General features: G+C 53.5%; 54 protein-coding genes, 2 tRNA genes, 1 other RNA gene, 1 pseudogene and 1 other annotated feature. Of the genes and pseudogenes, 30 read left to right on the plus strand and 28 right to left on the minus strand.

Annotation, left to right across the window (positions count from 1 at the left end; translation table 11 throughout):
• Nucleotides 1-24: 24 nt before the first annotated feature.
• The 5 genes from AFL22_RS17625 to AFL22_RS17110 all read right to left on the minus strand — a co-directional run bounded on the left by AFL22_RS17625 (nucleotide 25) and on the right by AFL22_RS17110 (nucleotide 1,906).
• A non-coding RNA gene (locus AFL22_RS17625) (RtT sRNA) lies at nucleotides 25-152 on the minus strand.
• A gap of 41 nt (nucleotides 153-193) precedes the next feature.
• Nucleotides 194-278: transfer RNA gene (locus AFL22_RS17095), tRNA-Tyr, on the minus strand.
• A 38-nt stretch (nucleotides 279-316) separates the two neighbouring features.
• Nucleotides 317-401, minus strand: a tRNA-Tyr gene (locus AFL22_RS17100).
• A gap of 144 nt (nucleotides 402-545) precedes the next feature.
• On the minus strand, nucleotides 546-1,394 hold the full coding sequence (gene purU, locus AFL22_RS17105; protein WP_003852258.1) for a formyltetrahydrofolate deformylase: 849 nt from the start codon (nucleotides 1,392-1,394) through the stop codon (nucleotides 546-548).
• Between the two features lie 56 nt (nucleotides 1,395-1,450).
• A complete protein-coding gene (locus tag AFL22_RS17110; RefSeq protein ID WP_029519106.1) occupies nucleotides 1,451-1,906 on the minus strand; it encodes a YchJ family protein in 456 nt (151 codons plus the stop codon).
• A 96-nt stretch (nucleotides 1,907-2,002) separates the two neighbouring features.
• Here AFL22_RS17110 and rssA point away from each other — a divergent pair, with 96 nt between their 5' ends.
• The 5 genes from rssA to AFL22_RS17135 all read left to right on the plus strand — a co-directional run bounded on the left by rssA (nucleotide 2,003) and on the right by AFL22_RS17135 (nucleotide 7,511).
• On the plus strand, nucleotides 2,003-2,908 hold the full coding sequence (rssA, locus tag AFL22_RS17115; RefSeq protein ID WP_010244341.1) for a patatin-like phospholipase RssA: 906 nt from the start codon (nucleotides 2,003-2,005) through the stop codon (nucleotides 2,906-2,908).
• A 99-nt stretch (nucleotides 2,909-3,007) separates the two neighbouring features.
• Nucleotides 3,008-4,024 (plus strand): two-component system response regulator RssB, encoded by a 1,017-nt coding sequence (rssB, locus tag AFL22_RS17120; RefSeq protein ID WP_010244345.1) that lies wholly within the window; start codon nucleotides 3,008-3,010, stop codon nucleotides 4,022-4,024.
• Between the two features lie 193 nt (nucleotides 4,025-4,217).
• A complete protein-coding gene (galU, locus tag AFL22_RS17125) occupies nucleotides 4,218-5,126 on the plus strand; it encodes a UTP--glucose-1-phosphate uridylyltransferase GalU (protein WP_008925296.1) in 909 nt (302 codons plus the stop codon).
• A 22-nt stretch (nucleotides 5,127-5,148) separates the two neighbouring features.
• Complete coding sequence (locus tag AFL22_RS17130; RefSeq protein ID WP_031593141.1) at nucleotides 5,149-6,489, plus strand: UDP-glucose/GDP-mannose dehydrogenase family protein; 1,341 nt, start codon at nucleotides 5,149-5,151, stop codon at nucleotides 6,487-6,489.
• A 14-nt stretch (nucleotides 6,490-6,503) separates the two neighbouring features.
• The gene (locus AFL22_RS17135) at nucleotides 6,504-7,511 is read left to right on the plus strand and encodes an NAD-dependent epimerase (RefSeq protein ID WP_022625568.1); all 1,008 of its coding nucleotides are present in this window, start codon (nucleotides 6,504-6,506) and stop codon (nucleotides 7,509-7,511) included.
• Between the two features lie 86 nt (nucleotides 7,512-7,597).
• Here the strand turns inward: AFL22_RS17135 and hns are convergent, their stop codons facing one another.
• Complete coding sequence (hns, locus tag AFL22_RS17140; RefSeq protein ID WP_010244359.1) at nucleotides 7,598-8,005, minus strand: histone-like nucleoid-structuring protein H-NS; 408 nt, start codon at nucleotides 8,003-8,005, stop codon at nucleotides 7,598-7,600.
• 409 nt (nucleotides 8,006-8,414) lie between these two features.
• Between hns and tdk the strand changes: the two genes are divergently transcribed.
• Nucleotides 8,415-9,035, plus strand: a complete 621-nt coding sequence (gene tdk / locus AFL22_RS17145; RefSeq protein ID WP_010244362.1) for a thymidine kinase — start codon at nucleotides 8,415-8,417, stop codon at nucleotides 9,033-9,035.
• A 68-nt stretch (nucleotides 9,036-9,103) separates the two neighbouring features.
• On the opposite strand, the gene adhE is transcribed toward tdk, so the two are convergent.
• Entirely contained in the window at nucleotides 9,104-11,791 is a 2,688-nt protein-coding gene (gene adhE, locus AFL22_RS17150; RefSeq protein WP_010670264.1) for a bifunctional acetaldehyde-CoA/alcohol dehydrogenase, read from the minus strand.
• 460 nt (nucleotides 11,792-12,251) lie between these two features.
• On the opposite strand from adhE, the gene AFL22_RS17155 reads away from it, so the two are divergent.
• From AFL22_RS17155 to oppF, 7 genes are all read left to right on the plus strand, one after another.
• Nucleotides 12,252-12,899, plus strand: coding sequence for a YchE family NAAT transporter (locus tag AFL22_RS17155; protein WP_010244367.1), 648 nt, complete (start codon nucleotides 12,252-12,254; stop codon nucleotides 12,897-12,899).
• Nucleotides 12,900-13,481: 582 nt separating this feature from the next.
• Nucleotides 13,482-15,107, plus strand: a complete 1,626-nt coding sequence (locus tag AFL22_RS17160) for an ABC transporter substrate-binding protein (protein WP_052271828.1) — start codon at nucleotides 13,482-13,484, stop codon at nucleotides 15,105-15,107.
• A 156-nt stretch (nucleotides 15,108-15,263) separates the two neighbouring features.
• Nucleotides 15,264-16,904, plus strand: coding sequence for an oligopeptide ABC transporter substrate-binding protein OppA (gene oppA / locus AFL22_RS17165; protein ID WP_010244375.1), 1,641 nt, complete (start codon nucleotides 15,264-15,266; stop codon nucleotides 16,902-16,904).
• A 92-nt stretch (nucleotides 16,905-16,996) separates the two neighbouring features.
• Nucleotides 16,997-17,917, plus strand: coding sequence for an oligopeptide ABC transporter permease OppB (gene oppB, locus AFL22_RS17170; RefSeq protein ID WP_010244379.1), 921 nt, complete (start codon nucleotides 16,997-16,999; stop codon nucleotides 17,915-17,917).
• Nucleotides 17,918-17,931: 14 nt separating this feature from the next.
• Nucleotides 17,932-18,840, plus strand: a complete 909-nt coding sequence (oppC, locus tag AFL22_RS17175; RefSeq protein WP_010244382.1) for an oligopeptide ABC transporter permease OppC — start codon at nucleotides 17,932-17,934, stop codon at nucleotides 18,838-18,840.
• An 11-nt stretch (nucleotides 18,841-18,851) separates the two neighbouring features.
• On the plus strand, nucleotides 18,852-19,865 hold the full coding sequence (locus AFL22_RS17180; RefSeq protein WP_010244386.1) for an ABC transporter ATP-binding protein: 1,014 nt from the start codon (nucleotides 18,852-18,854) through the stop codon (nucleotides 19,863-19,865).
• A complete protein-coding gene (oppF, locus tag AFL22_RS17185; RefSeq protein ID WP_010244389.1) occupies nucleotides 19,862-20,863 on the plus strand; it encodes a murein tripeptide/oligopeptide ABC transporter ATP binding protein OppF in 1,002 nt (333 codons plus the stop codon). The genes AFL22_RS17180 and oppF overlap by 4 nt, the downstream gene beginning before the upstream one ends.
• A 48-nt stretch (nucleotides 20,864-20,911) precedes the next feature.
• On the opposite strand, the gene AFL22_RS17190 is transcribed toward oppF, so the two are convergent.
• On the minus strand, nucleotides 20,912-21,235 hold the full coding sequence (locus tag AFL22_RS17190; RefSeq protein WP_003853921.1) for an HI1450 family dsDNA-mimic protein: 324 nt from the start codon (nucleotides 21,233-21,235) through the stop codon (nucleotides 20,912-20,914).
• A 45-nt stretch (nucleotides 21,236-21,280) separates the two neighbouring features.
• A complete protein-coding gene (gene cls, locus AFL22_RS17195) occupies nucleotides 21,281-22,741 on the minus strand; it encodes a cardiolipin synthase (protein WP_010244396.1) in 1,461 nt (486 codons plus the stop codon).
• A 170-nt stretch (nucleotides 22,742-22,911) separates the two neighbouring features.
• Here cls and AFL22_RS24080 point away from each other — a divergent pair, with 170 nt between their 5' ends.
• The gene (locus tag AFL22_RS24080) at nucleotides 22,912-23,085 is read left to right on the plus strand and encodes a YciY family protein (protein WP_003853917.1); all 174 of its coding nucleotides are present in this window, start codon (nucleotides 22,912-22,914) and stop codon (nucleotides 23,083-23,085) included.
• A gap of 54 nt (nucleotides 23,086-23,139) precedes the next feature.
• On the opposite strand, the gene AFL22_RS24085 is transcribed toward AFL22_RS24080, so the two are convergent.
• Nucleotides 23,140-23,367, minus strand: a complete 228-nt coding sequence (locus AFL22_RS24085) for a hypothetical protein (protein WP_228312651.1) — start codon at nucleotides 23,365-23,367, stop codon at nucleotides 23,140-23,142.
• Between the two features lie 448 nt (nucleotides 23,368-23,815).
• On the opposite strand from AFL22_RS24085, the gene ycgZ reads away from it, so the two are divergent.
• Nucleotides 23,816-24,058, plus strand: coding sequence for a regulatory protein YcgZ (gene ycgZ / locus AFL22_RS17205; protein ID WP_010670261.1), 243 nt, complete (start codon nucleotides 23,816-23,818; stop codon nucleotides 24,056-24,058).
• Nucleotides 24,059-24,282: 224 nt separating this feature from the next.
• Here the strand turns inward: ycgZ and AFL22_RS17210 are convergent, their stop codons facing one another.
• A complete protein-coding gene (locus AFL22_RS17210) occupies nucleotides 24,283-24,468 on the minus strand; it encodes a hypothetical protein (protein WP_010670260.1) in 186 nt (61 codons plus the stop codon).
• Between the two features lie 77 nt (nucleotides 24,469-24,545).
• On the minus strand, nucleotides 24,546-24,842 hold the full coding sequence (locus tag AFL22_RS17215) for a YciI family protein (RefSeq protein WP_010244407.1): 297 nt from the start codon (nucleotides 24,840-24,842) through the stop codon (nucleotides 24,546-24,548).
• A 197-nt stretch (nucleotides 24,843-25,039) separates the two neighbouring features.
• Here AFL22_RS17215 and tonB point away from each other — a divergent pair, with 197 nt between their 5' ends.
• Nucleotides 25,040-25,795, plus strand: a complete 756-nt coding sequence (gene tonB / locus AFL22_RS17220; protein WP_029519101.1) for a TonB system transport protein TonB — start codon at nucleotides 25,040-25,042, stop codon at nucleotides 25,793-25,795.
• 36 nt (nucleotides 25,796-25,831) lie between these two features.
• Here the strand turns inward: tonB and yciA are convergent, their stop codons facing one another.
• Genes yciA through AFL22_RS17240 form a run of 4 tightly spaced genes read right to left on the minus strand, consistent with a single transcriptional unit; the run spans nucleotide 25,832 to nucleotide 28,082 of the window.
• Nucleotides 25,832-26,254 (minus strand): acyl-CoA thioester hydrolase YciA, encoded by a 423-nt coding sequence (yciA, locus tag AFL22_RS17225; RefSeq protein ID WP_010244413.1) that lies wholly within the window; start codon nucleotides 26,252-26,254, stop codon nucleotides 25,832-25,834.
• A 58-nt stretch (nucleotides 26,255-26,312) separates the two neighbouring features.
• Nucleotides 26,313-26,852 carry a septation protein A gene (locus AFL22_RS17230; protein WP_010244416.1) on the minus strand — a complete coding sequence of 180 codons (540 nt, stop codon included), beginning with the start codon at nucleotides 26,850-26,852 and terminating at the stop codon, nucleotides 26,313-26,315.
• 51 nt (nucleotides 26,853-26,903) lie between these two features.
• A complete protein-coding gene (locus AFL22_RS17235) occupies nucleotides 26,904-27,638 on the minus strand; it encodes a YciC family protein (RefSeq protein WP_010244420.1) in 735 nt (244 codons plus the stop codon).
• 27 nt (nucleotides 27,639-27,665) lie between these two features.
• Nucleotides 27,666-28,082, minus strand: a complete 417-nt coding sequence (locus AFL22_RS17240; RefSeq protein ID WP_010670256.1) for a YkgJ family cysteine cluster protein — start codon at nucleotides 28,080-28,082, stop codon at nucleotides 27,666-27,668.
• A 213-nt stretch (nucleotides 28,083-28,295) separates the two neighbouring features.
• Here AFL22_RS17240 and ompW point away from each other — a divergent pair, with 213 nt between their 5' ends.
• Entirely contained in the window at nucleotides 28,296-28,967 is a 672-nt protein-coding gene (ompW, locus tag AFL22_RS17245; protein WP_108912490.1) for an outer membrane protein OmpW, read from the plus strand.
• A 57-nt stretch (nucleotides 28,968-29,024) separates the two neighbouring features.
• Here the strand turns inward: ompW and AFL22_RS17250 are convergent, their stop codons facing one another.
• From AFL22_RS17250 to AFL22_RS17280, 6 genes and pseudogenes are all read right to left on the minus strand, one after another.
• Nucleotides 29,025-29,339 carry a BON domain-containing protein gene (locus AFL22_RS17250; RefSeq protein WP_010244430.1) on the minus strand — a complete coding sequence of 105 codons (315 nt, stop codon included), beginning with the start codon at nucleotides 29,337-29,339 and terminating at the stop codon, nucleotides 29,025-29,027.
• 149 nt (nucleotides 29,340-29,488) lie between these two features.
• Nucleotides 29,489-30,292: a tryptophan synthase subunit alpha gene (gene trpA / locus AFL22_RS17255; protein WP_052271807.1), complete on the minus strand. Its 804-nt coding sequence runs from the start codon at nucleotides 30,290-30,292 to the stop codon at nucleotides 29,489-29,491.
• Nucleotides 30,292-31,482, minus strand: a complete 1,191-nt coding sequence (gene trpB, locus AFL22_RS17260; RefSeq protein ID WP_010244436.1) for a tryptophan synthase subunit beta — start codon at nucleotides 31,480-31,482, stop codon at nucleotides 30,292-30,294. The genes trpA and trpB overlap by 1 nt, the downstream gene beginning before the upstream one ends.
• Before the next feature lie 46 nt (nucleotides 31,483-31,528).
• Nucleotides 31,529-32,890, minus strand: coding sequence for a bifunctional indole-3-glycerol-phosphate synthase TrpC/phosphoribosylanthranilate isomerase TrpF (gene trpCF / locus AFL22_RS17265; protein WP_010244438.1), 1,362 nt, complete (start codon nucleotides 32,888-32,890; stop codon nucleotides 31,529-31,531).
• Nucleotides 32,891-32,892: 2 nt separating this feature from the next.
• Nucleotides 32,893-34,487: pseudogene (gene trpD / locus AFL22_RS24540) on the minus strand (bifunctional anthranilate synthase glutamate amidotransferase component TrpG/anthranilate phosphoribosyltransferase TrpD).
• Nucleotides 34,487-36,052 (minus strand): anthranilate synthase component 1, encoded by a 1,566-nt coding sequence (locus tag AFL22_RS17280; RefSeq protein ID WP_010670253.1) that lies wholly within the window; start codon nucleotides 36,050-36,052, stop codon nucleotides 34,487-34,489. Before AFL22_RS17280 ends, trpD begins: the two are co-directional and overlap by 1 nt.
• A 23-nt stretch (nucleotides 36,053-36,075) precedes the next feature.
• Nucleotides 36,076-36,177 (minus strand) — a sequence feature (Trp leader region).
• 120 nt (nucleotides 36,178-36,297) lie between these two features.
• Between AFL22_RS17280 and AFL22_RS17285 the strand changes: the two genes are divergently transcribed.
• On the plus strand, nucleotides 36,298-37,215 hold the full coding sequence (locus AFL22_RS17285) for a PHP domain-containing protein (protein ID WP_197276788.1): 918 nt from the start codon (nucleotides 36,298-36,300) through the stop codon (nucleotides 37,213-37,215).
• Between the two features lie 12 nt (nucleotides 37,216-37,227).
• Nucleotides 37,228-37,848, plus strand: a complete 621-nt coding sequence (locus AFL22_RS17290; protein WP_003853883.1) for an L-threonylcarbamoyladenylate synthase — start codon at nucleotides 37,228-37,230, stop codon at nucleotides 37,846-37,848.
• A 10-nt stretch (nucleotides 37,849-37,858) separates the two neighbouring features.
• Here the strand turns inward: AFL22_RS17290 and AFL22_RS17295 are convergent, their stop codons facing one another.
• Nucleotides 37,859-38,506, minus strand: a complete 648-nt coding sequence (locus AFL22_RS17295) for a hypothetical protein (protein WP_010244455.1) — start codon at nucleotides 38,504-38,506, stop codon at nucleotides 37,859-37,861.
• A gap of 779 nt (nucleotides 38,507-39,285) precedes the next feature.
• Here AFL22_RS17295 and rluB point away from each other — a divergent pair.
• Entirely contained in the window at nucleotides 39,286-40,176 is an 891-nt protein-coding gene (gene rluB, locus AFL22_RS17300; protein WP_010670251.1) for a 23S rRNA pseudouridine(2605) synthase RluB, read from the plus strand.
• A gap of 54 nt (nucleotides 40,177-40,230) precedes the next feature.
• On the opposite strand, the gene cobO is transcribed toward rluB, so the two are convergent.
• Complete coding sequence (gene cobO, locus AFL22_RS17305) at nucleotides 40,231-40,821, minus strand: cob(I)yrinic acid a,c-diamide adenosyltransferase (RefSeq protein ID WP_010670250.1); 591 nt, start codon at nucleotides 40,819-40,821, stop codon at nucleotides 40,231-40,233.
• On the minus strand, nucleotides 40,821-41,582 hold the full coding sequence (locus AFL22_RS17310; RefSeq protein WP_010670249.1) for a YciK family oxidoreductase: 762 nt from the start codon (nucleotides 41,580-41,582) through the stop codon (nucleotides 40,821-40,823). Before AFL22_RS17310 ends, cobO begins: the two co-directional genes overlap by 1 nt.
• Nucleotides 41,583-41,755: 173 nt before the next feature.
• Between AFL22_RS17310 and sohB the strand changes: the two genes are divergently transcribed.
• Entirely contained in the window at nucleotides 41,756-42,802 is a 1,047-nt protein-coding gene (gene sohB / locus AFL22_RS17315) for a protease SohB (protein ID WP_010244469.1), read from the plus strand.
• 31 nt (nucleotides 42,803-42,833) lie between these two features.
• On the opposite strand, the gene AFL22_RS17320 is transcribed toward sohB, so the two are convergent.
• A complete protein-coding gene (locus AFL22_RS17320; protein ID WP_033757844.1) occupies nucleotides 42,834-43,082 on the minus strand; it encodes a YciN family protein in 249 nt (82 codons plus the stop codon).
• 371 nt (nucleotides 43,083-43,453) lie between these two features.
• On the opposite strand from AFL22_RS17320, the gene topA reads away from it, so the two are divergent.
• From topA to acnA, 4 genes are all read left to right on the plus strand, one after another.
• Nucleotides 43,454-46,078: a type I DNA topoisomerase gene (gene topA / locus AFL22_RS17325; protein WP_010244475.1), complete on the plus strand. Its 2,625-nt coding sequence runs from the start codon at nucleotides 43,454-43,456 to the stop codon at nucleotides 46,076-46,078.
• A 184-nt stretch (nucleotides 46,079-46,262) separates the two neighbouring features.
• A complete protein-coding gene (gene cysB, locus AFL22_RS17330) occupies nucleotides 46,263-47,237 on the plus strand; it encodes an HTH-type transcriptional regulator CysB (protein WP_003853865.1) in 975 nt (324 codons plus the stop codon).
• A 496-nt stretch (nucleotides 47,238-47,733) separates the two neighbouring features.
• A complete protein-coding gene (locus tag AFL22_RS23540; protein ID WP_071778593.1) occupies nucleotides 47,734-47,892 on the plus strand; it encodes a YmiA family putative membrane protein in 159 nt (52 codons plus the stop codon).
• Between the two features lie 601 nt (nucleotides 47,893-48,493).
• On the plus strand, nucleotides 48,494-51,175 hold the full coding sequence (gene acnA, locus AFL22_RS17335) for an aconitate hydratase AcnA (protein ID WP_010670248.1): 2,682 nt from the start codon (nucleotides 48,494-48,496) through the stop codon (nucleotides 51,173-51,175).
• 343 nt (nucleotides 51,176-51,518) lie between these two features.
• On the opposite strand, the gene ribA is transcribed toward acnA, so the two are convergent.
• Nucleotides 51,519-52,112: a GTP cyclohydrolase II gene (gene ribA, locus AFL22_RS17340; protein ID WP_010244482.1), complete on the minus strand. Its 594-nt coding sequence runs from the start codon at nucleotides 52,110-52,112 to the stop codon at nucleotides 51,519-51,521.
• Between the two features lie 227 nt (nucleotides 52,113-52,339).
• Between ribA and pgpB the strand changes: the two genes are divergently transcribed.
• The 5 genes from pgpB to yciH all read left to right on the plus strand — a co-directional run bounded on the left by pgpB (nucleotide 52,340) and on the right by yciH (nucleotide 55,958).
• Nucleotides 52,340-53,098, plus strand: coding sequence for a phosphatidylglycerophosphatase B (gene pgpB / locus AFL22_RS17345; protein WP_010244484.1), 759 nt, complete (start codon nucleotides 52,340-52,342; stop codon nucleotides 53,096-53,098).
• 134 nt (nucleotides 53,099-53,232) lie between these two features.
• Entirely contained in the window at nucleotides 53,233-53,541 is a 309-nt protein-coding gene (locus tag AFL22_RS17350; protein ID WP_010244487.1) for a LapA family protein, read from the plus strand.
• A gap of 6 nt (nucleotides 53,542-53,547) precedes the next feature.
• Nucleotides 53,548-54,717 (plus strand): lipopolysaccharide assembly protein LapB, encoded by a 1,170-nt coding sequence (gene lapB / locus AFL22_RS17355; RefSeq protein ID WP_010244490.1) that lies wholly within the window; start codon nucleotides 53,548-53,550, stop codon nucleotides 54,715-54,717.
• A gap of 198 nt (nucleotides 54,718-54,915) precedes the next feature.
• Entirely contained in the window at nucleotides 54,916-55,635 is a 720-nt protein-coding gene (gene pyrF / locus AFL22_RS17360) for an orotidine-5'-phosphate decarboxylase (protein WP_179257157.1), read from the plus strand.
• The gene (gene yciH, locus AFL22_RS17365; RefSeq protein ID WP_010244495.1) at nucleotides 55,635-55,958 is read left to right on the plus strand and encodes a stress response translation initiation inhibitor YciH; all 324 of its coding nucleotides are present in this window, start codon (nucleotides 55,635-55,637) and stop codon (nucleotides 55,956-55,958) included. Before pyrF ends, yciH begins: the two co-directional genes overlap by 1 nt.
• 77 nt (nucleotides 55,959-56,035) lie before the next feature.
• Here yciH and osmB read toward each other — a convergent pair whose 3' ends face one another.
• Nucleotides 56,036-56,251: an osmotically-inducible lipoprotein OsmB gene (gene osmB, locus AFL22_RS17370; RefSeq protein ID WP_003853848.1), complete on the minus strand. Its 216-nt coding sequence runs from the start codon at nucleotides 56,249-56,251 to the stop codon at nucleotides 56,036-56,038.
• Nucleotides 56,252-56,575 lie beyond the last annotated feature (324 nt).

The following is a 56,575-nucleotide window of genomic DNA, read 5'->3' on the forward strand; positions in this document are numbered from 1 at the left end:
GGGGATGGTGTGCAACATACGAGATGGTGGTGGGAGAAGGATTATTCGGCGCGTTGCGCCTCACCCTGCGGGCCGCGCTGAAGCGCGTTGTCTCGCGATGCTCGACCCGAACCTTAATCGAAGGTTCTCATCCCTCTCCCCGCAGAACAGGAAGCTTAGGTATTATTTTGGGGATGGTGTGCAACATACGAGATGGTGGTGGGAGAAGGATTCGAACCTTCGAAGTCTGTGACGGCAGATTTACAGTCTGCTCCCTTTGGCCGCTCGGGAATCCCACCTGGGATAGTGATGTGGCTTAAGATGATTCAGATTCAGATGGTGGTGGGAGAAGGATTCGAACCTTCGAAGTCTGTGACGGCAGATTTACAGTCTGCTCCCTTTGGCCGCTCGGGAATCCCACCATGGCCTGAATCTTTCTCTCTTAAAGCGGGGCGCATCATACCAAATGCGATAAGGGTGTAAAGCGCCCACTGGCAAAACCGCAACTGTTTGCCCACTTTTTACGCGTAGCGCTGAATCTGCAGACAATTCAGCGCACTGGCTGATTAAAGAATAATCGTGCGGTTGCCGTAAACGAACACGCGCTGCCCCAGCACTTTATACAGTGCGTTGCTCAGGACATTCTTTTCTACGTCGCGACCGGCGCGCATCATCTCATCGGCGGTGTAGCTGTGATCAACGTTTATCACATCCTGCATGATGATTGGGCCTTCATCGAGATTGTCGTTCACATAGTGCGCGGTGGCACCGATGATCTTCACGCCACGTTCATAAGCCTGATGATAGGGACGGGCGCCGATAAAGGCGGGCAGGAAGGAGTGGTGAATATTGATAATCTGGTTCGGATAACGCTGCACAAAGGCGGGCGTCAGGACGCGCATATATTTCGCCAGCACCACGTAATCGGGCTGATAGCGGTCAATCTCTTCCACCATGCGGTTATCGTGCTCTTCCCGCGTCAGTCCCTCATGGCTCACCAGCACAAACGGAATGTCAAAACGCTCAACCAGCGAACGCAAGGTGTCGTGGTTACCCACTACCGCCGCAATTTCCATATCCAGGCCGCCAAACGCGCTCTTCATTAACAGATCGCCCAGGCAATGCGCCTCTTTAGTGACCAGAATCACCACGCGGCGACGACCGGCGCTGTGCAGTTCCCGGACTGAACCCTGGGGCAGGGCGCTGTCGAGGTCTGCGAGCAGGGTGTTGTCGTTGAAGATTCCTTCCAGTTCGGTACGCATGAAAAAACGCCCGGTGCGATGATCAACAAACTCATTGTTCTGCACGATATTAAGTTCGTGCTTGTAACAAATATTGGTGATTTTGGCGATCAGACCTTTTGCATCGGGACAAATGGTTCGTAAAACTTTTCTTTGCATGGTTTGCGCTTGCATCTCAATCAGAGTCCTGTCAAAGCATTAGGGGTAAAACCGCTGGGGTAGCCGTCAGCTTAACCACAACATTTTTTGTATTTTTTTTCACTGCCGCACGGGCAGCGATCGTTACGCCCCACGGGCGGTGCTGTACCGTCAACATAGTACCAGCGTTGATCCTCACGAAGAAAGCGTGAACATTCATGAATAGCCTGAATGTTGGTTTTCTCGCGGTATCGCGCAAAAAAGGTAACGAAAGCTTCGTTCTCATGGCTTCCATGATTACAACGGGTTACATTCAGGCTGAGCCAGTCGGTTCCTGGAAAACTTTCAGATAAAAGCCCTGACAGCGCCGGATGACGCTTCTCAGGATGCCAGGTCGCAACCAGATAGTCCGCATTATGCTGCACATAAGCGCAATAACGGGATCGCATAAGTTGTTCAGCTGTAACAGGAATCTGGTTACCCTGAAGAAAGGGCTCGCAACATACGCTATACTGCTCTCCGCTACAACATGGGCAGGTTTCTGACACATTATCTCCCGGGAATGATGGGTCGGTTTTACAAGCGCGCTATGTTAGCTGACCCCGTGTTGTGATGCTACGTATTGACGGCAGGACCAGACAGAAATGAGAAAGGTAAAAATTGGATTGGCTCTGGGTTCTGGAGCGGCCAAAGGATGGGCGCACATCGGCGTGATCAACGCGCTGGAGCGTGCAGGTATTGAGATCGACGTCGTTGCGGGCTGCTCTGTCGGGGCATTAGTCGGATCTGCCTATGTGAATAACCGTCTGCCGCTGATGGAAAAATGGGTCAGTGCATTTCGCTACTGGGATGTTATTCGCCTGATGGATGTCTCCTGGCAGCGTGGCGGACTGCTGCGCGGTGAGCGGGTCTTTAGCCATGTTCGTCAGCTGATCCCCAATGACACGATAGAGCACTGTCATAAACCCTTTGGCGTGGTGGCGACTAACCTCAGTACCGGTCGTGAACTCTGGCTGACAGAGGGCGATCTGCATCAGGCAGTACGCGCTTCATGCAGTATGCCAGGTTTATTACCGCCGGTGGGCTACAATGGGTATTGGCTGGTGGATGGTGCCGTAGTCAACCCGGTGCCGATTTCACTTACCCGTGCCCTGGGGGCAGACATTGTTATCGCCGTTGACTTGCAGCATGACGCGCATTTAATGCAGCAGGATCTCTTTTCCGTGACACCACAGAATAGCGAAGAAGAAGCCGCCGCAGCGGCATTGAGTTGGGGTGGGAAGCTGCGTCAGCGTCTGGTGAATTTCAGCCAGCGCCGTGCGTCTCAGTCACCTGGCGCGATGGAGATTATGTCCACCTCTATCCAGGTGCTGGAAAATCGCCTGAAGCGGAATCGCATGGCAGGCGATCCGCCCGATGTTTTGATTCAGCCGGTTTGTCCGCAAATTTCGACGCTGGACTTTCATCGTGCTGAGGAAGCCATTGAAGCAGGCAAGGCCGCCGTAGAGAAGAAAATGGATGAACTATTACCACTGGTCCGTGGCAGATAATCAGGTTGTTCATTCAAAGCGGTGACTTCAGCCAATTCTTAAAGGCGCAACTGCGTTTTATGAACCACTATTGAAATATCTGGTACGCAGGGGGAAAGAATGGAAAAACCACTACTCGGCAAAAAGATACTCATTGTCGAAGATGAGGCTGTTTTCCGTTCGTTGCTGGACCAATTTTTGTTATCGATGGGTGCTGTGACGTTACAAGCGGAAGATGGTCTGGAAGCAATTGCACAACTACAACAGCATACTGTCGACCTGATTATCTGCGATCTGGAAATGCCCCGCATGAGCGGCATCCAGTTCGTTGAGCACATTCGTACCCGCGGCAACATCGTGCCGATTTTAATCATCTCAGCAACCGAGAACATGTCGGATATTGCGCATGTATTGCGTCTTGGGGTGCAGGATGTGCTGCTTAAACCACTTAAAAACTTTGAGCGCTTCCGTGAAGCGGTCTATGAGTGTCTCTATCCCTCTATGTTCACTTCGAAAGTGGAAGAGGATGAACAACTGTTCCAGGACTGGGATGCGCTGGTTCGTGATCCTAAAGCGGCTGCCAAGCTGCTCAAGCAACTCCAGCCACCGGTGCAGCAGACTATTGCCAACTGCCGGGTTAACTATCGTCAGTTGACGATGGCCGAGCAGCCTGGGCTGGTGCTTGATATCGCGGCGCTCTCCGATAAAGATCTGGCGTTCTACTGTCTGGACGTGACCCGTGCCGGTGATAATGGCGTGCTGGCAGCGTTGCTGCTGCGGGCGCTGTTCAATGGCCTGCTGCAGGAGCAACTGACCGGGCAGAAACAGCGTCTGCCGGAACTTAATGGGCTGCTCAGACAGGTCAATCTGTTACTGCGCCAGGCGAACCTGAGCGGCCAGTTCCCGTTACTGGTTGGGTACTATCATCGCGGATTAAAGAACTTAATTCTGGTTTCGGCCGGATTGAACGCCACACTCCATGTTCATGCCCATCAGATTCAGCTCAGCAATGGTGTCCCCCTTGGCACTATGGGCAGCACCCATCTTAACCAGATCAGTCAGCGCGCAGAAAACTGGCAATGCCACGTCTGGGGCGCGGGCGGGCGCATTCGGCTGATGCTATCGACGGAAGAATAAGCCGTAAAAACAGAGGAATTCTGGCGCTGAGGACAGGGCCAGAGTTTAGCTTTACAGTTGGGTAATAGTCTTAATTTCGACGGTTTGGTGCCTTCCAGGATAAATCCGTTCGATACTAACTGATATACTCATTTCCGATTTTAAACCGACATATCAAGTATTAACTTGAACGGCCTATAAGAGAGGTATCTTAATGTCTGCCAATAATACCAAAGTAAAAAAAGCGGTAATCCCGGTAGCGGGTTTGGGTACGCGTATGCTCCCGGCTACCAAAGCGATTCCTAAAGAAATGTTACCGCTGGTTGATAAGCCGTTAATCCAGTATGTCGTTAACGAGTGTATCGCTGCTGGCATCAACGAAATTGTGCTGGTAACGCATTCATCAAAAAATGCCATCGAAAACCACTTTGATACCAGCTTCGAACTGGAATCAATGCTGGAAAAACGCGTTAAGCGTCAGCTGCTGGATGAAATCCAGTCAATCTGCCCGCCACACGTCACCATCATGCAGGTTCGTCAGGGCATCGCTAAAGGTCTGGGTCACGCTGTAATGTGTGCACACCCACTGATCGGTGATGAGCCGTTTGCGGTTATCCTGCCAGACGTCATCATCGACGAATATGAATCTAACCCAACCAAAGATAACCTGGCAGAGATGCTGAGCCGTTATGAAGAGTCTGGCCGCAGCCAGATCATGGTTGAGCCGGTTGCCGATGTGACTGCATACGGTGTTGTCGATTGCCAGGGCGCAGAACTGAACCCAGGCGACAGCGCACCAATGGTCGGTGTGGTTGAGAAGCCTAAAGCGTCAGAATCCCCATCAAACCTGGCCGTTGTAGGTCGTTATGTTCTCTCTTCAGAGATCTGGCCACTGCTGGCTAAAACGCCTCCAGGTGCAGGCGGCGAAGTTCAGCTGACTGACTCCATTGCAATGCTGATGGAAAAAGAGACAGTTGAAGCATATCACCTGAAAGGCGTCAGCCATGACTGTGGTAACAAACTGGGCTACATGCAGGCTTTCGTTGAGTACGGTGTTCGTCATCCGGTATTGGGCAAAGATTTTTCTGAATGGCTCGATGGCGCAGTTGGCAACAAAAAGTAATTCATAAACACAGGATAACTCGATGAAAGTCACTGTATTTGGTATCGGCTATGTCGGTCTGGTTCAGGCTGCGGTGTTAGCCGAAGTCGGACATGACGTTCTCTGCATTGATGTCGACGAAAACAAAGTCGAAAATCTGAAAAAAGGCATCATTCCTATTTTCGAACCAGGTTTAACGCCGCTGGTAATGTCCAATTACGAAGCGGGTCGTCTGAAGTTCAGCACTGATGCTGAGATGGGCGTAAACCATGGTGTTATGCAGTTTATTGCAGTTGGTACTCCACCAGATGAAGACGGCTCTGCCGATCTGAAATATGTGACCGCCGTAGCGCGCACCATTGCGCAGCATATGAACGATCACAAAGTGGTTATCGACAAATCAACCGTTCCGGTTGGCACAGCAGACAAAGTTCGTGCGGTAATGACGGAAGCGCTGAAAGCGCGTGACGCCAACATCACTTTTGATGTGGTATCTAACCCGGAATTCCTCAAAGAAGGTGCTGCAGTCAATGACTGTATGCGTCCAGAACGTATCGTTGTCGGTACTGACAACGACGACGTGGTAGAACTGTTACGCGAGCTCTATGAGCCGTTTAACCGTAACCACGATCGTATGATCATGATGGATATCCGCAGCGCAGAGCTGACCAAGTATGCAGCAAACTGCATGCTGGCCACCAAAATCAGCTTTATGAATGAGATGTCTAACCTGGCTGAACGTTTAGGCGCGGATATTGAAAAAGTACGCCAGGGCATCGGTTCCGATCCCCGCATTGGCTACCACTTTATCTATCCTGGCTGTGGTTACGGCGGCTCCTGCTTCCCGAAAGATGTGCAGGCGTTAATCCGTACCGCTGAGTCAATTGGCTATCAGCCACGTCTGTTGCAGGCCGTGGAAGATGTGAATGACAACCAGAAAAACAAGCTGCCAACCTTTATCAAACGTCATTTTGGTGACGATCTGAAAGGTAAAACGTTTGCGCTCTGGGGCCTGTCATTTAAGCCGAACACTGACGACATGCGTGAAGCCTCCAGCCGTGTGCTGATGGAAACGCTGTGGGAAGCTGGCGCATCTGTTCAGGCGTTTGACCCTGAAGCGATGGATGAAGCACAGCGTATCTACGGTCACCGCAGCGATCTTAAGCTGATGGGTACCAAAGAAGCCGCACTGCAGGGCGCTGACGGTCTGGTCATCTGTACGGAGTGGCAAAACTTCCGTGCGCCTGACTTCGACATCATCAAAAATGCACTGAAAGAAGCCGTGATTTTTGATGGTCGTAACCTGTATGATCCAGAGCGTATCAGCAAACGCGGTTTCGTTTATTATGCAATCGGCCGCGGAGCGTCTATTCAAACTGCATAATTAACGAGGGATTTATGAACTTTCTGGTCACCGGCGCCGCAGGTTTTATTGGTTTTCATGTCAGCCAGCGTCTGCTGGCCGCCGGTCACCAGGTTGTCGGTATCGACAACCTGAATGATTATTACGACGTAAATCTCAAGCATGCCCGTCTCAATTTAATTAAGGCCGATCCTGGTTTTACTTTTATTGAGATGGACCTGGCGGACCGTGACGCAATGGCGTCACTGTTCGATCAGCAAAAATTCCAGCGCGTTATCCATCTTGGCGCTCAGGCTGGTGTCCGGTATTCCATTGAAAATCCTCATGCCTACGCAGACTCCAATCTGACGGGTCACCTCAATATCCTTGAAGGTTGCCGTCATCATAAAATTGAACATCTGCTCTACGCCTCATCCAGTTCAGTCTATGGTCTGAATCGCAAGATGCCGTTCTCAACCGAAGATAGCGTTGATCATCCGGTTTCTTTATATGCAGCGACCAAAAAAGCTAACGAGCTAATGTCACACACTTACTCGCATCTCTATCAGCTGCCGACCACTGGATTGCGCTTCTTTACGGTCTATGGCCCGTGGGGCCGTCCGGATATGGCGTTATTCAAATTCACCCGTGCAATGATTGCCGGTGAGGCGATTGACGTATATAACCAGGGCCAGATGAAACGCGACTTTACCTATATTGACGATATTGCTGAAGCCATTGTTCGCCTGCAGGATGTTATTCCACAACAGGACGACAACTGGACAGTTGAAACCGGATCGCCGGCAACCAGTTCAGCGCCTTATCGTGTTTATAATATTGGAAACAGTCAGCCTGTCACGTTGATGAGCTATATCGAAGCGATTGAAAAAGCCCTGGGCATTACTGCGAAGAAAAATCTGATGCCAATGCAGCCTGGAGATGTACTGGAAACCAGTGCGGATACCGAAGCCTTGTTTAAGGCAATTGGATTCAAACCGCAGACCGGGGTGGAAGAGGGCGTTAAAAACTTTGTGGACTGGTACCGCGACTTTTACCGCGTCTGAGTATCTGATTAAAAGAAAAAAGGAAGCTCCGGCTTCCTTTTTTATTGCGCATCAGGCTGCCAGGAAGGCAGTCACCCTGCGGGTCTTTACAGTAAAAAATCGTCCAGCTTTTTACCCTGTTCTTCCAGCGCTTTTTTAATCACGGCCGGTGTGCGGCCCTGACCGGTCCAGGTTCTGGACTCGCCTTTTTCATCGGTGTAACCATATTTAGCCGGACGTACTGAGCGTTTACCTTTTGCCGCAGTCCGTGTGTCGGTCAGCGTGTTAATCAGTTCATTCGGGTCAATACCATCAGCCAGTAGCATTTCACGATACTGATTAAGTTTACGCGTGCGTTCTTCATTTTCTGCCTGAAAATGAGACTCTTCTTCGCGGCGCTCTTTTACTACTACGTCCAGCTTTTCCAGCATCTCTTCCAGTATTTCAACGGAATACTCTCTGGCCTGGGCGCGCAGCGTACGGATATTATTAAGAACTTTTAGTGCTTCGCTCATTGTCCTGGTCTCTGAATAAGGGAAAAGTTGTGTTGCCCGCTAATAGTAGTGGCGACATAAAATAACTGCAATCATAAAAATATGTATATCACTAATTACCCACGTGACTAAAAATAATTTTCACCAGAAAATTGCACAGTTGTGCAGAATAAAAATATTTTCCTTTAGTCCGATATCAAATAAATTTAATGTATTCAGGTCAGCAACAAAAATGTCATTGCTTTTGTTGCGGGTAAAATAAGCAAAACTTATCCCGTTCGGCACTGCACTTAACAGGCGCTGGAAACGGCATGCAGAGGAATAAACGGCCAGTCGTTACACTTTATTCATTCATCAACCGCAACGTATTGCCGCCGCTTTGTGGTAATATGCGCGCCATTCCATTCAGTCCTGATGAAGATACGCGCCGATGGCTCAACTCTATTTCTATTACTCTGCCATGAATGCAGGGAAATCAACCGCACTGCTACAATCCTCATATAACTATCATGAGCGCGGCATGCGTTCACTGGTTTACACCGCTGAAATCGATAATCGCTTTGGTGCCGGGCAGGTGAGTTCCCGTATCGGACTATCGTCACCGGCCTTGCTATACAACGCAGAGACATCACTCTACAGCGACATCGCTGCTGAACATGCCGTTCAGCCTGTCCATTGCGTGCTGGTTGATGAGAGTCAGTTCCTGACCCGTGAGCAGGTTAAAGCGCTGTCAGATGTCGTAGACGACCTTGATATCCCGGTGCTCTGTTATGGTCTGCGCACGGATTTTCGCGGTGAACTGTTTGTTGGCAGTCAGTATCTGCTGGCGTGGGCAGATAAGCTGGTTGAACTCAAAACTATTTGTCACTGTGGGCGCAAGGCCAGTATGGTTCTGCGACTGGATAGCGAGGGCAAACCTTTCAGTGAGGGTGAGCAGGTGGTGATTGGCGGTAACGAACGTTATATCTCAGTCTGCCGTAAGCATTATAAACAGGCGATAGAGCAGGGATCGTTGCAGGCGATCCATGGCGCTCAGACTCCGCTGAATTAACCCTATTATTCAGGCAATAAAAAACCCGCCGAAGCGGGTTTTTTTATCAGACAGTCAGAACGGCACTATCAGACTTTTTTGGCTTTCTTCTCAAGCTTAATACCTTTTACCGGCTGCTCAGCAATGGCTTCGGCTACGCTTGAGAACGGTTCGACAAATTCACGACCGTAGTAGGTATCAAGCATAATCTGTTTCAGTTCAGCAATCAGCGGATAACGTGGGTTAGCGCCGGTACACTGGTCATCAAACGCATCATCGGCCAGTTTATCGACTTTCGCCAGGAAGTCCGCTTCCTGCACACCCGCCTCACGGATAGAGGTTGGAATACCAAGTTCAGTTTTAATCTCATCAAGCCAGGCGAGCAGCTTCTCAATTTTCTGCGCGGTGCGGTCGCCTGGTGCGCTCAGACCCAGATGGTCAGCAATCTCGGCGTAGCGACGGCGCGCCTGAGGGCGATCGTACTGGCTGAAAGCGGTCTGTTTAGTCGGGTTGTCATTCGCGTTGTAGCGAATAACGTTAGAGATTAACAGGGCGTTGGCCAGGCCGTGTGGGATATGGAACTCTGAACCCAGCTTATGCGCCATTGAGTGACAAACCCCGAGGAAGGCGTTGGCAAACGCAATACCGGCGATAGTGGCGGCATTGTGTACGCGCTCACGCGCCACCGGATTTTTGGCGCCTTCGGCATAGCTGGCTGGCAGATTCTCTTTCAGCAGTTTCAGCGCCTGCAGCGCCTGTCCGTCAGAGTATTCATTCGCCAGTACTGAAACATAAGCTTCCAGCGCGTGTGTCACGGCATCCAGACCGCCGAAGGCGCAGAGTGAACGCGGCATATCCATCACCAGGTTGGCATCGACAATCGCCATATCAGGCGTCAGTGCGTAGTCAGCGAGCGGATATTTCTGACCCGTCGCATCATCGGTCACTACAGCAAACGGCGTGACTTCAGAACCGGTACCGGACGTGGTGGTGATGGCAATCATGCGCGCTTTGACACCCATTTTCGGGAACTTGTAGATACGTTTACGGATATCCATGAAACGTAACGCCAGCTCCTCGAAGTGAGTTTCCGGATGTTCGTACATCACCCACATGATTTTCGCGGCATCCATCGGTGAGCCACCGCCCAGCGCGATGATGACATCCGGTTTGAAGCTGTTCATCTGCTCAGCACCTTTACGCACGATGCTCAGCGTCGGGTCAGCTTCAACTTCGAAGAACACTTCCGTTTCAATGCCGTGTGATTTCAGCACGCGGGTAACCTGGTCGGCATAGCCGTTATTGAACAGGAAGCGGTCAGTGACGATAAAGGCACGTTTCGCGCCATCCGTTGCCACTTCTTCCAGCGCAATTGGCAGTGAACCCCGACGGAAGTAGATGGATTTAGGAAGTTTATGCCACAACATATTCTCAGCTCGCTTGGCGACAGTTTTGGTATTGATCAGATGTTTTGGACCGACGTTCTCTGAAATAGAGTTTCCGCCCCACGAACCACAACCCAGCGTCAGAGACGGCGCCAGTTTAAAGTTGTAGAGGTCGCCGATACCGCCCTGCGAGGCGGGGGTGTTGATCAGAATACGCGCGGTTTTCATTTTGTCGCCGAAGTAGTGAACGCGTTCGGTCTGGTTGTCCTGATCGGTATAGAGACAGGAGGTGTGGCCGATACCGCCCATGGCGACCAGTTTTTCTGCTTTCGCGACCGCATCCTGGAAATCTTTCGCCCGATACATCGCAAGGGTTGGTGAGAGTTTTTCATGAGCGAACGGCTCAGACTCATCCACCAGCTTCACTTCGCCAATCAGAATCTTAGTGCTCGGTGGCACGCTGATACCGGCCATCTCCGCAATTTTGAACGCTGGCTGGCCTACGATAGCCGCATTCAGGCCGCCGTTTTTCAGAATAATATTCTGCACCGCGCTCAGTTCGGCACCCTGCAGCATATAACCGCCGTGGCTGGCGAAACGTTCACGCACCGCGTCATAGACTGAATCGACCACAATCACCGATTGTTCAGAGGCGCAGATAACCCCGTTATCAAAGGTTTTCGACATCAGAATCGACGCAACCGCACGTTTCAGATCGGCGGTTTCATCAATCACGACCGGCGTATTACCCGCACCGACACCAATCGCAGGTTTACCGGAGCTGTAAGCCGCTTTCACCATGCCCGGACCGCCAGTGGCGAGAATCAGGTTGATGTCAGGGTGGTGCATCAGTTGATTGGACAGCTCAACGGAAGGTGCGTCGATCCAGCCGATAATATCTTTTGGCGCACCGGCAGCCACCGCCGCCTGCAGCACGATATCTGCCGCTCTGTTGGTCGCATCTTTGGCTCGTGGATGGGGAGAGAAGATGATGCCGTTACGGGTTTTAAGGCTGATTAATGCTTTGAAGATGGCGGTTGAAGTGGGGTTGGTCGTCGGGACGATACCGCAAATCAGGCCAATAGGTTCGGCGATGGTAATGGTGCCGAAAGTATCATCCGTGGCTAACACACCACAGGTTTTTTCATCTTTATAAGCGTTGTAGATATATTCTGAAGCAAAATGGTTTTTGATCACTTTGTCTTCGACGATGCCCATACCGGATTCGGCAACGGCCATCTTGGCAAGCGGGATTCGGGCGTCTGCGGCGGCGAGGGCGGCGGCACGGAAGATAGCGTCGACCTGTTGTTGAGAAAAGTTGGCATATTCACGCTGGGCTTTTTTTACACGTTCAACCAGTGCATTAAGTTCGGCGACATTGGTTACGGCCATGGTGTTCTCCTGAAGGAAGTTAAACTTTTTTAGTAAACAATCCTGCGCCATGAGTATAGTCACGTTGCCATAAGGCGCTGGACTGGATTAGAACGCCCGGATTTTCAACTGTTTACTGAACTAGTCTTCTGTTGCAGTCAGTGAGGTTTTCTTCGCTGACGCTAATACTTCCGTTGCGAAAAGATTACCTGGTTTGGGGTAGGGCAATTTTGATGCAGATCAATTTAACCGCAAGCTGACACCTTTCAGCTCCCCTTTGCGCCCTTTGTTTATCAAATTGGTTACCTCTTCACGTCATCAGCCTGGTAGCGGCTAAATCCAGTCACTTTTTAATCTCTGGGGTAAAGCGCTGGATGCTCCGTCATTCAACAGTATAAATAGCTGAGTCAGCATCTGGCGTCCGTGCCTGTTTTCACATACATTAGGCGCGTTTTCCCCCCCTGTAGTACGGAGTAAAGTCGTGAACCCTGCGCTGTTAGATTTATCAGGCTATATAAAATTTTTTGTCGGGCTTTTTGCGCTGGTCAATCCGGTGGGAATTATTCCGGTCTTCATCAGCATGACCCGTTATCAGGGGGTGGCTGAGCGTAACAAAACCAACCTCACTGCCAATCTGGCGGTTGCTATTATTCTCTGGACGTCACTGTTCCTTGGGGATGCGATTCTGCATGTGTTTGGCATCTCGATTGACTCCTTCCGCATCGCGGGTGGGATCCTGGTCGTCACCATTGCGATGTCGATGATCAGCGGCAAGCTGGGCGAAGATAAGCAGAATAAGCAGGAGAAGTCAGAAACGGCGATTCGTGAAAGTGTGGGGGTTGTGCCGCTGGCGTTGCCTCTGATGGCGGGGCCGGGTGCTATCAGCTCGACCATTGTCTGGAGCACCCGCTACCACAGCTGGATAAATCTGCTGGGGTTCACTCTGGCGATTGCGATCTTTGCATTCTGCTGCTGGTTACTCTTCCGGGCCGCGCCGTTAATGGTGCGTATTCTTGGCCAGACCGGTATCAACGTCATTACGCGTATTATGGGTCTGTTACTGATGGCACTGGGCATCGAATTTGTTGTCACCGGCATGAAGTCCATTTTTCCCGGCTTACTCAATTAAACGCTCACTTATTTCAGAGAGTGAAGTGAAATAATGATCCTTAATGGTGCAGGAGGGGCATTTTATGCACCATTACGATGCAATTATTCGTTGTGCTTAACAGAATCAGGCAATTATAAATTTCATTACTGCGCGCTGGCTCACAGACTTTTTTCTGCGAAATAATGTCACTATTTTCACACGATATTCTGCTCTCTATTTTCGTGTAAGCCTCACAAACTGCCAGAATAATCACGCTATCTTAAATTTCATCACGCTGAAGCCAGATTCCCCAATATAAGTGCCAAAAAAGAGGCTGTTTGTCGCTGCTTTCCGCTCCTGAGAGGGGTTTCCAGCTAAATAGTCTATTTTTCATATCGATATGATATTTTCAGGACGAAAATTAACACTTCCGCTGCCTGACTTCTCATGATAAAAGAGAATTAGTTAACATTTTAGCTATTTTGCTTTGGCGCGCCTTCGCGGCTTCTGATAATTTTTGGCCCAACGTAAAATTTTTTCTCCGAAAGCCCAAAGTGAGAACGCTTTTTGCTTAAGCCTGTCGGGATACTTAATTTAAGGTTGGCGTTTCGCATGATTGGGATGAAGAATTTGCAGCAGCAGCGGTCAAAACTCGCAGTCGTTTTGTTAATGGCATTTTCTCCGGCCTATGCCGCCACGGTGCCGCCGGGTACAACACTGGCCGCGCAGCAACAGATTGTGATCAATAACGGCAGTGAAGTCTCCTCGCTGGATCCGCATAAAACCGAAGGCGTGCCGGAATCCAATATTATTCTCAACCTGCTGGACGGCCTGGTCAATACCGATAACAGCGGGCAGGTCGTTCCTGGCGTCGCTAAAAGCTGGGAAAACCCGCAACCCACCGTCTGGATTTTTAATCTGCGGGAGGATGCGAAGTGGAGCAACGGTGAGCCGGTTACCGCCGCTGATTTCGTCTACAGCTGGCGCCGTCTGGTGGACCCGAAAACCGCGTCGCCTTACTCCAGCTATCTGCAGGCAGCCCATTTTGCCAATATTGATGCCATCGTTGCCGGTAAAGCGTCACCCGATCAGCTGGGCGTGAAGGCGCTGGATGCCCATCGGCTGCAAATTACCCTGAGTGAGCCGGTGCCTTACCTGGTGGCGATGTTAGCGCATACGGCGATGAAGCCGGTTTATGCGCCAGCCATTAAGCAGTGGGGCGAAGCCTGGACCCGCCCGGGTCACTACATCGGCAACGGCGCCTACACGCTGAGCGACTGGGTAGTGAATGAAAAAATTGTCGTGAAGCGCAATCCTCGCTACTGGGATAATGCGCACACCGTGATTGAACAGGGGACATTCCTGCCGATCGCCTCTGAAAACAGCGATATTAATCGCTACCGCAGCGGCGGCACGGATATTACCAACAGTGCGGTGCCACCAGAGATGTTTGGCAAGCTGCGCAAAGAGCTGGGCGATGAAGTGAAGGTCAGCCCGCTGCTCTGCACCTTCTACTACGAGATTAATAACAAAAAGCCGCCGTTTACCGATGCGCGGGTGCGTGCCGCGCTGAAGATGACCCTCGATCGCGAGGTCATTGCCAATAAGATCATGGCCCAGGGGCAGATTCCGGCTTACAGCCTGACGCCGCCTTTCACCGCCGGTATCAAACTCACTCCACCTGCCTGGTTCACCTGGACGCAGGCGCAGCGTAATGAAGCCGCGAAGAAGCTGCTGGCAGAGGCCGGCTTTGATGCTGCCCATCCGCTGACCTTTACGCTGCTCTACAACACTTCCGATCAGAACAAACGGCAGGCGATTGCGGCCGCGTCGATGTGGCAGAAAAACCTGGGTGCTAAGGTGACGCTGCAGAATCAGGAGTGGAAAACCATGCTGGAGACCCGTCATCAGGCGCAGTATGACGTGGTGCGCGCCACCTGGTGTGCCGACTACAACGAACCCTCAACCTTCCTGAACATGCTGATCAGCAACGCCTCGATCAACACCGCGTTTTACAGCAGCGCGACCTTTGATCGTCTGATGGCGGAGACGCTGACGGCGGGCAGCGAGGCGCAGCGCGCCAGCCTGTATCAGCAGGCTGAAACACAACTCGACAAAGACTCACCAATTGTGCCAGTTTACTACCGCGTAAGTGTGCGCCTGGTGAAGCCCTGGGTTGGCGGCTTCACGGGCAAAGACCCGCAGGACATGACAGACCTGAAGTACTATTTCATCAAAAAACACTGATCTGATCGCCTGTTCGGCGAGACAGTCGGAAAGCGCATCAGCAAACAGACCTTTTTTTGGGGTCAATCTCCCTGGTAACAGGCCAGGGAGCCCGCAGACGGGGGACGCCGGGGCAGAGCATCGCCACGGTGACGATAATAAAACTGGAGTGTAATAATGAACAACATCACGAAAAAAAGCCTGATTGCAGCGGGCGTTTTCGCCGCAGTGAGTGCGCTGGCAGGGAATGCGGCTTTCGCAGCAACAGTGCCTGCGGGCGTTGAGCTGGCCGCAAAACAGGAGCTGGTTCGCGGCAATGGCGATGAAGTGCAGTCGCTCGATCCGCACAAAATTGAAGGTGTGCCGGAAGACAACGTAGCGCGTGATCTTTACGAAGGTCTGCTGGTCAATGACAGCAACGGTAAACCGATCCCGGCCGTAGCGGAAAGCTATGAAAATAAAGATTTCAAAGTGTGGACTTTCCACTTACGTAAAAATGCCAAATGGTCCAATGGCGAGCCGGTCACCGCGCAGGACTTCGTCTACAGCTGGGAGCGTCTGGTCGATCCTAAAACCGCCTCACCGTATGCCAGCTATCCGCAGTATGGTCATATCCTGAACGTCGATGACATCATCGCCGGTAAAAAACCAGTTACCGATCTGGGCGTAAAAGCTATTGATGACCACACGCTGGAAGTCACCCTGAGCGAGCCGGTTCCCTATTTTGATAAGCTGCTGATTAACTCCGTCATGTCACCGGTTTACAAACCGGCGATTGAGAAATTTGGCGATCAGTGGACGCAGCCGCAGAACTGGGTCGGCAACGGTGCCTTTAAGCTTGAAGCGCACGTGATTAACGAACGTATCACCCTGGTGCGTAACCCGAACTACTGGGACAATGAGCATACGGTGCTGAACAAAGTCACCTTCCTGCCGATCAGTTCAGAAGTCAGTGACGTTAACCGTTACTTCTCCGAGAACGGCAGCGACATGACCTATAACAACCTGCCGATTGAGCTGTTTAAAAAGCTGCAGCGTGACAACGGTAAAGAGCTGCACGTCGATCCATATCTCTGCACCTATTACTACGAAATCAACAACCAGAAAGCGCCATTCACCGATCCGCGCGTGCGCGCTGCCCTGAAGCTGGGTCTGGATCGTGACATCATGGTGAATAAAGTGCTGGCGCAGGGCCAGAAACCTGCCTATAGCTACACGCCACCAGCGACCGACGGCATGGACATTCTGCCGCCAGACTGGTTCAAATGGTCACAGGACAAGCGTAATGCCGAGGCGAAAAAGCTGCTGGCAGAAGCGGGCTACACCGCCGACAAACCGCTGACCTTTAACCTGCTTTATAACACCTCCGATCTGCACAAGAAGCTGGCAATTGCCGCCTCGTCGATCTGGAAGAAAAATATCGGCGTGAACATCAAGCTGGAAAACCAGGAGTGGAAAACCTTCCTGGATACCCGTCATCAGGGTAACTACGATGTTTCCCGTGCGGCATGGTGTGCGGACTACAATGAACCGACTTCCTTCCTGAACACCATGCTGTCCAACAGCAGCAGTAACACCTCGCACTATAAGAGCGATGCGTTTGACAAAGTGATTCGCGACGCGATTAAGGCCCCGGATGCTAAAGCCCGTGCAGCTGACTATCAGCAGGCCGAGCAGATCATGGATAAAGACAGCACCATCGTCCCGGTTTACTACTACGTGAACACCCGTCTGGTGAAACCTTATGTCGGCGGTTATACCGGTAAAGATCCACTGGATAAAACGCTCGATAAAAACTTCTACATCATCAAACACTAATAGCATTCAGGCTATCAGCAGTGGCGGCGCGTCTGGCGCCGCCTTTTAATTTTTTTTATATGTTGTGAAGCAACAGCCTGGTAGGTACGGCAATGTTAAAATTCATCCTGCGTCGCTTGCTTGAAGCGCTCCCGACGCTGTTCGTCCTGATTACCATCTCCTTCTTTATGATGCGACTGGCACCCGGCAGCCCGTTTACTGGCGAGCGCACCCTGGCACCGGAAGTGATGGCCAACATTGAGGCGAAATATCACCTCAACGATCCTATCGGTAAGCAGTATGTCGATTACCTGGTGCAGCTGGCGCACGGCGACTTCGGCCCATCCTTTAAATACAAAGATTATTCGGTCAACTACCTGGTCGCGCATGCGTTCCCGGTCTCGGCCAAACTTGGGCTGGCCGCGTTTCTGCTGGCGGTGGTACTTGGCGTCACGGCCGGAGTTATCGCTGCGCTCAAACAGAACAGCTTGTGGGATTTTGCGGTGATGGGGGTGGCAATGACCGGCGTGGTGATACCCAGCTTCGTGGTCGCGCCGTTGCTGGTTCTGCTGTTCGCCATCACCCTGAAGTGGCTGCCGGGCGGCGGCTGGAATGGCGGGCAGTGGAACTACATGCTGCTGCCGATGGTGGCGCTGTCGCTGGCTTACATCGCCAGTATCGCGCGTATCACCCGTGGATCGATGATTGAAGTGATGCACTCCAACTTTATCCGCACCGCGCGCGCCAAAGGCTTACCGCTGCGCCGCATTGTAATGCGTCATGCGCTGAAGCCCGCGTTGCTGCCGGTGATCTCCTATATGGGACCGGCATTTGTCGGCATCATCACCGGGTCGATGGTGATTGAGTCGATCTACGGTCTGCCGGGCATCGGTCAGCTGTTTGTGAACGGCGCGCTGAACCGTGACTACTCACTGGTGATGAGCCTGACCATTCTGGTTGGTTTGCTGACCATCGTATTCAACGCGATTGTTGACGTGCTCTATGCCGTTATCGATCCCAAAATTCGTTACTGATTGCGGAGTTCGCCATGATGTTAAGTAAGAAAAACAGCGAAGCTCTTGATGCGTTCAGTGAGAAGCTGGAAGTAGAAGGGCGTAGTCTCTGGCAGGACGCGCGTCGTCGTTTTATTCATAACCGCGCTGCCTCCATCAGCCTGCTGGTGCTATTCCTGATCACCCTGTTCGTGATCTTTGCGCCGATGCTGGCGCAGTTCACCTACGACGATACTGACTGGGCCATGATGTCCTCGCCGCCCGATACCACCTCTGGTCACTGGTTCGGCACTGATTCTTCGGGTCGTGACCTGCTGGTGCGTGTGGCTATCGGTGGCCGCATCTCGCTGATGGTGGGCGTGGCTTCTGCGCTGATCGCGGTGATTGTCGGGACGCTCTATGGCTCGATTGCTGGCTATCTCGGCGGTAAAACAGACTCGGTGATGATGCGTATTCTGGAAATCCTTAACTCCTTTCCGTTTATGTTCTTCGTGATCCTGCTGGTGACCTTTTTTGGTCGCAATATCCTGCTGATTTTTGCTGCTATCGGTATGGTTTCGTGGCTCGATATGGCGCGTATTGTGCGTGGCCAGACGCTGAGCCTGAAGCGCAAAGAGTTTATCGAAGCGGCCCATGTGGGTGGGGTATCGACCTGGAAAATCGTGGTGCGCCATATCGTGCCGAACGTGCTGGGCGTGGTGGTAGTTTACGCCTCGCTGCTGGTGCCGAGCATGATCCTGTTTGAATCCTTCCTGAGCTTCCTGGGCCTGGGTACGCAGGAGCCGCTGAGCAGCTGGGGCGCACTCCTCAGCGACGGGGCAAACTCGATGGAAGTGTCGCCGTGGCTGCTGCTCTATCCGGCAGGCTTCCTGGTGGTCACGCTGTTCTGTTTCAACTTTATCGGCGATGGCCTGCGTGATGCCCTCGACCCGAAAGATCGTTAAGGAGTTTCCCGATGACTATTCATGAATTCCAGCCAGCAATGGCGGCCCGCGCGGGAAGCGAACAGCTACTTACGGTCAAAGATTTACGCGTTACCTTTGGCACGCACGATGGTGATGTTACCGCCGTTAACGACCTGAACTTCTCGCTGCGCGCCGGTGAGACGCTGGGCATTGTCGGTGAGTCCGGTTCCGGCAAATCACAAACCGCCTTTGCCCTGATGGGGCTGCTGGCGAAAAATGGCCGCATTGGCGGTTCGGCGATGTTCAATGGCAAAGAGATCCTGAATCTGCCCGAGAACAAGCTCAATAAACTGCGCGCCGAACAGATTGCGATGATTTTCCAGGACCCGATGACCTCGCTGAACCCCTATATGCGGGTGGGCGAGCAGCTGATGGAAGTGCTTAAGCTGCATAAAGGGATGAACAACGCGCAGGCGTTTGAAGAGTCGGTGAGAATGCTCGATGCGGTGAAAATGCCGGAAGCGCGCAAGCGGATGAAGATGTATCCGCATGAGTTCTCCGGCGGTATGCGTCAGCGCGTCATGATCGCCATGGCGCTGCTGTGCCGTCCCAAACTGCTGATTGCCGACGAGCCGACCACCGCGCTGGATGTTACCGTCCAGGCGCAGATTATGACGCTGCTCAACGACCTGAAGCGCGAGTTCAACACCGCCATTATCATGATCACCCACGATCTGGGTGTGGTGGCGGGGATCTGCGACAAAGTGCTGGTGATGTATGCCGGACGCACCATGGAGTATGGCCGTGCCCGCGATGTCTTTTATCAGCCGTCACATCCTTACTCGATTGGCCTGCTTAATGCGGTGCCGCGTCTGGATGCGGAAGGGGAAAGTCTGACGACGATTCCGGGTAATCCACCCAACCTGCTGCGACTGCCGCAGGGCTGCCCGTTCCAGCCGCGTTGCCCGCACGCTATGGATATCTGCACCCAGGCACCACCGCTGGAACCCTTTGGCGAAGGCCGTCTGCGCGCCTGCTTTAAGCCGGTGGAGGAGTTAGTATGAGCACCGTAGCTGAAAAAAGAGTGTTGCTGGAAATCGCCGACCTCAAGGTGCATTTCGACATCAAAGATGGCAGGCAGTGGTTCTGGCAGCCATCAAAAACCCTGAAAGCAGTCGATGGGGTCAGCCTGCGTCTGTATGAGGGGGAAACCCTGGGCGTGGTAGGCGAGTCTGGCTGTGGTAAATCGACCCTGGCGCGCGCCATTATCGGGCTGGTGAAGGCGACCGAAGGTCGGGTCGCCTGGTTAGGCCGTGATCTGCTGGGGCAAAGTGAAGAGGAGTGGCGCAAGGCGCGAAGCGATATCCAGATGATATTCCAGGATCCGCTGGCGTCGCTGAACCCGCGTATGACCATCGGCGATATCATCGCAGAGCCACTGCGTACCTATCATCCAAAAATGGCGCGTCAGGAAGTGAAAGACCGCGTCAAAAATATGATGATGAAAGTGGGGCTGCTGCCTAACCTGATTAACCGCTATCCGCACGAGTTCTCGGGCGGTCAGTGTCAGCGTATCGGTATCGCCCGCGCGCTGATTCTGGAGCCAAAGCTGATTATCTGTGATGAGCCGGTCTCCGCACTGGACGTCTCAATTCAGGCCCAGGTGGTTAACCTGTTGCAGCAGCTGCAGCGTGAAATGGGCTTATCGCTGATCTTCATTGCGCACGATCTGGCGGTGGTGAAACATATCTCTGACCGGGTGCTGGTAATGTATCTGGGGCATGCGGTGGAGCTGGGTACCTACAAAGAGGTCTACAGCAATCCTCAGCATCCTTATACCCGTGCGCTGATGTCCGCGGTGCCGATTCCCGATCCGGACAAGGAGAAGAACAAGCAGATTCAGCTGCTGGAAGGGGAGCTGCCGTCGCCGATCAATCCGCCATCAGGCTGCGTGTTCCGCACCCGTTGTCCGATTGCCGGTCCGGAGTGTGCGAAAACCCGGCCGCTGCTGGAAGGCAGCTTCAATCACGCGGTCTCCTGTCTGAAAGTCGACCCGCTATAATGCAAAACGCCGGGCAATCGCCCGGCGTTTTCTTATCAAATCTGACGCTTACTCACGCCACAGGATATGACAAAGCTTGTGGTCTTTCTCGCGGCACAGCAGCACGCGAGCAAAGACGTCGGTGATCGGTTCACCGTCCGCTTCACCCAGCCCAATCACCACCTCGGCGAAGAAGTCCGGGTTCAGATCGAAATCGACATGATCTTTCCAGTCTTCAGAGGGATCGAACAGCTCTGCGCCACCGCGCTCTTCGAACTGCAGATTGAAGAGAATGACGTCTGCCGGATCAAGATTGTCGACTGCCAGTTCGAGAAAAATATCGTAGGCTTGTTCCAGCGTTTCATCTTCGGTAAGGCGATTATTTAAATCCATAGTCTGTCCTGTCGGCCTGCGGCCATTTACACAATCTGGCTCGTTTTACAGTAAAGGACTGAAGAAGTAAAACAGTCGTTCGACGATGCGTTGCCACCAGGCACGTTTTGCCCAGCGCTTGCCATCCAGCAGGCGGGAACGGGCGATATAGTCATCCTGCACACAGGCGAGATCGCTGCCAAAACCCGCATCATCAACCACCAGCGTCACTTCAAAATTCAGCCATAAACTGCGCATATCGAGATTCACGGTTCCCACCAGGCTCAGTTGTCCGTCGACCAGCACGCTTTTGGTGTGCAGCAGGCCATCTTCAAACTGATAAATTTTCACGCCCGCTTCCAGCAACTCACTGAAGAAGGAGCGGCTGGCCCAGCCAACCAGCAGCGAGTCATTGTGACGAGGCACAATCACGCTGACATTGACGCCACGCTGCGCCGCCGTACAGATAGCATGCAGCAGATCGTCGCTCGGCACTAAGTAGGGCGTGGTCATGATCAACTGTTCACGTGCCGAATAGACCGCAGTCAGCAGCGCCTGATGGATCATATCTTCCGGGAAGCCGGGACCGGAGGCGATCACCTGCACGGTGTGGCCGCTCTCCTGTTCAAACGGCATAATGTTGCGATCGGGCGGCGGCGGTAAAATGCGTTTGCCGGTCTCTATCTCCCAGTCGCAGCTGAAAACAATCCCCATCGCGGTGGCAACCGGGCCTTCCATTCGCGCCATCAGGTCAATCCACTGACCGACACCCGCGCTCTGTTTGAAGAAGCGCGGATCGACCAGGTTCATGCTGCCGGTATAAGCGATGTAGTTATCAATGAGTACGATTTTGCGGTGCTGACGCAGATCCATCCGTCGCAGGAAGACGCGCAGCAGGCTGACCTGCAACGCTTCCACCACATCGATTCCGGCATTGCGCATCATGCCGACCCAGGGGCTGCGGAAAAAGGTAACACTGCCCGCAGAGTCGAGCAGCAGACGGCAATGAACGCCACGGCGTGATGCCGCCATCAGCGATTCCGCCACTTCATCCGCCAGACCGCCGGGATGCCATATATAGAACACCATCTCAATGTTGTGGCGGGCCAGCTGGATATCACGAATCAACGCCTGCATCACGTCGTCGGCGCTGGTGAGCAGCTGCAGCTGGTTGCCCTTGACCCCGGCGATGCCCTGACGATGGTAGCAAAGCTCAAACAGCGAACGCGCAACGTCACTGTGTTCGGTGGCAAAAATTTCACGGCACTGCTTAAGGTCAGTAAGCCAGCGGGCAGTGGATGGCCACATGGTGCGGGCGCGCTCTGCACGACGTTTACCCAGATGGAGTTCGCCAAAAGAGAGATAAGCGATAATCCCTACCAGCGGCAGAATATAGATAACCAGTAGCCAGGCCATCGCGGATGTCACTGCCCGTCGCTTCATCAACACGCGCAGCGTAACCCCGGCGATCAGCAGCCAGTAACCAAACACCAGCAACCAGCTGATCAGGGTATAAAAAGTGGTCATAAAGTGGACATCCCGTTCGCGCTTTCGTCCGGCAAGTTTACGTGCAGATGACGGCTAACGGAACCCTTTATCCCGGACATCCTCGATGAAGGATCCGATTTGGCATTACCGCAGAGATCTCTATAATGCCCTCGCGTATATCTCGTGTGTATGACGTCAGAGAGGAAGTGATGAAACGAAGCAGAAATGAAGTGGCGCGCTGGAGAATGTTACGGCAGGTGCATCGCCGCCGCTCACGCTGGCTGGAAGGGCAGTCGCGGCGGTATAAGCGTATCCACTGCATTCGCCATCAGCTGGCACAACAGCAGCGTCGTTCGATTCTGTTTATTACGCAGATAATATAGCGAAAGCCCGGTGAATTCAGCCTGTCGGTCAAAGCAGGCTATTCAGACTTCAAATCAGGCTTCAAAAAAAACCGATTCTGCCATCGCCCGTCGCGCTATCAGGTGCTCCTGATGCGACGCGCCACGATCGCTGACTTCGCGCATCAGACATTCCATTGAGCTGCCCAGCTCAGTCGGCCTGTGGTAACCCACACGATCGTACCATTCGTAAGACCACTGACGCGATTTACGCTGATAATAGACAGTGAGCCACACTGAGCAATTAGCAGGGTAACCACTCATTACTTCTATTTTGGGGTCAACAATAGAAAGGAGCCGGGATAACAGCGGGTCGAGCAATGTAAGGGACTGGCCAGAATAAGTTTTATGCATAATGTGCCCGCGACTGTGCTGTGCATCCATTCAGAGGTTCAACTCACAAGGGGTAAATGTAGACAGCTCTGCGAGATAATTCCTCTTTAATACTAAAAAAAGGACGGAAAGATCATTTTTTAATAGTAAAACAGGTCATGCAGGCGCGGACTAAAGAGGGAATATTAACAGGATAAAAACAGCAGGCTAAAAAGTTGTACAACTTTACAGTGTTGTAATGTGCTGTTATTTATGGGTTTGTTCTCATTAAAACAAGACGATCTGATTTTTTAACTTAAATATCTGTACAGATAGCTCGTTGTTGTATAACTTTATCGCATCGGTTATTAATCTTAAATGAATCCTATGAGGGTCAACCATGCAGACTAACGTTCGTATTCCCGCTTCAGTCTCTGACATCTCCGCGTATTTACACAGCGCCGCGCAGCCCTCACAACAGGCCATTCTTGGCTCCGTCGTGACGGAAATTATCAGTTCGGGCCGTAGTCTGAATCGTAAAGCGATCTGCTCAAAACTGATCAGCCGCTTACAGCATGTCACCAGCCCGGAAGAAGAACAGCACTATCATGCGCTGATTGGCCTGATTCTGGATCGCGGTTAACTCATCGCTGAAAATAGCCAGTGGCGGGATATTAAAGAGCGTGTATTACTGAAAGACCAGGCCGGTGTACTGCCGGTTTATTATCAATGTCGTTCAGAACAACGCTTTAATTTATTAAGATCAATTGGTCGCTGCGTTTATTCGCGAGGCAGAATATTCAGACCGGCCGGTTGCTGCGACAGAGAGTGATGTACTGCTCTGTCGCAATGAAACCTCAGGTCTGATTAACCAGCGAGACGTTGTGTCGTCATCATCAGCGTTACGTTCACCAGCTGCAGTGCCGCCGCCAGCACGATCAGCATGACAATCCACTGCTTTTTATTACGCCAGCCCTGAGTTCGCCAGAGATAAACCGCGCTTCCGATCAGTAAAGCGATAATGGCCAGTAGCCCCAGAATGATTATCTGCATCTTTCCTCTCTTGAACGATCAAAATAAAAATGGCTTCTGTGCCAGGCACAGAAGCCATTTTCAATGCTGAGTCACGATCAGAAGACGCGTTTAAACGGCTTAACCGAAACCTGCTTATAGACGCCCGCGGCGAAGTAGGGATCATCCTGTGCCCAGGATTGTGCTTCTTCTAATGACGGGAATTCAGCAATCACGGTTGAGCCGGTAAAACCCGCTACACCAGGATCGTTGCTATCGACAGCAGGCATCGGGCCTGCAATGATCAGGCGTCCCTCTTCCTGCAGCAGTTTGAGCCGTGCCAGATGGGCAGGGCGCACGGCGTTACGTTTTTCCAGTGAATCTGCAGTATCTTCTGCATAAATGACGTAAAGCACTAAGGAACTCCCATTAACCAGAATTTCGCAACACGTTAAGGGATTGCCCCTCAGAGTGCAAACGAAACCTCAGAGTGGTGAATGGCTCAGCATAAAGGGCTAAAAAGCGCTTTTCTTCAGGCGGGATGGCGGGAGTTATTGAAACTGATTGCTATTTGCATTTAAAATCGCTGCTTCATTCAATCACTGCGACTGTTATGACCACGCTGACTATGCCATTACCTAAACGCACGCCTGTCTCCATGTTGTTGTCTGTTGCTTTGCATGGGGCCGTGATAGCCGGAATTCTGTATGCTTCATTCCAGCAGGTGATTGAGGTGCCCAAAGCGTCGCAGCCCATCAGCGTTACCATGGTCGCCCCTGAAGTCCAGCCTGAGCCTGCACCGGCCATCGTGGAGCCGCCTGCACCACAGCCAGAACCTCAGCCAGAACCTGAACCGGTGCCGGAACCTCAGCCCGTGCCCGAACCGCCGAAAGCGGAGCCGGTGCCGATTCCCAAACCTGAGCCTAAGCCAAAGCCCAAACCGAAACCAGAGCACAAGCGGGAGCAGCCTAAACGCGAGGTGAAGCCGCGTCAGGAGAGCAAACCGCAGGCCGATCCGTTTAAGCAGGAAGCCCCGGCGACGCAGAACAAACCGACCACGGCGCCAAAATCTACGCCGTCACCCACCTCATCGGCCTCAACCGGCCCAAAAGCACTGAACGTCAGTAAGCCTGGCTATCCACAACGCGCATTTGCACTGCGTGTAGAGGGGCGGGTACGGGTGAAGTTTGATGTGGACAGTGAGGGACGGGTGGATAACATCCAGATCCTCTCTGCTGAGCCGCGCAATATGTTTGAGCGTGAAGTTAAGCAGGCGATGAAAAAGTGGCGCTATCAGAGCGGACGGCCAGGGCAGGGTCTGACCATGAATATCGTGTTTAAGATTAATGGTGGGGCCAGCATAGAATAAAGCGTCAGGTCAGGCTGAAACAGCCTGACCTGTTTTTCATTCGCCGGGTTGCTGGTTGGCGCGACCGGCTGGCAGAGGACGGGAATTACCCTCATTGTCGACCGCCACATAAATAAACACCGCTTCCGTCGCAATGTAAGTTTGTCCAATCGGCTCAGACGACACTTTTTTGATCCACACTTCCACATTAATCGTCATGGAACTGTTGCCGGTACGAAGACAGCTCGCATGGCAGCTCACCACATCGCCCACCGCGACGGGCTTCATAAATGACATGCCGTCGACGCGAACCGTCACCACGCGTCCTTCAGCGATCTCTTTCGCCAGGATAGCGCCACCCATATCCATCTGTGACATCAGCCAGCCACCAAAAATATCGCCGTTGGCGTTGGTGTCTGCTGGCATGGCGAGCGTACGCAGCACCATTTCGCCTTTCGGCAATGTATGTTTTTCGCCCATTGCTTCCACTTCTATGCAGGTGAATGCTAAAAAAATGCCCGGCGGACCGGGCAGATGATTATTTTTGTTCCTGCTGCGGCATCTGTCGCCAGATGTAAAGCCCGCTGAGCAGGGTAAACAGTAAGGTCAGACCGGAGAGACCGAACACTTTAAAGTTAACCCAAAACGCCTGAGATAACCAAAAGGCGACATAGATGTTTACCAGGCCGCAGATAAAGAAGAACAGCGCCCAGGCAACGTTGAGCCTGCGCCAGACCGCGTCGGGCAGCTGCAGCTCTTTGCCCAGCATGCGCTGAATCAGCGTCTGCTCCATAAACCACTGGCTGTAGAGCAGGGCGGCGGCAAACAGGCTGTAGATAACCGTGACTTTCCACTTAATGAACTCATCGTTGTGGAACACCAGCGTCAGGGTGCCAAAAACCGCCACCAGCACAAAGGTGAAAATCGTCATCTTTTCCAGCTTGCGATAGAGCACCCAGCTGACAACCAGCGCCAGACCGGTCGCGACAATCAGCGCGCCCGAGGCGACAAAAATGTCATACAGCTTGTAGAAGATGAAAAAGACCACCAGGGGAAGAAAGTCGAGTAGCTGCTTCATAGTTTTTCCATTCAGAGTTGGCTGCAAATGTGCCCGAAGGCACATCGTCAATCAACGTAACAGCATATAGAGCCGATAAAGATAGATAATCAACATCGCCGAAACCACATTGCCTGCCGCGGTGAAAATCACCGACGAGACATTCAGCGGTAAAACCGTCAGCGAAGAGAAGAACAGCATCACCACCACTTTGGCCAGCAGCCAGAGCAGAATCGCGGGGGCAATCAGCTTCACATTCTTCCACGCCATCCGCATGCTGGCCCGCATGGCGGCAAAGACACCCATCTTCTCACTGGCCACCATCACCGGAGCCAGCGACAGCAGAATCGTCAGCAGAATGCCTGGCACCACCAGCACCATAAAGCCCAGTTGCGCCACCAGCGTCATCAGGAAGGTGAGCAGCAGCAGCTTTGGCAGCAGCGGCGCTGAAGCACCAATCGCCCGCAACGCACTGACACGCTGGCCGGAAGAGACCATCGGGATCAGATAGAGCATTCCGCCAAGCAGCAGCGTGTTCCCCATCAGCGCAGCGAAGGTGCTGGCCGCCGAGGCGCGCAGCAGCACCTGCTGCTGTTCCGGTGACATATTCTGCACCATCTCAAACAGCGAACCGGCGCTATCGTCACCCTGTTGCAGGAGGGCCATCTGATCGGCACCTGGCGTCAGCACATGCACCAGCATGACGGTGATAAAAGCGGCCAGCAGCGACATCAACAGCACCGTAGCCAGTTGATGGCGCGCGAAATTTCCTGTGTCACGGTATAACGAGCTTGCCGTGATAGACATGTACACTCCTTTGAGGAACCGGGTTAATTAACCCGGCGATTGTACATGTTCTGACAGCTCGCGGGCACCCGCTGCGGCATAACTTTCTGTCATGACAGGTAAAGATGGGGAAAAAAGGGCGGGAAGACCATACCGGGCGCGGGCGCGATCGCAGGCTTCATTGTGGATACCCGCTTCTCCCGACATCGAAAATTCCCGACAGGGCGTCGGACGTTGTTCGTAAATTCCGCAGGAGACACAGCCGCCAATGTCGCCTTCAAGGGCAACGCAGCGCGGCGCGCGATCGTTCGTTCCACGCATATTGCGCATTAACAGGCTGAGCGGTTCGGTTAATGCGGTCGGCACCGGGCCGCCTGCATCATCGGCTTCGGCCCAGTAAAATGAGACGCGGAAATGGGCGCAGCAGGCGCCACAGCTGACACAAGGGTTAGTTATTTCACTCATTTGATCACCCGCCCCTCCCAGGGCATCGAACCAAAATCACCAGAGAAGATAAGCAAAATAGGCCTGGCGAAATTATTCAGCAAGGGGAATTTTGCTGCGCCAGCCCGAGCCGAAATTGATCTAAATCAATTCATTGTTTTTTAAGTAATTTATCTGAAGGGTACAGAGTGCAATTTTCTGTAAATCACGTTAAATATTTGCCAGCAAAAAGCGATGACGTTCGCGACATTAACATTAAGCAAAGGAGTGATGATGAAACTGGCAAAATGCGCGATGCTGCTGGCTCTGGCTTTCCCTCAGCTGTCGATGGCCCACGAAGCAGGCGACTTCTTTATGCGTGCCGGTAGTGCCACCGTCCGGCCCACCGAAGGTTCCGATAATGTGTTAGGGATGGGCGAGTTCAGCGCATCCAACGACACGCAGCTGGGCCTGACCTTTACTTACATGGCAACGGACAACATTGGTGTCGAATTACTGGCCGCCACACCGTTCCGTCACAAGGTGGGCCTGGGCCCGACCGGAACACTGGCAACGGTACGCCAGTTACCGCCTACGCTGATGGCGCAGTACTACTTCTTTGATAGCAAGAGCAAAGCGCGTCCTTACGTTGGCGTAGGTATCAACTACACCACCTTTTACGATGCCGATTTCAACCAGACGGGCCGCGATGCGGGCCTGACCGATCTCAGCGTGAAGGATTCCTGGGGTGTGGCGGGTCAGGTCGGTCTGGATTATCAGATTAACCGTGACTGGATGCTGAATGCGTCGGTGTGGTACATGGATATTGATACGGAAGTGAAGTTTAAAGCGGGTGGCGAGCAGCAGAATATCAATATGCGCATCGATCCCTGGGTCTTCTTCTTCGGAGCGGGTTACCGTTTCTGAGGATAAAGATAATAAAAAAGCCGCTGAATCAGCGGCCTTTTTTTGTCTGTTAAGACGTTATTTGATCTGCATATTGTTAACAACGGACTTCACGCCCGCCACGCTGCGCGTAACCTGAACGGCACGGTTAGCCATCTGTGGTGATGAAACAAAACCGCTCAGCTGAACTTTACCTTTGAAGGTTTCTACGTTGATTTCAGTTGATTTCAGCGAGTCATCTTTCAGCAGTTCACCTTTAACTTTTGTGGTCACCACGGTGTCATCAATATAGCCACCGGTTCCCTCTTTGGTTGCGGTTGGCGCACAGGCGCTCAGTGTCAGCGCAACCACGCCCGCCAGTACAGCACCTGTCAGCAGTTTAACGAATTTCATTGCTTTCTCTCCCTGTCACAAAATGGATGCGACGTTACCGTAACGGCGCATTGTCATTGTGGTGCAGATTTTGCAAAAAGGGCAAATGGGGGAATGAAAAAAAAGGAAACAAATCATGCCTTATCGCGCGATAAGGCATGCTGGCAGGATTAACGGCTGGCGGCTTTAAGACGGCTGACAAAGTTCTTCAGCTCGCTCAGCATCACCTCAGGCTCTGAATGATGTTTTTCGATGATTCTGACAATCGCAGAGCCGGAGATCGCGCCCGCAGCGCCCGCGGCGATCGCTTCCTTAACCTGTTCAGGCTCAGAGATACCAAAGCCCTGCAGCGGCGGGGCTGCATGGTATTCACGCAGCTTGTCGATCAGATGCTGCAACGGCAGGCTGGCGCGGTTTTCAGCACCGGTCACGCCCGCGCGCGACAGCAGGTAGGTGTAACCCCGTCCGTGTGAAGCGATCTCACGCAGCAGCTCATCGCTGGCGTTAGGCGGACAGATGAAGATGGGTGCTATGCCATGACGCAGCGCCGCCTGACGGAAGGGCGCGGACTCTTCAACGGGCACATCCGCCACCAGCACCGAATCCACACCCGCCTCTGCACAACGGGCATAGAACTCATCCACACCGTTGGTGAAGACCAGATTGGCGTACATCAGCAATCCAATCGGCAGATCCGGATACTTACGGCGGATAGTGGCCAGCATTTGAAAGCATTGGCTGGTGTTGGTGCCCGCCGCAAAGGCGCGTAACGTCGCATTCTGGATGGTCGGGCCATCTGCAAGGGGATCGGAGAAGGGAATACCCAGCTCCAGTGCATCCGCGCCTCCTTCAACCAGGGCATCAATCACGCGCAGTGAAAGCTCCGGTGACGGATCGCCCAGCGTAACAAAAGGAACGAAAGCCCCTTCGTTATTCGCTGACAGACGCGTAAACAGTTGATTGTAACGTTCCATCAGATTTCTCCCTGCGCTGTCAAAATGTCATGAACGGTGAAAATATCTTTGTCGCCGCGGCCAGAGAGGTTGACCACAATCAACTGCTCTTTTTCCGGCTCGGCCTGAATCATTTTCATGGCGTGCGCCAGGGCGTGGGATGACTCCAGCGCCGGAATAATACCTTCATCGCGACAGAGCTGTTTAAAGGCGGCCAGCGCTTCGTTATCGGTGATGGAGACATATTCCGCACGACCAATGCTGTTCAGGTGCGCATGCTGCGGGCCTACCGACGGGAAGTCGAGGCCGGCAGAGATCGAGTAAGACTCCTCAATCTGGCCATCATGGGTCTGCATCATCGGCGATTTCATACCGAAGTAGATGCCGACGCGACCGTGCTTGAGCGGTGCGCCATGCTCGCCGGTCTCAATGCCGTGGCCCGCAGGCTCTACGCCGATCAGCTTCACGCTGGTCTCATCGATAAAGTCGGCAAACATGCCGATGGCATTGGAGCCGCCGCCCACACAGGCGAGGATCGCATCGGGCAGGCGCCCCTCTCTTTCCAGAATCTGCTTTTTAGTCTCTTCGCCAATCATGCGCTGGAACTCACGCACAATCGTCGGGAAGGGATGCGGACCCGCCGCGGTGCCGAGCATATAGTGTGATGTCTCGTAGCTGCCGGACCAGTCGCGCAGCGCTTCGTTACAGGCATCTTTCAGCGTGGCGGAGCCGCTGTGCACCGGGATCACTTCTGCGCCCATCAGACGCATACGGAAGACGTTGGGTGACTGACGCTCCACATCTTTTGCGCCCATATAGATGCGGCATTTCATGCCCAGCAGCGCACAGGCCAGCGCTGAAGCTACGCCGTGCTGACCCGCACCGGTTTCGGCAATAATTTCGTTTTTGCCCATGCGTTTGGCTAACAACGCCTGACCCAGCACCTGGTTGGTCTTGTGCGCGCCACCGTGCAGCAGATCTTCACGCTTAAGATAGAGGCGGGTTTTGGTGCCTTTAGTCAGGTTTTTGCACAGCGTCAGGGCGGTAGGCCGACCCGCATAGTTCTTCAGCAGGTCGGTAAACTCGGCCTGAAACTCAGGATCTTTCTGGGCGTCGACAAACGCCTGTTCCAGCTGGCGCAGGGCTGGCATCAGGATTTGCGGAACATACATTCCGCCAAATTCGCCAAAGTAGGGATTAAGTAACGTCATTTTTTATCTTCCTTTCTCGGGCCCGCCGTTGAGCAGGCCAGGCAAATCAGTAGGCTCGCAGTGTCTGAAACACAGCGGCAATTTTACGGGCATCTTTGATGCCAGGCGCGCTTTCCACGCCAGAGTTGAAGTCCAGGCCGGCACAGCCGAGCTGCGCGGCTTCAACACAGTTATCCGCGCTCAGGCCACCGGCCAGCAGAACATTGTTGAGCGTCTGTCCCTGCAACAGCGACCAGTCGAAACGCTGTCCGGTTCCACCGTCGCCATTATCAAACACATAACGGTCAACATGAGGCCAGTCGCGCGCCGGCAAGGTGCCTTCAATGCGCAGCGCCTTCCAGATTTGAATCTCTGCTGGCAGAGCCGCACGCAGTTCAGCCACAAACGCCGGCGTCTCGTTGCCATGCAGCTGCACCGCAGAGAGTGAAAGCGCACCGGCTTGCGTGACAATGTCACTCATAGCGGCATTGCGGAACACGCCGACGTAGCGCAGCGGGGCCGCAGCGATAACGGTCTGCGCCGTAGCGGTGTCAATCTGGCGCGGGGAACCTTCCGCGAAGATCAGCCCACCATAGATTGCCCCGGCTTCATAGGCGGCACGCGCATCTTCGGCACGGGTCAGGCCGCACACTTTATTGCTGCCCAGCGTGACCCGACGCACCGCTGCGGTCAGGTCGGCTTCTTCCATCAGTGCAGAACCAATCAGGAAGCCGTTGGCAAAATGGCTCAGCTCGCGAATATCGGCATAGCTGTTAATGCCTGATTCGCTGATTACCGTGACGCCGTGTGACAGGCGCGGTGCCAGCTGACGGGTGCGGTTAAGATCGATAGAGAGGTCACGCAGATCGCGGTTGTTGATACCCACGACTTTGGCCTGCAGCGCGATAGCCCGCTCCAGTTCCTCTTCATTACTCACTTCAGTCAGAATGCCCATCTTCAGGCTGTGCGCCACGGCGGCCAGCTGACGATACTGCTCATCATCCAGCACTGACAGCATCAGCAGAATCGCATCAGCCTGGTAGTAACGGGCCAGATAGATCTGATAGGGGTCGATGATAAAATCTTTGCACAGCACCGGCTGGGTGATGGCCGCGCTGACAATCGGCAGAAAGGCGAAGTCGCCCTGAAAATATTTCTCATCGGTCAGCACAGATACCGCGGAAGCGTAATGGCGGTAGACCCCGGCAATGGCGGCTGGATCGAAATCCTCACGAATAATGCCTTTCGAGGGAGAGGCCTTTTTACACTCCAGGATAAACGCGGTTCTTGCACCCTGCAGCGCATCGTAGAAATGACGGCTGGCAGGTTCAATGCTGTTCTGAAAGGTAGAGAGAGGCTGCTGCTGCTGACGGGCTTCAACCCAAATCGCTTTGTCCTGAACAATTTTTTCTAACACGGTGCCTTTCATGATTATCCTCTTGCTGCCAGTGCGACGACACGCTCATAAGCCTGTCCGCTGCGGATGGCGTTAAGCGCCTGCTGTGCGTTTTCACGCAGATCTTCCTGACCGAATACTTTAAGCAACATCGCCACGTTGACGGCGACGGCCTCCTCATGGGCCTGCTGGCCATTACCCTGGAGTAAAGAGGTCAGAATGTCACGATTTTCTTCCGGCGTGCCGCCCGCCAGCGCCTCTTTGGGATGGAAGCCAAAACCAAAGTCCTCTGGCGAGAGCTGATAGCGCGTAATTTCACCTTCACGCAGTTCGGCCACATGGGTTACATCGTGCAGCGCCACCTCATCCATTCCGCCACCGTGAACCACCGCCGCGCGCTGATAACCCAGCACTTTCAGCGTCTGAGCAATCGGCATCACCAGTTCCGGGCTATAGACGCCAATCACCGCCAGTGGCGGGCGTGCCGGATTGATCAGCGGACCCAGCACGTTAAACAGCGTACGGGTCTTAAGCTGCTGGCGGACCGGCATCGCGTGGCGAAAACCGGTGTGATACTGCGGCGCAAACAGGAAGCAGACATTCAGATCGTCCAGCGCCTGGCGCGCCCGGTCAGCAGGCATATCGAGATTGATGCCAAAGGCAGCCAGCAGATCGGAGGAGCCCGATTTGCTGGAGACGCTGCGGTTGCCGTGCTTCGCCACTTTCAGACCGCAGGTCGCGGCGACAAAGGCGCTGGCAGTCGAAATATTAATGCTGTTACTGCCATCGCCGCCAGTGCCCACAATGTCGGCAAACGCATAATCAGGGCGGGGAAAAGGTTTGGCATCTTCCAGCAGTGCGGTGGCGGCTCCGGCGATCTCTTCCGGCGTTTCACCGCGCACCTTCATGGCGATCAGCGCGGCAGCGAGCTGCGTTGGCTCCAGCTGTCCGGTAATGATGGCGCTGAACAGCTGATGACTCTCAGCCTGATTCAGCGTCTGCGCCTGGTAAAGTTTTTCCAGTGTCTGTTGCATGTTTATTCTCCCTGTTACTTCGCCAGCGCCCAGGCCAGCGTCTGCTCAAGCAGGCGCGCGCCCTGAGAAGTCAAAATCGATTCAGGATGGAACTGAAACCCGCATACGCGATCGGTTTCATGGCGAACGGCCATCACCATCCCGTTGTAACTGGCGTTCACCGTCAGCTCTTCCGGCGTGTTACTGCCCACCAGCGAGTGATAGCGCGCCACCGGCAGCGGATTGCTCAGACCGGCAAACATCGCCTCGCCGTCATGGTCGATTGAAGAGGCTTTGCCGTGCAGGATCTCGCCTGCCTGGCCCACATGGCCGCCATAGGCTTCGACAATCGCCTGGTGACCCAGACAGATACCGATAATTGGCAGACGACCACGCAGCACCCGCAGCAGCTCCGGCATACAGCCAGCATCTTTTGGCGCGCCGGGACCGGGAGAGAGCATCAGCACCGGGTTCTCCATCCGCTGCAGCTGTTCAATAAGCAGTTCGGCGGGCAGGTTGTTACGATAGATCACCACGTTGTGACCAAAGGTCCGCAGCTGGTCAACCAGGTTATAGGTAAAAGAGTCGATGTTATCGAGCAGCAGAATATCGGCCATCAGAAGATCTCCTTGCAGTGATGGGCAGTCGCGATAGCGCGCAGTACGGCGCGCGCTTTGTTGCGGCTTTCATCAGCTTCAGCCTGCGGATTAGAATCCAGCACCACACCAGCGCCCGCCTGAACGGTGGCGACGCCATCTTCTACATAGGCGGAGCGGATAACGATACAGGTATCGAGATCGCCCTGGGCGGTGAAGTAGCCCACCGCGCCGCCGTAGCTGCCGCGACGGGTGCGTTCAGCCCCGGCAATCAACTGCATGGCGCGAACTTTTGGTGCTCCGCTCAGCGTGCCCATGTTCATACAGGCACGATAAGCGTGCAGCACATCGAGATCCGCGCGCAGCGTACCCACCACGCGGGAAACCAGATGCATCACAAACGAGTAGCGGTCAACTTTGGTCAGGTCAGCCACGTAACGGCTGCCGGGCACGCAGATACGCGCCAGATCGTTACGCGCCAGATCCACCAGCATCAGATGCTCAGCCAGCTCTTTATGGTCGGTACGCATCTCCAGCTCAATGCGGCTGTCGAGATCGCGGTCCAGTGAGCCATCAGCATGGCGGCCACGCGGGCGGGTACCGGCAATCGGGTAGATCTCAATCTGACGGGAGGTAGCGTCATACTTCAGCGAACTCTCCGGCGACGCGCCAAACAGGGAGAAATCCTGATCCTGCATGAAAAACATGTAGGGGCTGGGATTGCTGTTTTTCAGTGTCTCATAAGCAGCCAGCGGCGACGGGCACGGCAGCGAGAAGCGACGTGACGGCACGACCTGGAAAATTTCGCCGATGCGAACCGCCTGTTGAAGTGTTCGTACTACGTCGCAATACTCTTCATCACTCTGGCTGGTGGTCAGCGTCATCTGTTCAACCGGCTGGACCGGCAGAGCCGGTGCCGGCTGCAGCATCTGGCCGTGCAACTGCTCGATGCGGCGCTGCAGGCGCTGGAACTCGCTGGTGGACGGGCAGAACAGGCTGGCCTGAAGACGCGCACTGCGGGTCTGGTGATCGATCACCAGTAAGGTTTCTGCCAGGTAAAAACAGTAGTCAGGGCAGCGTTGCTGATTATCCAGCTCCGGCAGGGTTTCAAAACCGGCAACCAGATCATAAGCAAACAGGCCACCCAGCAGCACGGCTTCGCGCTCATCGGCAGGGGAGTTGACCAGTTGTGGAATCAGACGCAAAGCATCAAACACCGACAGGGCCTTGAGGCGGGAATCTTCATCCTGCTGATGGTCGGTGCTTTGCGGAAAAGTCAGCTCGCGTCCATCGGGACGAACCTGATTGCTGACCGACGCAGGCAGGGCCTCATCCAGCAGCGGCAGCAGGGCGCGGCCATTTTCTGACAACGCCTGAACGGTGACATTGTTGCCCATTGCGCTGACGCGCAGCGCGCTGTCGACAATCAGCAGGCTTTTTAAGTTGCGCTTGCTGTCGATGTCAGCGGATTCAAGCAGCAGGGTTGCCGGACGTGCGCCGCACAGCTGGTGAAACACTGCGGCCGGATCTTCGCGGTAGGGTGCGGTGCCGGTAATCAACTTCACTGTAGGTTTCGCATTTGGCATGATGATTTCTCTGAATTTCGCTCAAAAAAAAGCCCGCTCGGTGGCGGGCTCAGGTATTAGCACAGCGTTTACGCAAAGTGTGCACGACCCTGTCGCCCGTTTTCGGGAACATTGCGCCAACCGTTTAAATGCGTGATTACAACAGCCATGATTGAATACCCGTTACGTGTGAACTTGTGTACTAGTTAACGGGTTCAGAGCGGAAATGTCAATACACTTTTTCACTGACCGTGAAAATCGTTATCATGCTGGCCGGTTTAGTTTTTGCAGGAGTTCTCTTGAGCGATATCGCCCGTTTCCCGGTTTATGATTTACACAGCCACACGCGTGCCTCCGATGGCTTACTGACCCCAGCCGCCCTGGTGCAGCGAGCGGTTGAGATGCGCGTCGGCGTACTGGCGATCACCGATCACGACAGCGTTGCAGGGGTTGATGAAGCGCAGCAAACGGCAATCGATTACGGTTTACCGATAAAAGTGCTGGCGGGCGCAGAAATCTCCACCCTGTGGGAAAACCATGAGATTCACATCGTGGGACTGAACATTGATATCCGCCATCCGGCGATGGTGGCGTTTCTGGCCGGACAACATGCCTGTCGGCAAGCACGTGCAGAAGAGATTGGTGAGCGACTGGCGAAGGCACGTATCCCGGATGCCCTAGCGGGAGCGACGCGACTGGCTGATGGCGGCATCATTACCCGCGGTCACTTTGCCCGCTTCCTGATTGAGCAGGGTAAAGCAGAGAATATGGCACAGGTGTTCAAAAATTATCTGGCGCGTGGCAAAACCGGTTACGTGCCGCCACAATGGTGTACAATTAAACAAGCTATTGATGCTATTCATCATTCTGGTGGCTGCGCCGTGCTGGCGCATCCTGGCCGTTACGGTTTATCGGCAAAGTGGCTCAAACGGCTGGTCGCCCATTTCCGCGAAGTGGGCGGTGATGCGATGGAAGTCGCGCAGTGCCAGCAGCCACCTAATGAGCGCACGACGCTGGCGCAATACGCCAGAGATAATGAACTGGCCGCATCACAAGGTTCTGATTTTCATCAACCCTGTCCGTGGATTGAACTGGGCCGCAAACTCTGGCTGCCCGCGGCGGTTGAGCCGGTCTGGGAGCGCTTCCCGGATCTGGCTCCCAGCCTGGCAATCACGGAAAGGTGACACGAGGTTTCTATGAGTCAATTGTTTCATATTCATCCGGACAACCCGCAGCCTCGCCTGATTAATCAGGCGGTTGACTACCTGAACAAAGGCAGCGTCATTGTTTATCCAACCGATTCCGGCTATGCGCTGGGCTGTCGGCTGGAGGAGAAGGGCGCGATGGAGCGTATCTGTCGTATCCGTCAGCTCGACGGGCACCACAACTTTACCCTGATGTGCCGGGATCTCTCTGAGCTGTCGGTCTATTCGCAGGTGGGCAACTCAGCGTTTCGCCTGCTGAAAAACAACACGCCAGGCAACTACACCTTTATTCTCAAGGCGACCAAAGAGGTGCCGCGCCGCCTGATGAATGAAAAACGTAAGACCATTGGTCTGCGCGTGCCCTCTAATCCCGTGGCGCTGGCGCTGCTGGAAGCACTGAATCAGCCGATGATGTCGACCTCATTAATTCTGCCGGGCAACGATTTCACCGAGTCCGATCCGGAAGAGATCCAGCACAGCATCGGCAAGCTGGTCGATCTGATTATCGACGGCGGCACGCTGGGCCAGCAGCCGACCACGGTGGTCGATCTGACCACCGATGCGCCGGAAATTGTGCGTGAAGGAGTAGGTGATACTCGCCCGTTCCTGTAAGCCCTCAGGCTCAGGCACCGCGTGTCGGTGTCTGGGCCAGATTCGACTCTAACCAGCTTTTGAACTGGCCGTAAGGAATATAAAGTGACACATCTTTCAGGATCACTTTGTTATTACGCCCATTTTTAATCGAGTCAGAATAGCCAACAATCACGCCGCCCAGCGTATCATCACGGTTATAAACGCCGCCGCCCGACATCCCCTGAACAACACCTGCATTGGAGGCCATGGCTATACAGGGACTTTTATTCCAGTTATTCCGAATAGCCGTACGGGCTAAATTAACTCCGGTCGATTCAACCGGCATCGCTGAAATAAAACTGTAGCCATACATTTTAACCGGATCGCCGATGTCGCTGCTGCGGAACTTAGTCAGCGTGCTGGCGTCATTCTTGTGATAAATAATCGCAAGGTCGCAATAAGGGTGATAAGACTTGACGCGCTGCACGGCAGTTTTGGCAACGTGCGCAGCTGTCAGGCTATATTCAGGCGTCAGAGGAATGCTGGTGCCCAGTGTGCCGAGACCGAGGATCGTCGGAATGCCAGTCACGCTCATATCTACGTGCTGCATCGCCGTACGACTGTACTCAGTATGGCCCACAGAACACCCGCTCAGCACCAGTGCAGCAAGCACCGGGCACAGCAACAGGTTTTTCATGATGGGTTTCTTTATTCAGGCATGTCGGGAAATCCCTGGTGAAGATTTTTGACATGCAAGCAAGGTTCATCACTGAACCGTATTAACGCAACAACTCCGGATGCGCCGGTTTATTGGATTAATCTAAAAAGACTATTTTTATAAACGAATAACAAAAGCCGGACTTCATTGTTGCAAGACCCCTCTGTCGTGAGCCCTGCTTTTTATTGTGCTACAGGAATAAAGTATATCAGCTTAATAGTGTCGTACAATTTATTAAAGCTAATAAGAATCAAATGTCCTTGAAAATAAAGCCTTAAATAAATCTTCGTTAGAAAAAATCTGGGTTTTTTGTATTTACCGAGCGGTTATAATGGATTAAGTCATTAAAACAGTTGTTTGTGCTAACTTTAATGTTTTTTTAAGAAGAATAAAAGCAAGGGAAAACCAGCGAAAGTGTAAGATAGTGTTAAGGTTTTTATCACCAGAACATTACGTTGATGAAACTAAAGTGGTTAGAAAATTTAATTGTCAGCAGCTATAAAGTTTTTAATACATGCATTTTATTAATCTTATTCCTGTCAGATGCACGGGGATTATTTAAATCAGCGTCAGATATTATCAGATCTAAAACTATCAGAGGCTGACCCTTCTTAATTCGCTTCAGACCCACTCATAAAGCGCGTTACTTCAGGGGTAAATGCCTGTATAATGGGGCCGAATTAATAGGTTAACCTGTTGATTCAGAAAGAATTATCACCCTACCGTGACGCCTGGGAAGGCGACAAAGAGGAAGCTCAATGAGCGAAAAGTTACAGAAAGTCTTAGCGCGTGCCGGTCATGGCTCGCGTCGTGAAATCGAATCAATGATTGCCGCTGGCCGTGTCAGCGTCGACGGCAAGATCGCCACCCTGGGCGACCGCGTTGAAAGCAGCAAATCTCTGAAAATCCGTATTGATGGCCATCTGGTCTCGATTGCTGAATCAGCAACCGAAGTTTGCCGCGTGCTGGCTTACTACAAACCAGAAGGTGAACTCTGTACCCGCAGCGATCCTGAAGGGCGCCCAACGGTATTTGACCGTCTGCCTCGTCTGCGCGGTTCACGCTGGATTGCCGTTGGCCGTCTGGATGTGAACACCTGTGGTCTGATGCTCTTCACCACTGACGGTGAACTGGCGAACCGCCTGATGCATCCGAGCCGTGAAGTGGAACGTGAATATGCGGTGCGCGTCTTTGGTCAGGTCGACGATGATAAAATTCGTCAGCTGAGCAAGGGCGTTCAGCTGGAAGATGGCCCGGCTGCCTTTAAAACCCTGAAATTTGGCGGTGGAGAAGGGATCAACCAGTGGTACAACGTGACCCTGACCGAAGGACGTAACCGTGAAGTGCGTCGTTTATGGGAAGCGGTCGGCGTGCAGGTCAGTCGTCTGATGCGTGTTCGCTACGGCGATATCACCTTACCAAAAGGCCTGCCACGCGGTGGCTGGACCGAACTGGATCTGCCTGCGGTTAACTACCTGCGTAACCTGGTGGAGATGGATGATGAAACGGTCACCAAACTGGTGGTCGAAAAAGATCGTCGTCGCACCAAAGCGAACCAGATTCGTCGTGCCGTGAAACGTCACAGTAAAGTGAGCAGCACCCCACGTGCACCACGCCGCAATCCGGGCAGCAAACGTAACTCCGGTTAATCACGTTGCCCGATCGCTAAAAACGCAGCCCCAGGGCTGCGTTTTCTTTTTCTGTTACCAGTCAATTCCCTGCTGAGCCTGTATTCCGGCATCAAAAGCGTGCTTAACCGGCCGCATCTCAGTCACCGTATCCGCCATCTCAGTCAGGCTGCGATGACAGCCACGTCCGGTAATGATGACGCTCTGATGCGCCGGGCGCTGTTGCAGGGCCGCTATCAGCTCTTCCAGTGGCAGATAATCCATGCTGACCATATAGGTGATTTCGTCGAGCACCACCAGATCCAGCTGCTCATCGGCCAGCATCCGTTTTGCATGCTGCCACACCGCCAGACAGGCAGCGGTATCCGTTTCGCGGTTCTGCGTATCCCAGGTAAAGCCGGTTGCCATCACCTGAAATTCAACACCGTGCTGTTCCAGCAGGTTTCGCTCGCCATTCGGCCAGTCACCTTTAATGAACTGGATAGCCGCCACGCGTTTGCCATGACCGGTGGCGCGGAGTGCGGTGCCAAAGGCCGCAGTCGTTTTGCCTTTGCCATTGCCGGTAAAGACCATCAGGATGCCACGAACCTCCGTGGCTGCAGCAATACGCGCATCTACCTGTTCTTTTAACCGCTGCTGACGCTGTTGATGACGATCGTCAGCCATTATTCAGCGGCTCCCGGTTTTCTGCCTGGCTGGGCATCAAAGCTGATCCCGGTTTTACGACGGCTGTCATCACCCATCAGATAAAGGTAGAGCGGCATCAAATCGGCAGGGGTTTTCAGCTTATTGGCATCTTCCTGCGGGAACGCGCTGGCACGCATTTTGGTTCGCGTCCCGCCCGGATTAATACAGTTCACCCGTAGCGACTGGTTCTTATACTCATCAGCCAGTACCTGCATCATGCCTTCGGTAGCAAATTTAGAGACGGCGTAAGCCCCCCAGCCCGCGCGACCGGTACGGCCCACGCTTGAGGTGGTAAACACCAGTGAACCGGCATCTGATTTTAACAGCAGCGGCAACAGCGCCTGCGTCAGGAAGAAGGTGGCGTCCAGGTTGATGTTCATCACCTGCTGCCAGACCTGTGGGTCAAGTTCAGCCAGCGGCACAATCTCACCGAGGATACCGGCGTTATGCAGCACGCCGTCAAGACGCGGAAACTGCTGTGCCAGCTGTTCTGCCACCTGCTGACAACGTTCCGGTGTCGCTTCGGCCAGATCGAACACCACAGTGTGAGCAGGGCAGAGATTGAGTTGATTGATCGCCTGTTCGACCTGCTGAAGCTTCTCAGGGTTACGGCCCATCAGGATCACTTCTGCGCCATAGCGGGCATAAGTCAGCGCCGCTTCCCGGCCAATGCCATCTGAAGCGCCAGTGACCAGGATAATGCGATGATTGAGCAGGTCGCTTTTCGGTTGATAATGCACAGCGGGGTCCTCCAGCGAAAACAGCATGATTCCGCTTTATGCCTGAATTTACGAATGGGCGCAATCGCCAACCCACCCATTCTGTGCCAGCTGCTGGCATTTCAGGCGACGAAGCGGGGCAAAACGGCTAAACTGGCGAACTGTTTTTGATTCTCAGTTTACTAAGGCGACCTATGGATTTTATTTCAACGTATGGACTGTTTTTAGCGAAAGTGGTGACACTGGTGGTTGCCGTCGCTGTGATTGTCATGATTGTGATGAATGCCGCGTTACGCAAACGGGCACAAAACGGTCAGCTTCGACTGACTCATCTGGATGATGACTATCAACAGATGAAAGAGGATTTGCAGCTGGCAAAAATGAAGCCTCAGGCACAAAAAGTCTGGCTGAAAAATCATAAGAAAAGTGAAAAGCTGAAAGCCAAAGCGGAAAAGCAGGCGGCGAAGCAGGGGCAGACAGACAGTGCTAAGCCCACACTCTATGTACTCGATTTCAAAGGCAGCATGGACGCCCATGAGGTGACCTCACTGCGCGAAGAGATTTCAGCCGTGCTGGCCGTCAAGCAGCCTGGCGATGAAGTGCTGCTGCGTCTTGAAAGCCCTGGCGGCGTAGTTCATGGCTATGGCCTGGCAGCCTCGCAGCTGCAGCGTCTGCGCGATCAGGGTCTGCGCATCACGGCGGCCGTGGATAAAGTGGCGGCCAGCGGCGGTTACATGATGGCCTGCGTAGCCGATCGCATTGTCGCGGCACCTTTCTCGATTATTGGCTCCATCGGCGTAGTCGCGCAGATCCCCAATTTCAACCGCCTGCTGAAACGGAACGATATTGATATTGAGCTGCATACCGCCGGACAGTACAAGCGCACGCTGACGCTGTTTGGTGAAAACACCGAAGAGGGACGTGAGAAATTCCAGGAAGATCTCGACGAAACGCACCTGCTGTTCAAGCAGTTTGTCCACCAGATGCGCCCGTCACTCGACATCGATCAGGTGGCAACCGGTGAACACTGGTATGGCCGCCAGGCGCTGGACCTCGGCCTGGTTGACGAAATCGGCACCAGCGATGATCTGATCATCCGTCAGATGGATAAGTTCAGCGTGCTCGGCGTGCATTATGCCCGCCGCCGTAAGGTGATGGATCGCTTTACGCAGAGCGCCGGCTCGGTGGCAGAGCGCCTGCTGCTGAAACTCTGGCAGCGCGGCGAAAAGCCACTGCTCTGATGATGCGAAACCCGGCCTGCGCCGGGTTTTTTCATTCCAGGTGGTAGAGCGGCGACAGCACCACGGCAAGGTGTTTGAACACGTTAAACACCGCCGTGGTTTTAGCCGTCGGCACTCCATCGGCATCGAGAAAAAACGGTCCGCGAAATACCAGCACTTCTCCCTGCTGAATCACCTCATCCGCCTGCATTCCCGCTAAATAATCATCATGTTCTTTGATCAGCGCATTGGCCTTTTCCAGCAACGCCTGGCGGGAAATAGCCTGAGTTGAACTCTGCATTTATTGACTCCTGTTTGACAGTACTCCAATCCTTTCTATATTACTGGCGAGTCACACGCTGTGACAAATCGGTGTAATCGATGAAAACCTGGCGTAAGTCCGGGCTGAGTGCTAATTAAGTTGCGTAACAGATTTTATCAGGTAGAGTGTGGGCGATTCCGATTTCAGGGATTTTGCACCAGGATGTGCGATGAGTTCAGATAGAAAAAGCACTCTTTATCATGCAGTTGCATAACGCCACATCATCTGATCTGAGATTGACCCCTCCGCCTTGAAATGTTAAACAGGCGCAGCAATATTGAACCCATTGGGTTTTTGGGCATCCAATCCTCTCCCGTTAAGCAGGATGTTTTCATTAGGTAAAGGTAAATATGGGTAAAGCACTCGTTATTGTTGAGTCCCCGGCAAAGGCTAAAACAATCAATAAATACCTGGGTAGTGATTACGTGGTTAAATCCAGCGTGGGTCATATCCGGGATCTGCCGACCAGTGGTTCAACCGCGAAGAAAAGTGCTGACGCCTCGACAGATAAGAAAGTCAAAGACGCTTCGACTGACAAGAAAGTCAAAAAAGTTAAAAAAGATGAGAAGGCCGCACTCGTCAGCCGCATGGGTGTTGACCCCTATCACGGCTGGGAAGCGGACTATCAGATTCTGCCCGGCAAAGAGAAAGTGGTCGCCGAACTGAAGGCGTTAGCCGCCAATGCTGACCACATCTATCTCGCAACCGACCTTGACCGCGAAGGGGAAGCCATTGCCTGGCACCTGCGGGAAGTGATTGGTGGTGATGACTCGCGCTTCAGCCGCGTCGTGTTTAACGAAATAACCAAGAATGCGATTCGTCAGGCGTTTGAAAAGCCGGGCGAACTGAATATTGATCGGGTTAATGCTCAGCAGGCGCGTCGCTTTATGGACCGCGTGGTGGGCTACATGGTCTCGCCACTGCTGTGGAAAAAGATCGCTCGTGGTCTCTCTGCCGGACGTGTGCAATCCGTTGCCGTTCGCCTGGTGGTGGAACGTGAACGTGAGATTAAAGCTTTTGTTCCCGAAGAGTACTGGGAAGTTAATGCCGCGCTGACCACGCCGAAAGGCGATGAGCTGTCGATGGACGTGACGCACAAAGGCGATAAAGCCTTCCGTCCGGTCAACCGCGACGAGACGTATGCCGCCGTCGCGCTGCTGGAAAAAGCGCGCTATGAGATCGTGGATCGTGAAGATAAGCCGACCAGCAGCAAGCCGGGCGCGCCTTATATCACCTCGACACTGCAGCAGGCTGCCAGCACCCGTCTCGGCTTTGGCGTCAAGAAGACCATGATGATGGCTCAGCGGCTGTACGAAGCGGGCCACATTACTTATATGCGTACCGATTCGACCAACCTGAGTCAGGATGCGGTCGCCATGGCGCGTGGCTATATCGAAAGTAATTTCGGTAAAAAGTATCTGCCTGAAAACGCCATAACTTACGCCAGCAAAGAGAACTCCCAGGAAGCGCACGAAGCGATTCGTCCTTCTGATGTGGAAGTGGTGGCGGAAAAGCTGAAAGATATGGAAGCGGATGCGCAGAAACTCTATCAGCTGATCTGGCGTCAGTTTGTTGCCTGTCAGATGACACCAGCAAAATATGACTCCAGCACCATTACTGCCGCCGCCGGTGATTTCCGGCTCAAAGCGAAAGGCCGTATTCTGCGTTTCGACGGCTGGACCAAAGTGATGCCTGCGCTGCGTAAGAATGATGAAGATCGTACGCTGCCTGCGGTAAGCGTGGGTGATGTTCTGGACCTGCAACAACTGCTGCCCGGTCAGCACTTCACCAAGCCACCGGCGCGCTTCAGCGAAGCGTCACTGGTGCGCGAGCTGGAGAAGCGCGGAATTGGTCGTCCATCCACCTACGCCGCCATTACCTCGACGATTCAGGATCGTGGCTACGTACGGGTTGAAAACCGCCGTTTTTATGCGGAAAAAATGGGTGAAATCGTCACCGATCGTCTGGAAGAGAACTTCCGCGAACTGATGAATTATGATTTCACCGCCCGCATGGAGAGCAACCTTGACCAGGTTGCCAATAACCAGGCGCAATGGAAAGCGGTACTCGACCACTTCTTCACAGATTTTACCCAGCAGCTTGAACTGGCTGAGAAAGATCCTGAAGAGGGCGGGATGCAGCCGAACCAGATGGTGCTGACCTCGATTGACTGCCCGACCTGTAGCCGTCCGATGGGGATTCGAACTGCCAGTACCGGCGTCTTCCTGGGCTGTTCCGGCTATGCGCTGCCGCCTAAAGAGCGCTGCAAACAGACCATCAACCTGATCCCGGAAAATGAAGTTCTCAATATTCTGGAAGGGGATGATGCTGAAACCAACGCCCTGCGTGCCCGTCGTCGCTGCCAGAAGTGTGGCACGGCCATGGACAGCTACCTGATCGATAACGAACGTAAACTGCATGTCTGTGGTAATAACCCGGAGTGTGATGGTTACGAGATTGAGAAGGGCGAATTCCGCATCAAAGGCTATGACGGCCCGGTGGTGGAGTGCGAGAAGTGTGGTTCGGAGATGCACCTGAAGATGGGACGCTTTGGTAAGTACATGGCGTGTACCAATGAAGAGTGCAAAAACACCCGCAAGATCCTGCGTAGTGGTGAAGTTGCTCCGCCGAAAGAGGATCCGGTTCCGCTGCCAGAGCTGGCGTGTGAGAAGTCAGATGCTTACTTCGTGTTGCGTGACGGTGCGGCGGGCGTCTTCCTCGCGGCCAACACCTTCCCGAAATCACGCGAGACGCGTGCGCCGCTGGTGGAAGAGCTTCAGCGCTTCAAAGATCGTCTGCCTGAGAAGCTGAAATATCTGGCCGACGCGCCAGCAGCCGATCCGGAAGGCAACAAAACGCTGGTGCGGTTCAGCCGCAAGACCAAACAGCAGTATGTCTCCTCAGAAAAAGAGGGCAAGGCAACCGGCTGGTCCGCCTTCTATATAGATGGCAAATGGCAGGAAGCGAAAAAGTAATACCTGAAGGCCAGCGCTCGCTGGCCTTTTTCTGAGCCTTATATCAATCCGTTCTACTCTCTCACTTAAACTGATATAGTTGTTATAGCATTTCCGACCTTTCCTGATGCATAGCATCTCTTTACCCTCGCGACTATACGTCAACCGGGGATGCGACTCTGTAACTTACCGGGATGGAATAGATATGAAATTACAGCAGTTGCGCTATATCGTTGAAGTGGTCAATCACAATCTCAACGTCTCTTCGACGGCGGAAGGTCTCTACACCTCTCAACCCGGCATCAGTAAACAGGTGCGTATGCTGGAAGATGAACTGGGCGTGCAAATCTTTGCCCGCAGCGGTAAACATCTCACCCAGGTCACGCCTGCAGGGGAAGAGATCATCCGTATAGCGCGTGAAGTTCTCTCCAAAGTGGATGCAATTAAATCGGTAGCCGGTGAACACACCTGGCCTGATAAAGGCTCGCTCTATGTCGCAACCACGCACACCCAGGCTCGCTACGCGCTGCCTGGTGTGATCAAAGGATTTATTGAGCGCTATCCTCGCGTCTCTTTGCACATGCATCAGGGTTCTCCGACCCAGATCGCCGAAGCCGTCTCCAAAGGTAATGCGGATTTTGCCATCGCCACCGAAGCCCTGCATCTCTATGACGATTTAATCATGCTGCCGTGCTACCACTGGAATCGCGCAATTGTGGTGACTGCCGATCATCCGCTAGCCGGAAAAGGGCAGGTCACCATTGAGGAGCTGGCCGAATATCCGCTGGTGACCTACACCTTTGGCTTTACCGGGCGCTCAGAACTGGATACGGCTTTCAATCGTGCAGGTTTAACGCCACGCATCGTCTTTACCGCGACCGACGCCGACGTAATCAAAACTTATGTCCGCTTAGGTCTGGGGGTTGGTGTTATCGCCAGCATGGCAGTAGATCCGGTGGCCGATCCTGACCTGATTCGCATTGAAGCCGCCGATATCTTTACCAACAGCACCACTAAGATTGGATTCCGCCGCAGCACCTTCCTGCGCAGCTATATGTATGATTTTATCCAACGTTTTGCGCCGCACCTGACGCGCGATGTGGTAGATACTGCGGTTGCGTTGCGCTCCAATGAAGACATTGAAGCGATGTTTAAAGATATCAAACTGCCGTTTAAATAGAATTTAACCTCCCCGCGTAAACATAAGGCTGCCTGGTGCAGCCTTTTTTGTCTCCAGGCTTTAGCGCCAAATGAGACTCAAAAGTTTTTATGATTTTTTTGTAAATGAAACATTGATCACATGTTTCCTCATCGGGCTTTCTTAAATGCGAATTACAACACATTTTTAACTATGTCACTTTGCGGCTTGCCAGGAATATTCCCATACTCCAGTTAAGAGCTAACGTGGGAAGCCAGTAAACATAAGGTTCTTAAGTGTTATCTATAGTTTTGAGTGGATCTGTTTTTAAATTAACTCAAATTTTTTAGCGGGTTTTTTAATTAAATATTAGTTCCGGTATTAATGATTTCTTACGTTACCTGAGCTCATTGATTAATACCGTTAATCGTTGTACTCAATAAAAATAACTGGATTTTTGGCCTTAACGCGTTTAGGATTCCTCCTAAATCTTAATCGATGTTATCAATCATTTTGTTGAGAGTGATTATCAAAAACTATGAATACACGACTGACTGTACAACCGGGTTTCCCGGCAAAAAGCACCAAGGTTGAGCGTACCGGCAACACTCGTCGCAAAGCCTGGTTAACCGTATTCGCTGCCTCTGCGCTGTTTTGGGTAGTTGTCGCGTTAATGATTTGGCGTATCTGGGGCTAAAGCCATGTGGGCAAATACACTCAGCCATAAACGTTCCCTGACCTCGGGTCAGCACAAGACGGTCTCCTGTAAAGGAAAAGAACCCCTTGCAAAGGACGAAAAAGTGTCTATCCCCGATTCATGGGATTTGAGTGATAACCAGAGACTTTTTATTGAGTCGTTTCTGGACCCTAAAAACAAATAACGTTGTCAGACCATTTCTTCGTCACTGTTCTTTTAAAACCGGAATTTCCGGTGGGCCTATAAATGCCCTTACCACATCCTGTATGACCAAAGGGTGTCGCCTCTTTCTATAAGGTGACCGCAAAAACTTTTACGCCCGATTCCGGCGAAGGAGTGAACCAAATGAATATTATTAAAATGTCCTGGCTCAGCGCGTATGCATTCTCCTTTGCGTTCTGGTCTGCGGCGGTGTGGATAACCCTGTAATTTGAATTGAAATCACCTTTTCATGATGCCTCGTGACTTCACGGGGCATTTTCGTTTGCGATCGATTGTAGCAATTTGTGTTGTAATCAAAACGTTAACGAAATTGTGGTCTATCTTTAACATAAACCTTTGTCTCTCTGAGGTTTAAAGACCATGAATGAAAGGAGGAGCTATGTCGTCTACCCTACGCGAGCAGAGTCAGGAAGTACTGCAGGTCGACACCAAAAAATATCACATCTTCAGTCTTCCCCATGCTGCTCAACACCTTGGCAATATCGATCGCCTGCCAAAATCCCTCAAGGTCCTGCTGGAAAATTTACTGCGCTATCAGGATGGTGACTCTGTTACGACGGAGGACATCCAGGCGCTGGTTGACTGGCAAAAAGATGCCCACGCCGATCGTGAAATTGCCTACCGGCCAGCCCGTGTATTAATGCAGGACTTTACTGGCGTGCCTGCGGTAGTCGACCTTGCTGCGATGCGAGAAGCAGTGAATCGGCTAGGCGGCGATGTGGCGAAAGTCAATCCGCTGTCACCGGTTGATCTGGTTATCGACCACTCGGTGACTGTCGACCATTTTGGCAATGATGACGCCTTTGAAGAGAACGTCCGGCTGGAGATGGAGCGAAACCATGAGCGCTACGTCTTTCTCCGCTGGGGCCAGAAGGCGTTTGATAAATTCCGCGTGGTGCCGCCGGGCACCGGTATTTGCCATCAGGTGAACCTGGAATATCTCGGCAAGGCGATCTGGCATGAAACCGTGAATGGTGAAGAGTACGCCTGGCCCGATACCCTGGTCGGTACGGACTCTCACACCACCATGATCAACGCGCTTGGCGTGCTGGGATGGGGAGTAGGGGGAATCGAAGCCGAAGCCGCCATGCTCGGTCAACCTGTCTCAATGCTTATCCCGGATGTGGTGGGTTTCAAACTCACCGGCAAACTGCGGGCGGGCATTACGGCAACTGACCTCGTGTTGACCGTTACCCAGATGCTGCGTAAGCACGGCGTTGTCGGTAAATTCGTTGAATTTTACGGTGATGGCCTGGCCGATCTGCCGCTGGCAGACCGCGCGACCATCGCCAACATGGCACCGGAATATGGCGCAACCTGCGGATTCTTCCCGGTTGATGACGTCACGCTGAGCTACATGACCCTGACCGGACGCGATGCCGAACAGGTAGCGTTAGTGGAAGCCTATGCCAAAGCGCAGGGTCTGTGGCGCAACCCTGGCGATGAGCCGCGTTTTACCAGCACTCTGGCGCTGGATATGAATGAGGTGGAATCGAGTCTCGCGGGACCAAAACGTCCGCAGGATCGGGTGTCGCTGGGCGATGTGCCCGCCGCGTTTGATGCCAGCAATGAGCTGGAAGTGAATCAGGCGCAGAAACCCCATAAAATCGTTGAGTATACCGACAGTGATACCGGGCTGACGCATAAGCTGACCGATGGAGCGGTGGTGATCAGTGCGATTACCTCCTGTACTAACACCTCCAACCCCAGCGTCTTAATGGCGGCCGGTTTACTGGCGAAGAAAGCGGTCGAGCGGGGGCTGAAACGTCAGCCGTGGGTCAAAGCCTCGCTGGCACCCGGTTCTAAAGTGGTTTCAGACTACCTGGCCGTCGCGCAACTGACCTCTTATCTCGACGAGCTGGGCTTTAATCTGGTTGGTTATGGCTGCACCACCTGTATCGGTAACTCCGGCCCGCTGAAAGATGAGATCGAGTCTGCGATCAAAGCAGGCGACCTTACGGTGGGTGCTGTGCTGTCCGGCAACCGCAACTTTGAAGGCCGTATTCATCCGCTGATTAAAACCAACTGGCTGGCGTCGCCGCCGCTGGTGGTGGCCTATGCGCTGGCGGGTAACATGAAGATCAACCTGCAGACCGAGCCGCTGGGCCACGATCGTCAGGGCCAGCCGGTCTACCTGAAAGATATCTGGCCTTCACCGGAAGAGATCGCTACGGCCGTGCAGCAGGTCACCAGCGACATGTTCCACAAAGAGTACGCTGAAGTCTTCGACGGTACGCCAGAGTGGCAGGAGATTAAGGTGAGTGAAGCCGCGACTTACGACTGGGATGAGGGATCGACTTATATTCGTCTGTCGCCTTTCTTTGACGATATGGAGAAAGAGCCTAAGCCGGTGCAGGATATTCGCGGTGCGCGGGTGCTGGCCATGCTGGGCGACTCGGTCACCACTGACCATATCTCACCGGCGGGCAGCATTAAAGCGGAAAGTCCGGCCGGACGGTATCTGCTGTCACACGGCGTGGAGCGTACAGACTTTAACTCCTATGGTTCGCGTCGCGGTAACCATGAAGTGATGATGCGTGGCACGTTCGCCAACATCCGTATCCGCAATGAAATGGTGCCCGGCGTGGAGGGCGGTTATACCCGACACTACCCAAGTGGCGAACAGCTGGCCATCTATGATGCGGCAATGAAATATCAGGCGGAAGGCGTGCCGCTGGCGGTCATCGCTGGACTTGAGTATGGCTCTGGTTCAAGTCGCGACTGGGCGGCGAAAGGACCACGTCTGCAGGGGGTCAGGGTAGTAATTGCGGAATCTTTTGAGCGTATTCACCGCTCAAACCTGATTGGGATGGGCATTCTGCCACTGGAGTTTCCGCAGGGCGTGACCCGCAAAAGCCTGGGGCTGACCGGTGAGGAGCGCATTGACGTGGAAAATCTTCAGGCACTGACGCCTGGCTGCAGCGTTAAAGTGACGCTGACCCGTGCCGACGGCAGTAAGGAAGAGCTGGACACTCGCTGTCGCATCGATACCGGTAATGAGCTGACCTATTACCGCAATGACGGCATCCTGCACTACGTTATCCGCAATATGCTGGACTGATAAAAAAAGCCGGGAAAACCCGGCTTTTTTATGTGGCTTACAACGTCTGTAATAAGAAGCTGTGAGACCGAGGCTGCACACGGAACACGGTCAGATCGGAAAGACGCAAAAGCCGTCATCCATGACATGCCCGGCCCGCGCAATTACGCACCTCATCCCTGAGGTGCGCCCATACCGGGCCAACGCTTTGCGTTGTTCAAAAACGCTCCCGGCGTTTTTATCCGGGCGGCGGGACGCTTTCTTCTTCTGACCGTGCCCCCTGCGCGTTGAGCTAATCCGTTGCTTCAGGATTCTCTCAGATTTGGCTTCTTCAAGGGTCAGATGCCAGTGAATCCCAGCTTATTTATGACTTCGGCAGCAGATGCCCCATCTTTTCCGCTTTCGTATCCAGATAGTGCGCATTCTTCGGATTACGTCCCACGACCAGCGGCACGCGTTCAACAATGTTGATCCCGGCTTCGCTGAGGATCTCCACTTTACGCGGGTTATTGGTCAGCAGTCGCACTTCATTGACGCCCAGTAGTTTGAACATATCGGCGCACAGCGTGAAGTCGCGCTCATCGGCGGCAAAGCCCAGCTGATGGTTCGCTTCTACCGTGTCGTACCCTTTGTCCTGCAACGCATAGGCACGGATTTTGTTCAACAGACCGATGTTACGGCCTTCCTGACGGTGATAGAGCAGTGCGCCGCGACCTTCTTCTGCGATGGCATTGAGGGCGGCTTCCAGCTGAAAACCACAGTCGCAACGCAGGCTGAAGAGTGCATCGCCGGTCAGGCATTCAGAGTGAACGCGCGCCAGTACCGGCTCATTATCATTAATATCGCCAAAAACCAGTGCAACGTGGTCATGTCCGGTTGCCAGTTCTTCAAAACCAACCATCAGGAAATCTCCCCATGGCGTGGGCAGTTTGGCTTCTGCCACCCGTTTAAGCTGCATGTGACTCTCCAGAACCTTCAGAGGATGCACTATCATCATGATAGTGCACAGGCCAGTGTGGCCCGACAAACGTGCAATATTGTGCCACAACCCGCAAGCGGGCTGGTAATCTCTGATACCAATTGCAGTGATAAAGCACAATTATCCAATCGGCAACGGTTATGTTATTCTTTTTTAAGCTAAAGTTATGCAATTGCTCTCTTTTGACGCCGGGATAAGGGAAGAGGATGTTTAAGATTTCACGTCGTACCACCTTTGGAATGCTGCTGCTGCTGATCATGCCGGTTGCAGTCTGGCTGAGCGGCTGGCGCTGGCAACCAGGCGAAAGCAATGCGCTGCTGAAAGGTCTCTTCTGGATGACCGAGACCGTCACCAACCCCTGGGGCATTGTTACCAGCGTCGTGCTGAGTGCCTGGATGCTCTGGTGCCTGCGCTTTCGGCTGAAGCCAGCTATCTTACTGCTGCTGATCATGAATGCCACCATTCTGGCCGGGCAATACACCAAATCCTATATCAAAGAGCAGATTCAGGAACCGCGTCCCTATGTGATCTGGCTGGAACAGCATCACGGGCTGGATGAAAAGACCTTCTACGAGATGAAGCGCAAACAGCGTGGCGAGATGGTAACCTCACTGATTGCCGATGAGACGCAGATCCCAGGCTGGCTGAAACGGCACTGGGCGTTTGAAACCGGTTTCGCGTTCCCGTCGGGACATACTATGTTTGCCGCCAGCTGGGCGCTGCTGGCATTGGGTCTGCTCTGGCCGCGTCGGCACTATAAAACCGTGGTGGTGATCTTTCTGTGGGCCACCGGCGTAATGGCGAGTCGTCTGCTGCTGGGCATGCACTGGCCACGGGATCTGGCGATGGCAACCATACTCTCCTGGCTACTGGTCACCATTGCCACCTGGCTGGCGCAGCGATTCTGTGGCCCGCTGACGCTGCCGCCGGAAGAGCAAAAAGAGGTGGCGCAGCGGGAGCCCTGATTGTAATTCACCCGTAAGACCCCATATTATTAGACGGGCCTGCGTAAAAGCGACCCGCCCGATGCTGCTGGGAGCAGCATTTTTGCTGGAGTTTTGGCATAATTCTACCCGACAACCTCACAACAGGATGCACTGTGAAATATTTGCTGATTTTTTTAGTGGTACTGGTCATTTTCATTATTTCCGTCACCCTGGGTGCGCATAACGATCAGGTCATTACTTTTAACTATCTGCTGGCGCAGGGTGAGTTCAGCATCTCGACCTTACTGGCATCCCTGTTTGGCGCAGGTTTCGTGCTTGGCTGGATCATCTGCGGTCTGTTCTGGTTACGGACCCGCGTCTCCCTGGCGAATGCCAACCGGAAAATTAAGCGTATGCAGACCCAAATCGAGCAGAGTACTGCCCTGGCGACCACGCCATCATCTCCGGCTGGCCGGGAATAATCCCTGATGCATGAATTGCTGTTTCTGTTACTGCCGGTGGCGGCAGCGTATGGCTGGTATATGGGCCGTCGCAGCGCGCATCAGGATAAGCAACAGGAAGCCAACCGACTGTCACGTGAATATGTCGCTGGCGTAAACTTTCTGCTCTCCAATCAGCAGGACAAAGCGGTCGACCTTTTCCTTGAGATGCTGAAAGAGGACAGCGGCACGGTTGAAGCACACCTGACGCTGGGCAATCTGTTCCGTTCGCGCGGGGAGGTCGACCGCGCCATCCGCATCCATCAGGCTTTAATGGAAAGCGCCTCCCTGAGCTATGAGCAGCGTCTGCTCGCCGTACAGCAACTGGGCCGCGACTATATGGCGGCGGGCTTATATGACCGCGCGGAAGACATGTTTAAGCAACTCACCGATGAAACTGACTTTCGGGTGGGTGCGCTGCAGCAACTGCTGCTGATCCACCAGGCAACCAGCGACTGGCAGCAGGCGATTGAGGTTGCGGAACGGCTGGTTAAGCTTGGCAAAGAGAAGCAGAAAGGCGAAATAGCCCACTTCTACTGCGAACTGGCTCTGCAGGCGATGAGCAGCGACGATCTCGATCGTGCCATGAGCCTGCTGAAGAAAGGGGAGTCGGCCGATCGCAACAGCGCACGCATCTCGATCATGATGGGCCGTATCCTGATGGAAAAAGGCGATTACGCTAAAGCGGTGGGCCATCTGCAGCGGGTGCTGGACCAGGATAAAGAGCTGGTGAGTGAAACGCTGGGGATGCTGGAGACCTGTTTCCAGCAGCTCAATCAGCCCGACGCCTGGTCAGAGTTTCTTCATCGCTGTGTTGAAGAGAACACCGGCGCGGCTGCGGAGCTCTATCTGTCTGACATCCTTGAGCAGCAGCAGGGGCCCGAAGCGGCCCAGAATTACATCAGCCGTCAGCTGCAGCGTCATCCTACCATGCGGGTGTTCCACCGCCTGATGGATTTAAACCTGCATGAGGCGGAAGATGGCCGCGCGAAAGAGAGCCTGATGGTGTTGCGCGACATGGTTGGCGAACAGATCCGCACCAAGCCGCGCTATCGCTGCCAGAAGTGTGGCTTTACCGCCCACGCACTCTACTGGCACTGCCCATCCTGCCGCACCTGGTCTTCAGTTAAGCCCATCCGCGGCCTCGACGGCCAGTAAACCGGCCGTTACAGCTGCACTGTTAATAGCCCATTATAGTTACAACATACTAGAGAGCAGGTTAGCTTACAGACCTCAGCGACAGTGCATAATTTGCCAGGCAGGAGGGCAATGGCGATTGTGATGGTCAGACACCGCAGGTAGAATGCTTGCCGTTTGTCTATTGCGCCTGCGGGCGCCTGTTGCAGAGGAAATGCCATGCCTTCACCCCACAACGTGACCGCTTCGCCGATTCTGGTAGCGCTGGATTATCATGACCTCGACAGCGCACTGCGTTTCGTCGACCAGATCGATCCCCGCAGTTGCCGCCTTAAAGTAGGCAAAGAGATGTTTACGCTATTTGGCCCCTCGCTGGTTAACACTCTGCAGCAGCGCGGCTTTGAAATCTTCCTCGATCTTAAATTCCACGATATTCCCAACACCACCGCTCATGCCGTGGCGGCCGCTGCCGATCTCGGGGTCTGGATGGTCAACGTCCATGCCAGTGGTGGGGCTCGGATGATGAACGCGGCGCGTGAGGCGCTGCTTCCCTTTGGAAAAGAGGCGCCCCTGCTGATTGCGGTGACTGTACTGACCAGTATGGATGCAGAGGATCTCAAAGGGCTGGGCATTACGCTTTCGCCTGCCGAACAGGCAGAGCGACTGGCGAAGCTGACCCGGTCGTGCGGGCTGGATGGTGTGGTCTGTTCCGCCCATGAGGCTGTACGCTTCAAACAGGTTTTAGGTCAGGACTTTGCGCTGGTCACGCCGGGGATTCGCCCGGCAGGCAGTGATGCAGGCGATCAGCGTCGCATCATGACACCTGAGCAGGCGAAGCAGGCGGGCGTGGACTATATGGTTATCGGGCGTCCGATCACCCAATCCGCCGATCCCGCCGCCACTCTGCAGGCGATCCTGCACAGTCTGGAGACACAATAATGGCGAAGGATAATCCACTGGTTTACTCAACCGACAGCGGGCGCATTACCCAGCCGGAGCCAGCGAAGGAGCGGCCAAAAGGGGATGGCATTGTGCGCATCCAGCGTCAGACCAGTGGTCGCAAGGGAAAAGGCGTCTGCCTGATCACCGGTATCGACCTGGACGACGCGGCATTGACGCTGCTGGCGGCCGAACTCAAAAAGAAGTGCGGCTGTGGGGGTTCAGTGAAAGAGGGCGTTATCGAGATTCAGGGGGATAAGCGCGATTTACTGAAAAGCCTGCTGGAAGCCAAAGGCATGAAGGTCAAACTGGCGGGTGGCTGAAAAAAAATCGGGCTACCGAAGTAGCCCGATTGTTGTGTAGATGCTTAGCGTAGCCGATTATTCTTTTAATAAGGTCTTTAGTGGACCTGATGACCGATAATACCACCGACAGCGGCGCCACCGACTGTGCCGAGTGCGCTACCATTAGTCAATACTGAACCCCCAATCGCACCCGCGCCCGCGCCAATAGCGGTGTTGCGGTCACGTTTAGACCAGTTAGAACAGCCGCTCAGTGCAACAGCTAACGTAGTCGCCAGTACAACGGCAGTGATTCGTTTCATTGTTGTTGTCATACACTTCTCCTTTGATGTGCTCACAGAGGCAACACTCTTAGTATAGCTCCGATATTTCCTCAGCCCGCTTGTGTCGCATCATTGCCGCATCCGTGTCGGCATGGAAATGTGATCACCATGGACAAACCGTTTGTAGCGGGAGAGTCGCAATGTAAACCCGACAGGGCCACGCATTGCCTGAGAGGATTCTAAGCGTTCTGGTTAAATTCCGAAGATAGAAAATTCTGAAATCACGACACATTTTTGCATTCACAGCCATTCCTTCTGCGTTTATAGCCATTTGCTCCATAACTCTTTCGCGTCCGACTCCGCAAAATTCAGGGA

The organism is Pantoea sp. CFSAN033090 (assembly GCF_001264395.1).
In the GTDB taxonomy this organism is placed as follows: Bacteria; Pseudomonadota; Gammaproteobacteria; order Enterobacterales; family Enterobacteriaceae; genus Pantoea; species Pantoea agglomerans.

Excerpts from the sequence above, each read along its gene's own strand:
- trpA (WP_052271807.1), bottom strand. The coding sequence starts at position 30,292 with ATGGAACGTTACAATCAACTGTTTACGCGTCTGTCAGCGAATAACGAA.
- galU (WP_008925296.1), top strand. The coding sequence starts at position 4,218 with ATGTCTGCCAATAATACCAAAGTAAAAAAAGCGGTAATCCCGGTAGCG.
- yciA (WP_010244413.1), bottom strand. The coding sequence starts at position 26,254 with ATGGGCGAAAAACATACATTGCCGAAAGGCGAAATGGTGCTGCGTACG.
- AFL22_RS17285 (WP_197276788.1), top strand. The coding sequence starts at position 36,298 with ATGCTGGCCGGTTTAGTTTTTGCAGGAGTTCTCTTGAGCGATATCGCC.
- cls (WP_010244396.1), bottom strand. The coding sequence starts at position 22,741 with ATGACCACTTTTTATACCCTGATCAGCTGGTTGCTGGTGTTTGGTTAC.
- trpB (WP_010244436.1), bottom strand. The coding sequence starts at position 31,482 with ATGACGTTACTTAATCCCTACTTTGGCGAATTTGGCGGAATGTATGTT.
- AFL22_RS23540 (WP_071778593.1), top strand. The coding sequence starts at position 47,734 with ATGAATACACGACTGACTGTACAACCGGGTTTCCCGGCAAAAAGCACC.
- rssB (WP_010244345.1), top strand. The coding sequence starts at position 3,008 with ATGGAAAAACCACTACTCGGCAAAAAGATACTCATTGTCGAAGATGAG.
- AFL22_RS17235 (WP_010244420.1), bottom strand. The coding sequence starts at position 27,638 with ATGTCTATCACGGCAAGCTCGTTATACCGTGACACAGGAAATTTCGCG.
- hns (WP_010244359.1), bottom strand. The coding sequence starts at position 8,005 with ATGAGCGAAGCACTAAAAGTTCTTAATAATATCCGTACGCTGCGCGCC.
- AFL22_RS17210 (WP_010670260.1), bottom strand. The coding sequence starts at position 24,468 with ATGCAGATAATCATTCTGGGGCTACTGGCCATTATCGCTTTACTGATC.
- AFL22_RS17250 (WP_010244430.1), bottom strand. The coding sequence starts at position 29,339 with ATGAAATTCGTTAAACTGCTGACAGGTGCTGTACTGGCGGGCGTGGTT.
- rssA (WP_010244341.1), top strand. The coding sequence starts at position 2,003 with ATGAGAAAGGTAAAAATTGGATTGGCTCTGGGTTCTGGAGCGGCCAAA.
- pgpB (WP_010244484.1), top strand. The coding sequence starts at position 52,340 with ATGTTTAAGATTTCACGTCGTACCACCTTTGGAATGCTGCTGCTGCTG.
- osmB (WP_003853848.1), bottom strand. The coding sequence starts at position 56,251 with ATGACAACAACAATGAAACGAATCACTGCCGTTGTACTGGCGACTACG.
- AFL22_RS17240 (WP_010670256.1), bottom strand. The coding sequence starts at position 28,082 with ATGAGTGAAATAACTAACCCTTGTGTCAGCTGTGGCGCCTGCTGCGCC.
- ribA (WP_010244482.1), bottom strand. The coding sequence starts at position 52,112 with ATGCAGCTTAAACGGGTGGCAGAAGCCAAACTGCCCACGCCATGGGGA.
- AFL22_RS17230 (WP_010244416.1), bottom strand. The coding sequence starts at position 26,852 with ATGAAGCAGCTACTCGACTTTCTTCCCCTGGTGGTCTTTTTCATCTTC.
- AFL22_RS24080 (WP_003853917.1), top strand. The coding sequence starts at position 22,912 with ATGAAACGAAGCAGAAATGAAGTGGCGCGCTGGAGAATGTTACGGCAG.
- AFL22_RS17130 (WP_031593141.1), top strand. The coding sequence starts at position 5,149 with ATGAAAGTCACTGTATTTGGTATCGGCTATGTCGGTCTGGTTCAGGCT.
- tdk (WP_010244362.1), top strand. The coding sequence starts at position 8,415 with ATGGCTCAACTCTATTTCTATTACTCTGCCATGAATGCAGGGAAATCA.
- AFL22_RS17135 (WP_022625568.1), top strand. The coding sequence starts at position 6,504 with ATGAACTTTCTGGTCACCGGCGCCGCAGGTTTTATTGGTTTTCATGTC.
- cobO (WP_010670250.1), bottom strand. The coding sequence starts at position 40,821 with ATGGCTGACGATCGTCATCAACAGCGTCAGCAGCGGTTAAAAGAACAG.
- AFL22_RS17280 (WP_010670253.1), bottom strand. The coding sequence starts at position 36,052 with ATGCCAAATGCGAAACCTACAGTGAAGTTGATTACCGGCACCGCACCC.
- pyrF (WP_179257157.1), top strand. The coding sequence starts at position 54,916 with ATGCCTTCACCCCACAACGTGACCGCTTCGCCGATTCTGGTAGCGCTG.
- oppA (WP_010244375.1), top strand. The coding sequence starts at position 15,264 with ATGAACAACATCACGAAAAAAAGCCTGATTGCAGCGGGCGTTTTCGCC.
- AFL22_RS17320 (WP_033757844.1), bottom strand. The coding sequence starts at position 43,082 with ATGCAGAGTTCAACTCAGGCTATTTCCCGCCAGGCGTTGCTGGAAAAG.
- AFL22_RS24085 (WP_228312651.1), bottom strand. The coding sequence starts at position 23,367 with ATGAGTGGTTACCCTGCTAATTGCTCAGTGTGGCTCACTGTCTATTAT.
- topA (WP_010244475.1), top strand. The coding sequence starts at position 43,454 with ATGGGTAAAGCACTCGTTATTGTTGAGTCCCCGGCAAAGGCTAAAACA.
- AFL22_RS17190 (WP_003853921.1), bottom strand. The coding sequence starts at position 21,235 with ATGGATTTAAATAATCGCCTTACCGAAGATGAAACGCTGGAACAAGCC.
- AFL22_RS17160 (WP_052271828.1), top strand. The coding sequence starts at position 13,482 with ATGAAGAATTTGCAGCAGCAGCGGTCAAAACTCGCAGTCGTTTTGTTA.
- AFL22_RS17180 (WP_010244386.1), top strand. The coding sequence starts at position 18,852 with ATGACTATTCATGAATTCCAGCCAGCAATGGCGGCCCGCGCGGGAAGC.
- AFL22_RS17290 (WP_003853883.1), top strand. The coding sequence starts at position 37,228 with ATGAGTCAATTGTTTCATATTCATCCGGACAACCCGCAGCCTCGCCTG.
- rluB (WP_010670251.1), top strand. The coding sequence starts at position 39,286 with ATGAGCGAAAAGTTACAGAAAGTCTTAGCGCGTGCCGGTCATGGCTCG.
- lapB (WP_010244490.1), top strand. The coding sequence starts at position 53,548 with ATGCATGAATTGCTGTTTCTGTTACTGCCGGTGGCGGCAGCGTATGGC.
- cysB (WP_003853865.1), top strand. The coding sequence starts at position 46,263 with ATGAAATTACAGCAGTTGCGCTATATCGTTGAAGTGGTCAATCACAAT.
- adhE (WP_010670264.1), bottom strand. The coding sequence starts at position 11,791 with ATGGCCGTAACCAATGTCGCCGAACTTAATGCACTGGTTGAACGTGTA.
- oppB (WP_010244379.1), top strand. The coding sequence starts at position 16,997 with ATGTTAAAATTCATCCTGCGTCGCTTGCTTGAAGCGCTCCCGACGCTG.
- ompW (WP_108912490.1), top strand. The coding sequence starts at position 28,296 with ATGACGTTCGCGACATTAACATTAAGCAAAGGAGTGATGATGAAACTG.
- ycgZ (WP_010670261.1), top strand. The coding sequence starts at position 23,816 with ATGCAGACTAACGTTCGTATTCCCGCTTCAGTCTCTGACATCTCCGCG.
- purU (WP_003852258.1), bottom strand. The coding sequence starts at position 1,394 with ATGCAAGCGCAAACCATGCAAAGAAAAGTTTTACGAACCATTTGTCCC.
- oppC (WP_010244382.1), top strand. The coding sequence starts at position 17,932 with ATGATGTTAAGTAAGAAAAACAGCGAAGCTCTTGATGCGTTCAGTGAG.
- yciH (WP_010244495.1), top strand. The coding sequence starts at position 55,635 with ATGGCGAAGGATAATCCACTGGTTTACTCAACCGACAGCGGGCGCATT.
- acnA (WP_010670248.1), top strand. The coding sequence starts at position 48,494 with ATGTCGTCTACCCTACGCGAGCAGAGTCAGGAAGTACTGCAGGTCGAC.
- AFL22_RS17295 (WP_010244455.1), bottom strand. The coding sequence starts at position 38,506 with ATGAAAAACCTGTTGCTGTGCCCGGTGCTTGCTGCACTGGTGCTGAGC.
- oppF (WP_010244389.1), top strand. The coding sequence starts at position 19,862 with ATGAGCACCGTAGCTGAAAAAAGAGTGTTGCTGGAAATCGCCGACCTC.
- tonB (WP_029519101.1), top strand. The coding sequence starts at position 25,040 with ATGACCACGCTGACTATGCCATTACCTAAACGCACGCCTGTCTCCATG.
- trpCF (WP_010244438.1), bottom strand. The coding sequence starts at position 32,890 with ATGAAAGGCACCGTGTTAGAAAAAATTGTTCAGGACAAAGCGATTTGG.
- sohB (WP_010244469.1), top strand. The coding sequence starts at position 41,756 with ATGGATTTTATTTCAACGTATGGACTGTTTTTAGCGAAAGTGGTGACA.